This window comes from Pseudomonas sp. Marseille-Q0931 (assembly GCF_940789645.1).
GTDB lineage: Bacteria > Pseudomonadota > Gammaproteobacteria > Pseudomonadales > Pseudomonadaceae > Aquipseudomonas.
The window spans coordinates 54,567-110,426 of the sequence record NZ_CALNWT010000017.1; the positions used below are offsets into that span (position 1 = coordinate 54,567).

At 65.3% G+C, this 55,860-nt stretch carries 57 protein-coding genes and 2 riboswitches (2 of these 59 running past the window's edge); of the genes, 20 read left to right on the forward strand and 37 right to left on the reverse strand.

Translation table 11 applies throughout. The features are described from left to right. Both P3C50_RS21635 and P3C50_RS21640 read left to right on the forward strand, forming a co-directional pair. Nucleotides 1-172, forward strand: partial view of a methyl-accepting chemotaxis protein gene (locus P3C50_RS21635; protein ID WP_275547567.1) — the end only. The gene continues 1,754 nt to the left of window position 1, outside the view; only the last 172 of its 1,926 coding nucleotides appear in the window; its start codon lies off the left edge, out of view; its stop codon occupies nt 170-172. 310 nt (nt 173-482) lie between these two features. After that, a complete protein-coding gene (locus P3C50_RS21640) occupies nt 483-2,177 on the forward strand; it encodes an FAD-dependent oxidoreductase (RefSeq protein WP_275547568.1) in 1,695 nt (564 codons plus the stop codon). 80 nt (nt 2,178-2,257) lie between these two features. On the opposite strand, the gene pcaC is transcribed toward P3C50_RS21640, so the two are convergent. The 16 genes from pcaC to P3C50_RS21720 form a co-directional block, all read right to left on the reverse strand. After that, the gene (pcaC, locus tag P3C50_RS21645; protein WP_275547569.1) at nt 2,258-2,653 is read right to left on the reverse strand and encodes a 4-carboxymuconolactone decarboxylase; all 396 of its coding nucleotides are present in this window, start codon (nt 2,651-2,653) and stop codon (nt 2,258-2,260) included. A gap of 112 nt (nt 2,654-2,765) precedes the next feature. After that, nucleotides 2,766-3,554 (reverse strand): 3-oxoadipate enol-lactonase, encoded by a 789-nt coding sequence (gene pcaD / locus P3C50_RS21650; RefSeq protein WP_275547570.1) that lies wholly within the window; start codon nt 3,552-3,554, stop codon nt 2,766-2,768. 9 nt (nt 3,555-3,563) lie between these two features. Further along, the gene (locus P3C50_RS21655; protein WP_275547571.1) at nt 3,564-4,916 is read right to left on the reverse strand and encodes a 3-carboxy-cis,cis-muconate cycloisomerase; all 1,353 of its coding nucleotides are present in this window, start codon (nt 4,914-4,916) and stop codon (nt 3,564-3,566) included. Between the two features lie 291 nt (nt 4,917-5,207). Next, the gene (gene pcaF, locus P3C50_RS21660; RefSeq protein WP_275547572.1) at nt 5,208-6,413 is read right to left on the reverse strand and encodes a 3-oxoadipyl-CoA thiolase; all 1,206 of its coding nucleotides are present in this window, start codon (nt 6,411-6,413) and stop codon (nt 5,208-5,210) included. Next, on the reverse strand, nt 6,410-7,192 hold the full coding sequence (locus tag P3C50_RS21665) for a CoA-transferase subunit beta (protein ID WP_275547573.1): 783 nt from the start codon (nt 7,190-7,192) through the stop codon (nt 6,410-6,412). The genes pcaF and P3C50_RS21665 overlap by 4 nt, the downstream gene beginning before the upstream one ends. Then, nucleotides 7,192-8,043: a CoA transferase subunit A gene (locus P3C50_RS21670; RefSeq protein ID WP_197855553.1), complete on the reverse strand. Its 852-nt coding sequence runs from the start codon at nt 8,041-8,043 to the stop codon at nt 7,192-7,194. Before P3C50_RS21670 ends, P3C50_RS21665 begins: the two co-directional genes overlap by 1 nt. Before the next feature lie 324 nt (nt 8,044-8,367). Further along, nucleotides 8,368-9,210: an IclR family transcriptional regulator gene (locus P3C50_RS21675; protein ID WP_197855554.1), complete on the reverse strand. Its 843-nt coding sequence runs from the start codon at nt 9,208-9,210 to the stop codon at nt 8,368-8,370. 185 nt (nt 9,211-9,395) lie between these two features. After that, a complete protein-coding gene (locus P3C50_RS21680) occupies nt 9,396-10,343 on the reverse strand; it encodes an AEC family transporter (RefSeq protein ID WP_197855555.1) in 948 nt (315 codons plus the stop codon). Further along, nucleotides 10,337-11,356, reverse strand: coding sequence for a cell division protein ZapE (gene zapE / locus P3C50_RS21685; RefSeq protein ID WP_275547574.1), 1,020 nt, complete (start codon nt 11,354-11,356; stop codon nt 10,337-10,339). The genes P3C50_RS21680 and zapE overlap by 7 nt, the downstream gene beginning before the upstream one ends. Then, complete coding sequence (gene pcaG, locus P3C50_RS21690) at nt 11,346-11,954, reverse strand: protocatechuate 3,4-dioxygenase subunit alpha (protein WP_275547575.1); 609 nt, start codon at nt 11,952-11,954, stop codon at nt 11,346-11,348. Before pcaG ends, zapE begins: the two co-directional genes overlap by 11 nt. A gap of 154 nt (nt 11,955-12,108) precedes the next feature. After that, nucleotides 12,109-12,828, reverse strand: coding sequence for a protocatechuate 3,4-dioxygenase subunit beta (gene pcaH / locus P3C50_RS21695; RefSeq protein ID WP_197855557.1), 720 nt, complete (start codon nt 12,826-12,828; stop codon nt 12,109-12,111). 125 nt (nt 12,829-12,953) lie between these two features. After that, nucleotides 12,954-13,886 carry a pca operon transcription factor PcaQ gene (pcaQ, locus tag P3C50_RS21700; RefSeq protein WP_275547576.1) on the reverse strand — a complete coding sequence of 311 codons (933 nt, stop codon included), beginning with the start codon at nt 13,884-13,886 and terminating at the stop codon, nt 12,954-12,956. A gap of 68 nt (nt 13,887-13,954) precedes the next feature. After that, complete coding sequence (locus P3C50_RS21705) at nt 13,955-14,566, reverse strand: hypothetical protein (RefSeq protein WP_275547577.1); 612 nt, start codon at nt 14,564-14,566, stop codon at nt 13,955-13,957. Between the two features lie 2 nt (nt 14,567-14,568). Further along, on the reverse strand, nt 14,569-16,035 hold the full coding sequence (locus P3C50_RS21710; protein ID WP_275547578.1) for an aspartate aminotransferase family protein: 1,467 nt from the start codon (nt 16,033-16,035) through the stop codon (nt 14,569-14,571). 13 nt (nt 16,036-16,048) lie between these two features. After that, the gene (locus P3C50_RS21715) at nt 16,049-16,681 is read right to left on the reverse strand and encodes a class II aldolase/adducin family protein (RefSeq protein ID WP_275547579.1); all 633 of its coding nucleotides are present in this window, start codon (nt 16,679-16,681) and stop codon (nt 16,049-16,051) included. After that, nucleotides 16,678-18,276 carry a xylulokinase gene (locus P3C50_RS21720; RefSeq protein ID WP_275547580.1) on the reverse strand — a complete coding sequence of 533 codons (1,599 nt, stop codon included), beginning with the start codon at nt 18,274-18,276 and terminating at the stop codon, nt 16,678-16,680. The genes P3C50_RS21715 and P3C50_RS21720 overlap by 4 nt, the downstream gene beginning before the upstream one ends. Nucleotides 18,277-18,360: 84 nt before the next feature. Between P3C50_RS21720 and P3C50_RS21725 the strand changes: the two genes are divergently transcribed. From P3C50_RS21725 to P3C50_RS21770, 10 genes are all read left to right on the forward strand, one after another. Continuing rightward, nucleotides 18,361-19,029: a TetR/AcrR family transcriptional regulator gene (locus tag P3C50_RS21725; RefSeq protein ID WP_197855563.1), complete on the forward strand. Its 669-nt coding sequence runs from the start codon at nt 18,361-18,363 to the stop codon at nt 19,027-19,029. A 76-nt stretch (nt 19,030-19,105) separates the two neighbouring features. Next, nucleotides 19,106-20,905: a DUF1302 domain-containing protein gene (locus P3C50_RS21730; protein WP_275547581.1), complete on the forward strand. Its 1,800-nt coding sequence runs from the start codon at nt 19,106-19,108 to the stop codon at nt 20,903-20,905. 14 nt (nt 20,906-20,919) lie between these two features. Beyond that, a complete protein-coding gene (locus P3C50_RS21735; protein WP_275547582.1) occupies nt 20,920-22,284 on the forward strand; it encodes a DUF1329 domain-containing protein in 1,365 nt (454 codons plus the stop codon). Between the two features lie 307 nt (nt 22,285-22,591). Continuing rightward, nucleotides 22,592-23,368 carry a sulfite exporter TauE/SafE family protein gene (locus tag P3C50_RS21740; RefSeq protein WP_275547583.1) on the forward strand — a complete coding sequence of 259 codons (777 nt, stop codon included), beginning with the start codon at nt 22,592-22,594 and terminating at the stop codon, nt 23,366-23,368. Nucleotides 23,369-23,513: 145 nt separating this feature from the next. Then, nucleotides 23,514-23,756 (forward strand): exodeoxyribonuclease VII small subunit, encoded by a 243-nt coding sequence (locus P3C50_RS21745; RefSeq protein WP_013717293.1) that lies wholly within the window; start codon nt 23,514-23,516, stop codon nt 23,754-23,756. Continuing rightward, nucleotides 23,753-24,640, forward strand: coding sequence for a polyprenyl synthetase family protein (locus tag P3C50_RS21750; RefSeq protein ID WP_275547584.1), 888 nt, complete (start codon nt 23,753-23,755; stop codon nt 24,638-24,640). Before P3C50_RS21745 ends, P3C50_RS21750 begins: the two co-directional genes overlap by 4 nt. A 236-nt stretch (nt 24,641-24,876) precedes the next feature. Further along, the gene (locus tag P3C50_RS21755; RefSeq protein WP_275547585.1) at nt 24,877-28,149 is read left to right on the forward strand and encodes a carboxyl transferase domain-containing protein; all 3,273 of its coding nucleotides are present in this window, start codon (nt 24,877-24,879) and stop codon (nt 28,147-28,149) included. 6 nt (nt 28,150-28,155) lie between these two features. Then, nucleotides 28,156-29,106 (forward strand): alpha/beta fold hydrolase, encoded by a 951-nt coding sequence (locus P3C50_RS21760; RefSeq protein ID WP_275547586.1) that lies wholly within the window; start codon nt 28,156-28,158, stop codon nt 29,104-29,106. 82 nt (nt 29,107-29,188) lie between these two features. Beyond that, on the forward strand, nt 29,189-31,084 hold the full coding sequence (dxs, locus tag P3C50_RS21765) for a 1-deoxy-D-xylulose-5-phosphate synthase (protein WP_275547587.1): 1,896 nt from the start codon (nt 29,189-29,191) through the stop codon (nt 31,082-31,084). A 72-nt stretch (nt 31,085-31,156) separates the two neighbouring features. Then, a riboswitch (cobalamin riboswitch) is annotated at nt 31,157-31,364 on the forward strand. Nucleotides 31,365-31,451: 87 nt separating this feature from the next. Further along, entirely contained in the window at nt 31,452-33,317 is a 1,866-nt protein-coding gene (locus tag P3C50_RS21770; RefSeq protein WP_275547588.1) for a TonB-dependent receptor domain-containing protein, read from the forward strand. Nucleotides 33,318-33,539: 222 nt separating this feature from the next. On the opposite strand, the gene P3C50_RS21775 is transcribed toward P3C50_RS21770, so the two are convergent. The 13 genes from P3C50_RS21775 to nrdR all read right to left on the reverse strand — a co-directional run bounded on the left by P3C50_RS21775 (nt 33,540) and on the right by nrdR (nt 43,344). After that, the gene (locus P3C50_RS21775) at nt 33,540-34,334 is read right to left on the reverse strand and encodes a cobalamin-binding protein (RefSeq protein WP_275547589.1); all 795 of its coding nucleotides are present in this window, start codon (nt 34,332-34,334) and stop codon (nt 33,540-33,542) included. A gap of 1 nt (nt 34,335) precedes the next feature. Then, complete coding sequence (locus P3C50_RS21780) at nt 34,336-34,749, reverse strand: MFS transporter (protein ID WP_275547590.1); 414 nt, start codon at nt 34,747-34,749, stop codon at nt 34,336-34,338. After that, complete coding sequence (ribA, locus tag P3C50_RS21785) at nt 34,746-35,366, reverse strand: GTP cyclohydrolase II (protein WP_197855574.1); 621 nt, start codon at nt 35,364-35,366, stop codon at nt 34,746-34,748. The genes P3C50_RS21780 and ribA overlap by 4 nt, the downstream gene beginning before the upstream one ends. A gap of 110 nt (nt 35,367-35,476) precedes the next feature. Then, on the reverse strand, nt 35,477-36,121 hold the full coding sequence (locus tag P3C50_RS21790; protein ID WP_275547591.1) for a TIGR02281 family clan AA aspartic protease: 645 nt from the start codon (nt 36,119-36,121) through the stop codon (nt 35,477-35,479). Between the two features lie 18 nt (nt 36,122-36,139). After that, on the reverse strand, nt 36,140-36,874 hold the full coding sequence (locus tag P3C50_RS21795) for a substrate-binding periplasmic protein (RefSeq protein ID WP_275547592.1): 735 nt from the start codon (nt 36,872-36,874) through the stop codon (nt 36,140-36,142). Between the two features lie 6 nt (nt 36,875-36,880). After that, nucleotides 36,881-37,408: a phosphatidylglycerophosphatase A gene (locus tag P3C50_RS21800; RefSeq protein WP_064495007.1), complete on the reverse strand. Its 528-nt coding sequence runs from the start codon at nt 37,406-37,408 to the stop codon at nt 36,881-36,883. A 15-nt stretch (nt 37,409-37,423) separates the two neighbouring features. Then, entirely contained in the window at nt 37,424-38,377 is a 954-nt protein-coding gene (thiL, locus tag P3C50_RS21805; protein ID WP_275547593.1) for a thiamine-phosphate kinase, read from the reverse strand. A 90-nt stretch (nt 38,378-38,467) separates the two neighbouring features. After that, a complete protein-coding gene (gene nusB / locus P3C50_RS21810) occupies nt 38,468-38,947 on the reverse strand; it encodes a transcription antitermination factor NusB (RefSeq protein ID WP_161867412.1) in 480 nt (159 codons plus the stop codon). Beyond that, nucleotides 38,944-39,420, reverse strand: coding sequence for a 6,7-dimethyl-8-ribityllumazine synthase (gene ribE, locus P3C50_RS21815; RefSeq protein ID WP_012019761.1), 477 nt, complete (start codon nt 39,418-39,420; stop codon nt 38,944-38,946). Before ribE ends, nusB begins: the two co-directional genes overlap by 4 nt. Before the next feature lie 246 nt (nt 39,421-39,666). Further along, the gene (ribBA, locus tag P3C50_RS21820) at nt 39,667-40,746 is read right to left on the reverse strand and encodes a bifunctional 3,4-dihydroxy-2-butanone-4-phosphate synthase/GTP cyclohydrolase II (protein WP_275547594.1); all 1,080 of its coding nucleotides are present in this window, start codon (nt 40,744-40,746) and stop codon (nt 39,667-39,669) included. Between the two features lie 11 nt (nt 40,747-40,757). Beyond that, nucleotides 40,758-41,420, reverse strand: a complete 663-nt coding sequence (locus tag P3C50_RS21825; RefSeq protein WP_072424492.1) for a riboflavin synthase — start codon at nt 41,418-41,420, stop codon at nt 40,758-40,760. A 126-nt stretch (nt 41,421-41,546) separates the two neighbouring features. Then, nucleotides 41,547-41,701: riboswitch (FMN riboswitch) on the reverse strand. Nucleotides 41,702-41,764: 63 nt separating this feature from the next. Continuing rightward, nucleotides 41,765-42,880, reverse strand: coding sequence for a bifunctional diaminohydroxyphosphoribosylaminopyrimidine deaminase/5-amino-6-(5-phosphoribosylamino)uracil reductase RibD (gene ribD / locus P3C50_RS21830; RefSeq protein WP_275547595.1), 1,116 nt, complete (start codon nt 42,878-42,880; stop codon nt 41,765-41,767). Beyond that, a complete protein-coding gene (gene nrdR, locus P3C50_RS21835; protein ID WP_003243991.1) occupies nt 42,877-43,344 on the reverse strand; it encodes a transcriptional regulator NrdR in 468 nt (155 codons plus the stop codon). The genes ribD and nrdR overlap by 4 nt, the downstream gene beginning before the upstream one ends. Nucleotides 43,345-43,444: 100 nt before the next feature. Between nrdR and P3C50_RS21840 the strand changes: the two genes are divergently transcribed. The 3 genes from P3C50_RS21840 to trxA are packed head-to-tail and all read left to right on the forward strand — an operon-like array spanning nt 43,445 to nt 45,468. Continuing rightward, nucleotides 43,445-43,885: a hypothetical protein gene (locus P3C50_RS21840; RefSeq protein ID WP_275547596.1), complete on the forward strand. Its 441-nt coding sequence runs from the start codon at nt 43,445-43,447 to the stop codon at nt 43,883-43,885. Next, on the forward strand, nt 43,882-44,541 hold the full coding sequence (locus tag P3C50_RS21845) for a class I SAM-dependent methyltransferase (RefSeq protein ID WP_275547597.1): 660 nt from the start codon (nt 43,882-43,884) through the stop codon (nt 44,539-44,541). The genes P3C50_RS21840 and P3C50_RS21845 overlap by 4 nt, the downstream gene beginning before the upstream one ends. A gap of 54 nt (nt 44,542-44,595) precedes the next feature. After that, nucleotides 44,596-45,468, forward strand: coding sequence for a thioredoxin (trxA, locus tag P3C50_RS21850; protein ID WP_275547598.1), 873 nt, complete (start codon nt 44,596-44,598; stop codon nt 45,466-45,468). 65 nt (nt 45,469-45,533) lie between these two features. Here the strand turns inward: trxA and P3C50_RS21855 are convergent, their stop codons facing one another. Continuing rightward, nucleotides 45,534-45,881 carry a hypothetical protein gene (locus P3C50_RS21855; RefSeq protein ID WP_275547599.1) on the reverse strand — a complete coding sequence of 116 codons (348 nt, stop codon included), beginning with the start codon at nt 45,879-45,881 and terminating at the stop codon, nt 45,534-45,536. A 113-nt stretch (nt 45,882-45,994) separates the two neighbouring features. Between P3C50_RS21855 and P3C50_RS21860 the strand changes: the two genes are divergently transcribed. From P3C50_RS21860 to P3C50_RS21875, 4 genes are all read left to right on the forward strand, one after another. Next, nucleotides 45,995-46,573: a DUF2796 domain-containing protein gene (locus tag P3C50_RS21860; protein WP_275547600.1), complete on the forward strand. Its 579-nt coding sequence runs from the start codon at nt 45,995-45,997 to the stop codon at nt 46,571-46,573. 74 nt (nt 46,574-46,647) lie between these two features. After that, complete coding sequence (locus P3C50_RS21865; protein ID WP_197855584.1) at nt 46,648-47,355, forward strand: ABC transporter ATP-binding protein; 708 nt, start codon at nt 46,648-46,650, stop codon at nt 47,353-47,355. Between the two features lies 1 nt (nt 47,356). Then, complete coding sequence (locus P3C50_RS21870; RefSeq protein WP_275547601.1) at nt 47,357-48,622, forward strand: ABC transporter permease; 1,266 nt, start codon at nt 47,357-47,359, stop codon at nt 48,620-48,622. A gap of 52 nt (nt 48,623-48,674) precedes the next feature. Further along, nucleotides 48,675-49,196, forward strand: coding sequence for a DUF3299 domain-containing protein (locus tag P3C50_RS21875; protein WP_275547602.1), 522 nt, complete (start codon nt 48,675-48,677; stop codon nt 49,194-49,196). A gap of 130 nt (nt 49,197-49,326) precedes the next feature. Here the strand turns inward: P3C50_RS21875 and P3C50_RS21880 are convergent, their stop codons facing one another. Genes P3C50_RS21880 through P3C50_RS21905 form a run of 6 tightly spaced genes read right to left on the reverse strand, consistent with a single transcriptional unit; the run spans nt 49,327 to nt 54,192 of the window. Further along, complete coding sequence (locus P3C50_RS21880) at nt 49,327-50,424, reverse strand: tetratricopeptide repeat protein (protein WP_275547603.1); 1,098 nt, start codon at nt 50,422-50,424, stop codon at nt 49,327-49,329. Nucleotides 50,425-50,426: 2 nt separating this feature from the next. Beyond that, on the reverse strand, nt 50,427-51,110 hold the full coding sequence (locus P3C50_RS21885) for an energy transducer TonB family protein (RefSeq protein WP_197855588.1): 684 nt from the start codon (nt 51,108-51,110) through the stop codon (nt 50,427-50,429). Beyond that, on the reverse strand, nt 51,110-51,520 hold the full coding sequence (locus P3C50_RS21890; RefSeq protein WP_021489595.1) for an ExbD/TolR family protein: 411 nt from the start codon (nt 51,518-51,520) through the stop codon (nt 51,110-51,112). The genes P3C50_RS21885 and P3C50_RS21890 overlap by 1 nt, the downstream gene beginning before the upstream one ends. An 11-nt stretch (nt 51,521-51,531) precedes the next feature. Further along, nucleotides 51,532-52,080, reverse strand: coding sequence for a MotA/TolQ/ExbB proton channel family protein (locus P3C50_RS21895; RefSeq protein WP_100549131.1), 549 nt, complete (start codon nt 52,078-52,080; stop codon nt 51,532-51,534). Further along, on the reverse strand, nt 52,073-53,422 hold the full coding sequence (locus tag P3C50_RS21900; RefSeq protein WP_275547604.1) for a MotA/TolQ/ExbB proton channel family protein: 1,350 nt from the start codon (nt 53,420-53,422) through the stop codon (nt 52,073-52,075). The genes P3C50_RS21895 and P3C50_RS21900 overlap by 8 nt, the downstream gene beginning before the upstream one ends. Further along, the gene (locus P3C50_RS21905; RefSeq protein ID WP_003463253.1) at nt 53,419-54,192 is read right to left on the reverse strand and encodes a DUF3450 domain-containing protein; all 774 of its coding nucleotides are present in this window, start codon (nt 54,190-54,192) and stop codon (nt 53,419-53,421) included. The genes P3C50_RS21900 and P3C50_RS21905 overlap by 4 nt, the downstream gene beginning before the upstream one ends. Before the next feature lie 191 nt (nt 54,193-54,383). Between P3C50_RS21905 and P3C50_RS21910 the strand changes: the two genes are divergently transcribed. After that, entirely contained in the window at nt 54,384-55,067 is a 684-nt protein-coding gene (locus P3C50_RS21910) for an OmpW family outer membrane protein (RefSeq protein ID WP_197855591.1), read from the forward strand. A 55-nt stretch (nt 55,068-55,122) separates the two neighbouring features. On the opposite strand, the gene P3C50_RS21915 is transcribed toward P3C50_RS21910, so the two are convergent. Continuing rightward, on the reverse strand, nt 55,123-55,860 hold the 3' portion of the coding sequence (locus P3C50_RS21915; RefSeq protein ID WP_275547605.1) for an NAD-dependent epimerase/dehydratase family protein. 183 nt of this gene lie beyond the right edge of the window; only the last 738 of its 921 coding nucleotides appear in the window; the start codon falls outside the window, past its right edge; its stop codon occupies nt 55,123-55,125.

The window sequence follows — 55,860 nt, forward strand, 5'->3', positions numbered from 1 at the left end:
CGCCGCCGAACAGCAGAGCGCGGTGGCCATGGAGATCAACCGCAGCCTGGACAACGTGCGCAGCATCGGCGAACAAAGCGCGAGTGCCACCGAGCAGACGGCCTTGTCCAGCGCCGAACTGGCCAGGCTCGGCGGTGAACTGCAGGAACGCATCGGCCGTTTCCGCAGTTGAGGCAGAACGCTTCATCCCAGTAGGGCGCGTTAGCCGCGGCAGCTAGCAAGCGCGGCTAAAGCCCCTCCCACAGGTAATCGCCCACGTATTCAGGCCACACCGTGGGAGGCGCTTCAGCAGCGACAGTTCCTGAACATGTCCACAGGTGAAAGCTGATACCTCCACCACTCAGCGACGGCAAAGCGAACGACAAATGGCCGCTAACCGCACGACATCCCAAGCCCTTCTCTCCCACCACTCTTGGCGCCTCCGTGCGCCCAACGTAAAATCCGGAACATAGTTCCAATAAATACAAATCCGGAGACCTGCCATGCCTCACACCCCACTCGACTGCGACCTGCTGGTGGTCGGCTCCGGCGCTGCCGGGCTGGCCGCAGCCGTCAGCGCCGCGCACCTGGGCAAGCGGGTGATTCTGGTGGAGAAGGCACCAGTGCTGGGCGGCGCTACGGCCTGGTCCGGGGGCTGGCTGTGGGCGCCACGCAACCCGCTGGCCCAGCGCGCCGGCATCGTCGAAGACATCGAGCAACCGCGCACCTACCTGCGCAACGAGCTGGGCGAGCATTACCGCCCCGAGCTGGTGGACGCCTTTCTAAAGCACTGCCCGGAGATGGTGGCCTTCTTCGAGCAGCACACCGCGCTGCAGTTCGTCGATGGCAACGGTATCCCCGACATGCACGGCGACACGCCCGGCGCGGCCACCGGCGGTCATCAGGTCATCGCCGCGCCCTACGATGGCCGCGAGGTGCTCGACCTGTTGCCACGCCTGCGCAAGACCATGCGCGAGACGTCCTTCATGGGCATGCCGATCATGGCCGGTGCCGATCTTGCCGCCTTCCTCAACATGACCCGCTCGCCCAAGGCGCTGCTGCACGTCATCCGCCGCTTCACCAGCCACCTTTATCACCTGGCCCGCTATGGCCGCGCCATGCATCTGGTCAACGGCGTGGCGCTGATCGCCCGTCTGGCGCGCTCGGCGCAGGATCTCGGCGTGCAGATGCTGGAGTCCACGCCCGCACAGCGCCTGATCGTCGAGAACGGCAGCGTCTGCGGCGCCGTGGTGCTGCATGCCGGCGAGGAAATGACTATCCGCGCTAACGCCGTGGTGCTGGCTGCCGGCGGTTTCCCTAATGATCCGCAACGGCGCCAGGCAATGTTCCCGCGCGATGCCAGCGGCCATGACAACCTCGCCCTGCCACCGACCAGTTGCTCCGGCGACGGCCTGCGCCTGGGCGAAAGCATTGGCGGACGCGTGGCCGACGACCTGCGCTCGCCCGTGGCCTGGGCGCCGGTATCGAAGGTGCCCTACCCCGACGGCAGCGTCGGCCACTTTCCGCACATCATCGACCGTGGCAAACCCGGCATCATTGGCGTGCTGCAAAACGGCCAACGCTTCGTCAACGAAGCCGGCGGCTACTACGACTACGTCGACGCCATGCTCAAAGCCATTTCCGAGCAGCAGGAAGCCTGTTCCTGGCTGATCTGCGACCACCGTTTCCAGCGCCGCTACGGCCTCGGTTTCGCCCGTCCGGCGCCGCTGCCGGTGTCACCGCATATCCGCAGCGGCTACCTCAAGCGCGGCGATACTATCGAAGAACTGGCCATCGCCTGCGGCATCGATCCGCTTGGCCTGGTCACCACCATCAGCGAATTCAACCACCACACGCGCCTGGGCGAAGACCCGCAATTCGGCCGTGGCAGCACGCCGTTCAATCGCCGCAGTGGCGACGCCCAGCACCCCGGCCCCAATCCTTGCGTGGCGCCCATCGAGCACGGCCCGTTCTATGCGGTGAAGGTGCAGCCGGGCTGCTTCGGCACCTTCGCCGGGCTGCGAACCGACGGCCACGCCCGCGTACTGGAAGGCGATGGCCAGCCGATCCCAGGGCTGTACGCAGCCGGCACGGACATGGCCAGCCCGCTGGGCGGGCACTACCCGTCCGGCGGCATCAACCTCGGCCCTGCCCTGACCTTCGGCTATATCGCCGGTCGCCATGCGGCTGCGCTCTGACATCCCGCGCGCGGGGGGCGCAGGCATAAAAAAGCGCCGCCCGGATGCGTGGTCCGGGCAGCGCTCCATTGCTCGCGGGCTCAGTCCTGCAGCGACTCAATACCCAGCTCGTCCCAAACGGCTTCGGCCAGGTGAAAGGTGGCATTGGCCGCCGGGATGCCGCAGTAAATGGCGCTCTGCATGATCAATTCCTTGATCTCTTCGCGGCTCACCCCGTTGTTCTTCGCCGCGCGCAGGTGCAGCTTCAGCTCGCCCTCGCGGTTCATGCCGATCAGCATGGCGATGGTGACCAGGCTGCGGGTGTGACGCGGCAGTCCCGGGCGGGTCCAGATATCGCCCCAGGCATGCCGGGTGATCATCTCCTGGAACTCTTCGTTGAACGGCGTCAGGTTCTGCAGGCTGCGGTCGACGTGGGCGTCACCGAGCACCGCGCGGCGCACCTGCATGCCGGCTTCGTAGCGTTGTTTTTCGTCCATCGGTCAGTCCTCGAATGAATCCGTAGGAGCGAGCTCTGCTCGCGAAGTGCTGCGTTCGCGAGCTTTACGATTCGCGAGCAGAGCTCGCTCCTACAACAAGAAGGGGGTGCGCTCAGGCGCGCAGGAAATCCAGCACACGCTGGCTGAACTCATCGCCGGCCTGCACGTTGGACAGGTGCGCGGCGTGGAACTCCACCAGCTCGGCACCCGCGATGCGTTCCTGCATGAAACGGCCATGCTCGGTTGTGGTCACCGGGTCGCCACTGCCGCAGACGATCAGCGTCGGCGCGGTGATGCTGCCAAGCTGCTCGCGGAAATCGGCATCGCGCACCGCTGCGCAGTTGGCCGCGTAACCTTCCGGCGAAGTCTGCGCCAGCATGCCGACGATGGGCTCGACCTTGCCCGGATTGGCCTCGGCGAACTCGGCAGTGAACCAGCGCGAGATCGACGCATCGCGCAGCTCACGCATGGCCTGCGCACCGCCAGCGAGCACGCTGTCGATGCGCGGGTTCCACACCTCCGGCGTACCGATCTTGGCGGCGGTGTTGCACAGCACCAGGCGCTCGATGCGCTCAGGGGCATTGATGCCCAGCCACTGGCCGATCAGGCCACCCATGGACAGGCCGCAGAAATGCACTCTGGCGATGCCCAGCGCATCGAGCAGGGCCAGCACGTCGCGGCCGTTCTGTTCGATGCTGTACGGGCCGTCGGTCACCAGCGAAACGCCGTGGCCACGGGTGTCGTAGCGCAGCACCTGAAAGTGCTGGGTGAAGGCAGGGATCTGCGCGTCCCACATGTGCAAGTCGGTGCCCAGCGAGTTGGACAGCACCAACACCGGAGCACCGGCAGGGCCTTCGAGCAGATAATTAAGGTCGCCATCGGCGAGACGTACGACAGGCATGAATGACTCCTAAGACGAAAATTGCGTGTGTTCGATGATGGCCCGCTCGACCCAGCGGCGGGCCTGACCCAGGTAATGCGCGGCATCGAGCAGGCGGTCCAGCTCGTCGGCGGAAAGCTCTGCGGCGACCTCGGCATTGGCGCCGAGCACGGCGCGCAGGTGGGCGCCCTCCTGCACCGCCTGGCGGCAGCATTGCTCTACCAGGTGATGGGCGGCGTCGCGGCCGATGCGCTGAGCCAGGGCGATGCTTACCGCCTCGGCCAGCACCAGGCCCTGGGTCAGTTCCAGGTTCTCGCGCATGCGCGCGGCGTCCACTTCCAGGCCCGGCACCACCAGCAGCGCCTGCTGCAAGGCGCCGGAGACCAGGCAACAGAGTTCGGGCAGGGTTTCCCATTCGGCGTGCCACAGGCCGAGGCTGCGCTCGTGCTCCTGCGGCATGGCCGCCAGCATCGTCGCCACCAGGCCCGGCGCACGCGTGGCGGCGCCGATCAGCACCGCGGCGCTGACCGGGTTGCGCTTGTGCGGCATGGTCGACGAGCCACCCTTGCCCGGCGCCGAAGGTTCGAACACTTCGCCGGCCTCGGTCTGCATCAGCAGGCTGAGGTCGCGGCCCAGCTTGCCCAGGCTGCCGGCGATCATGCCCAGCAGACTGGCGAACTCCACCAGGCGATCACGCTGGGTGTGCCAGGGCTGCTCGGGCAGGTTCAGTTGCAGTTCCTGCGCCAGCGCACCACTGACCGCCCAGCCGGCCTCGCCCAATGCCGCCAGGCTGCCGGAAGCGCCGCCGAACTGCAGGCACAGCAGACGCGGCTTGAGCTCGCTCAGGCGTTGGCGATGACGGGTGATCGCGCCAAGCACGCCGGCCAGCTTCATGCCGAGAGTGACGGGTGTGGCTTGCTGCAGCCAGGTGCGCCCGGCCAGCGGTGTGTCGATATGGCGTTCGGCCTGCGCCGCCAGGGCAGCGGCCAGGCTGGCGAGATCAAGCTCGATCAGGTCGATGGCGGCGCGCAGTTGCAGCACCAGGCCGCTGTCCATGACGTCCTGGCTGGTCGCGCCAAGATGCACGTAGCGTTCGGCCTCGGGGCTTTCAGCGGCGATGCGCTTGCCCAGTGCCTTGACCAGCGGGATGGCGGAATTGCCGGCCGTGGCGATGGCCTGGGCCAGCGTCGGGTAATCGTAGCGTTCGGCCTGGCAGGCGGCCTCGATGGGCGCCACCGCCTCGGCAGGGATCAGCCCGACGCGTGCCTCGGCCCGCGCCAGGGCGGCTTCGAAGTCGAGCATGCCCTGCACGCGGCCGGCGTCGCAGAAGATCGCGCGCATGGCCGGCGCGGTGAAGTAGGCATCGAAAAGTTGGTTGCTCACGAGCGAAGCGCTCCTGGGGAAAAATGTACGGCTAGTGTGGCATCAACCGGCGGCGCCGCGCACGGAGGGGTGTCTGTGGGAGGGGCTTTAGCCGCGACCGATTAAAGGCGTCGCCGCTGAAGCGCCTCCCACAAGGTTCAGTGCGTAGGGTGGGCGGGGCGGCGATCCGTTTCAGCCCACCGCCGTAAAATGGTGGGCTGAAGCCCACCCTACGCGTCTGTAGGAGCGAATTTATTCGCGACCCTGACTGGCACGGGTCATCGCGAATAAATTCGCTCCCATAGATGTCAATCACACTCGCTCTATAGCCAGCGCCAGCCCCTGCCCCACGCCTACGCACATGGTCGCCAGGCCGAGCTTGCCGCCGGTCTTCTCCAGGTGATGCACGGCGGTCAGTATCAGGCGGTTGCCGCTCATGCCCAGGGGGTGGCCGAGGGCGATGGCGCCGCCGTTCGGGTTGACCTTGGGGCTGTCGTCCGGCAGACCGAGATCACGGGTGACGGCCAGGCCCTGGGCGGCAAAGGCTTCGTTCAGTTCGATCACGTCGAACTGCTCAATGCTCAGGTTCAGCCGCGCCAGCAGCTTGCGCACCGCCGGCACCGGACCAACACCCATGACGCGCGGGGCGACGCCGCCGCTGGCCATGCCCAGCACCTTGGCGCGGGGCTTGAGGCCGTATTGCTTAACCGCTTCGGCCGACGCCAGGATCATCGCCGAGGCGCCATCGTTGAGGCCCGAGGCGTTGCCGGCGGTGACGGTCTTGCCTTCACCATTGACCGGCTTGAGCTTGGCCAAGCCTTCGGCCGTAGTGTCGGCACGCGGATGCTCGTCACGGTCGACGACGATTTCGCCCTTCTTGGTCTTGATCACCACCGGGACGATTTCCTCGGCGTAGTAACCGGCTTCCTGGGCCGCCGCTGCACGCTGCTGGCTGCGCAGGCCGAAGGCATCCTGGTCGGCACGGCTGACGCCGTAGTCCTCGGCGACGTTGTCACCGGTGACCGGCATCGGGTCGACGCCGTACTGTTCCTTCATCACCGGGTTGACGAAGCGCCAGCCCAGGGTAGTGTCTTCCAGCTTCTGGCCGCGGCCAAAGGCGCTGTCGGCCTTGCCCATCACATAGGGCGCGCGGGTCATCGACTCGACGCCGGCGGCGATGGCCAGTTCCATCTCGCCCGAGGCGATGGCGCGGAAGGCAGCGCCGACCGCTTCCATGCCCGAGGCGCACAGACGGTTCAAGGTCACGCCCGGCACCGTCTCCGGCAGGCCGGCGAGCAGCAGCGCCATGCGGGCGACGTTGCGGTTGTCTTCGCCGGACTGGTTGGCGCAGCCCATAAACACTTCATCGACCGCTGACCAGTCGACCTGCGGGTTACGCTCGACAAGGGCCTTGAGCGGAATCGCCGCCAGGTCGTCGGCGCGTACCGCGGACAGCGCGCCATTGAGGCGGCCAATCGGCGTGCGGATGGCGTCGCAGATGAATACTTCGCGGCTCATTCCTCACCTCCAGCCTGACCATGGGCGGCGGCAGTGCGCGCTTCCAGGTCGCGCAGCGCGGCCAGTTCCTCAGCTTTCGGCGCCTCGGTGGTGGACACGTTGTCGGCAAAGCGGATCTGCCAGCCGGTGTTCTCGATCACCTGTTCGCGGGTCACGCCCGGGTGCAGCGAGGTGACGATGAATTCGTTGCTGCCGGCTTCCGGCTCCATGATGCACAGGTCGGTGATGATCGCCACCGGGCCGTCGCCCGGCAGGCCCAGGCGCTTGCGATGGTCACCGCCTTCGCCGTGACCGACCGAGGTGATGAACGCCAGCTTGTCGACGAAGGTGCGATGGCCCTGCTTGAGGATGATCAGCACCTTCTTGGCGCTACCGGCGATTTCCGGCGCGCCACCGGCGCCGGGCAGGCGCACTTTCGGCACGTGGTAGTCGCCAATCACGGTGGTGTTGATGTTGCCGTACTTGTCGACCTGGGCGGCGCCGAGGAAGCCGACGTCGATGCGCCCGCCCTGTAGCCAGTAGCGGAAGATCTCGCCGGTCGGCACTACGGTGTCGGCGGTTTCCGCCAGCTCGCCGTCACCGATGGACAGCGGCAGCACGCTCGGCTTGGCGCCAATCGGGCCGGATTCGTAGATCAGCACCACTTCCGGCGCATGGGTCAGGCGCGCCAGGTTGGCGGCCTTGGACGGCAGGCCGATGCCGACGAAGCAGACGCTGCCATTGCCGAGGCGACGCGCAGCGGCCACGGTCATCATTTCATTGGTGTTGAACTCGCTCATCACTTGGCCTCCCCGTTAACCTTCGCCTGGTACTGCGCAAAATCCTCGGTGCCGCGGATGTACTGATCGATCCAGGCAGTGAAGGTGTCGCGGTCGCGGGCGATCGGATCCCAGTCCTGATAGAAGCGGTTGTCACGCTCGTAGTAGCCGTGCGCGTAGGAAGGCCTGGCACCGCCGGGCACCACGCACACCGCAGTGACGGCCCAGGTCGGCAGCACGCAGGCGTTCATCGGTGCCTGCAGGTCGTCGACAATTTCCTCGACGGTGACGATGCAGCGCTTGGCTGCCAGCGCGGCTTCCTTCTGCACGCCGAGGATGCCCTGGATCAGCACGTTGCCCTTGCGGTCGGCCTTCTGCGCGTGGATCACGGTAACGTCCGGACGCACGCTGGGGATGGCGGCCAGCTTCTCGCCGCTGAACGGGCATTCGATGAATTTGATGTCCGGGTTGACCTTGACCAGGTCGGAACCCTGGTAACCGCGCAGCACGGCGAACGGCAGGTTGGAGGCACCGGCGACGTAGGCGTTGGCCATGGCCGCGTGGCTGTGCTCGCTGATCTCCAGCTTGTGCGGCCAGTGCTTCTCCACCGCATCGCGCAGGCGATGCAGCGAACCGACACCGGGATTGCCGCCCCAGGAGAAGGTCAGCTTGCGTGCGCAACCGGCGCCGATCAGCAGGTCATAGACCAGGTCCGGGGTCATGCGCACCAGGTGCAGATCTTTCTTGCCCTGACGGATCAGCTCGTGGGCGGCGGCAGTGGGAATCAGGTGGGTGAAGCCCTCGAGGGCGATGCAGTCGCCGTCCTGGACATGGCGCGAAATGGCGTCGCGCAGCGTGATGATGTCGGCCATCGTAGTGTTCTCGTCAGGTTGCAGGCGCCACCGGGTGAGGCGTGGCGTATGACTGCAACCTTAGAAAGTGGCCTTGACGAGAACAATCCGATAATCGCCATATAGGGCGATTATCGAACACCTTCGTTTTCTAAGAACCTGTTTACGATCTCGCGAGCTGGAGCCATACAAGGCGCAACGACCAACGGGAGTAACAGCCGAAGGTTGCCCCGAAGGGAGAGCGCCAGCGAATCAAAACGGCCAGGAGCGGTCGGAGTCGCGCTCGACTTTACGAGCCTGTCTTTAACGCCGTAGGGCCGAAGCGCAGCAGATCGTGAACAGGTTCTAAGGTCGGAACAATTGACCGCTGAGTTCGCGGCTGGCACTGAGCATCAGCGGCAGGTAGCGCTTCTCCAGTTCGGCGACCGGCACGCGACCGGCATGGGTGCTGATGTTCATCGCCGCCAGCACATGGCCGGCCGAGTCGTAGACCGGCACCGCCAGCGATCGCAGGCCCTGCTCCAGCTCCTGGTCGACGATGCACCAGCCCTGGTGGCGCACTCGCTGCAGACACTCCCACAGCGCGTCGGGGCTATGCAGGGTGCGGCTGGTCTTGGGCTGCAACTCGGCATGGGCCAGGTAGTCCTGAAGCTGGTCGTCATCCAGTGCGGCGAGCAGGATTCGCCCCATGGACGTGCAGTAGGCCGGCAGGCGGCTGCCGACGCTCAGGTCCACCGAGATCAGCCGTTGCGGAATGGCCGAGCGCGCCAGATAGAGCACCTGCTCGCCCTCCAGCGTGGCCAGGTTGCAGGCTTCATGCAGTTGTTCGCTGAGGCGGTCGAGGAACGGCTGCGCAGACACCGCCAACGGCGTGGAAGACAGGTAGGCGTGCCCAAGGGTCAGCACCTTGGGCAGCAGCGAGTAGGTGCGCCCATCGGTGGTGACGTAACCGAGCTTCATCAGGCTGTACAGACAACGGCGCACGGCGGCGCGGGGAATCTCGGTGCGGTGGCTGATCTGCGCGATGGTCAGGTGGCGCTTGCGCTCCTGGAAGGCGTTGATCACCGCCAGGCCCCGGGCCAGGGAGGTCATGAAGTTGGGGTCGCCAGCGAACTCCTCGATACGTTTGGCCGGCGACACGTAGGGTGGCGGCGCAAGGCTGGCAAGCGGCGGACGAGATTCGCTCATGATGCCTCCGGAACAGAGTGGACAGCGCCAGGCGATTATCGAACCGTTGTGCGGTAATCGCAAATACAGTGAGCGAAACAGCGGACGACACTTCTGTTGGGGCCGTCGTGTCGCTCATTCCCGGATTGCATCCGGGCTACGGATGAAAAGCTCGCCGCAGAAGCGCCTCCCACAGGTGCCAGCCATCATCCCGGCAACATGCCCTGCCAGCGCAGCAGCACCAGTAGCGCGCTGACGCTGAAGAAGGCCAGCACGGTGCAGCCCACCAGCGCGGCGGCGCAGCGCTCTTCCAGGCCGAAGCGCTGACCGAGGATGGGGAACACGCTCATCATTGGCGCGCTGGCGAACAGCACGCCGGCGACCATCAGCAGCGGATCGACGCCCGGCACCAGGCTCAGCGCGGCGAACATCAGCAGCGGGTGCAGGATCAGCTTGCCGATGGAGGTCTGCGCCAGATCCGCCGCCATGCCGCCGACCTTCATGCCGTTGAGCGTGGCGCCGATGACAAACAGCGCCACCGGCGCCGAGGCGCCGGCAAGCATGTCGATCACCCGCGCCGGCACCACCGGCAGGCGCAGTTGCAGCAGCGACATGCTCAGGCCCAGCACGATGGCGATGATCAGCGGGTTGCGCAGCAGGCGCAGTGCGGTCTCGCGCACCACCGTCCAGCCGCGTCCGCCCTGCTGGCCGGCTTCGGCAATCGCCAGGGCCAGCGGCACCATCAGCAGGTTCTCTACCAGCATGCCCAGCGCCATCGCCAATGCCGCAGTCGGCCCGATCACCATCACCGCGATGGGATAGCCGACGAAGCCGCTGTTGGGCACGGCCATGCCCATGGCCAGGATCGCGCTGCTGGACAGGTTAAGCCCGCGCCAGCGCCGCGCTATCAGCAGGCCGACGACGAACAGGCTCAGCGAGGCCAATGCGTAGGCGGCCAGGTACGGCCAGTTGAGCACCTCGCTCAGGCTGCGTTCGGCCAACGCCTTGAACACCAGCGACGGCAGCGCGAAGTAGATGACGAAAGTGCCCATGCCGCGGACCTGGTCGCGGTTGACCAGGCTGACGCGGGCCGAGAGAAAGCCCAGGCCGATAAGAATGAAGATCGGGGCGGTGATGCTCAGGACCGCTAGCATGCCAGGCTCTCCGTTTGCGCCTGGTGCAGTTGCCCCAGGCGGCTTCGCGTACGGGAAAAGTCGACGTGGGCGACGCCTGTGCACAGCGCATCCAGACTGCTTTGGCCCTGCAGCCAGAGTTCACGACCACTGTCGTAGGCGATGTCGATGAAGTTGACCAGGCGCTGCTGCTCGTCCGGCGAGCACTGCGCCAGCGGCGGCAGTTCTCCGACGGCGATGTGCGCGAAGCGCTGGCACAGCTGCAGGTAGTCGCCGCTGGCCAACGGCTGTCGGCAGAGCGCGGCGAAATCCAGCCAGATCGTTCGTTCATCCATGCCGCGCAGGGTCAGAGTGCGGCGCTGCAGATGCAGCTGCGGCGCAGCCGGCAGGTGCGCCAGGCGCGCTTCGAGCAACGCCGCCGAGCCTTGCAGATAAAGTCCCCAATGCCGCGCGCTGTGCGCCCGGTAGTCGGGGCCAGCCGCCATCTGCTGGACCAGGCAGCGCCGTTGCAACAGCTCGGCGAACGGCTTGAAGCGGCTGTGATACAGCGGGTTGGGGCACAACTGCTCCGGCGCGTAATTGGAGCTGAACAGCAGGATGCAGCCGCGCTCGATCAGCGGCTGCAGCAGCCGCCCGAGCAGGATCGCATCGCCGATGTCGTGCACGTGGAATTCATCGAGGTAAAGCAGTCGGGCTTCACGGGCCAGCTCATCGGCGACACGCTCAAGTGGATCGGCCTGACCGGTGTGCGCCAGCATACGCTGCTGCACTTCCTGCAACAGTGCGTGCACATGCACACGTCGCTTGGGTTGGACGGGCGCAGCGTGAAACAACGCTTCGAGCAATAAACTCTTGCCCCGCCCCACGCCACCCCAAAGATAGGCGCCAGCGGCAGGACGGCGCCAGGCGACCGGCCGCAAGCGCGCCTGCAGCCAGTCGACCAGGCGTGCAAGCACCCGCTGCTGGGCGTCATCGAGATGCAGGCCACGCGCTTCGATGAAGCTCGCGGCCTGCGAGCGCAACTCAGAAGTCAAAGAACACCGTTTCTCCCTCGCCCTGGATACGAATGTCGAAGCGATAGGCCGGCTTGCCGTCCACCTCGCAACGTTTGGCGATCAGCGTCTCGCGACGCTGCGGCTGCTCGATCAGGTTGAGCACCGGGTCCTTGGCGTTGGCCTCGGCCTCGTCTTCGAAGTACAAGCGAGTGTTGAGGTGAATATTGATGCCACGGGCGAACAGCGCGACGTTCACGTGCGGCGCCATCGGCACACCCGCCGCGTTGTTTACCACACCCGGTTTGACTGTGTAAGCGAACCACTCGCTGCCGGCATCGAAAGTGGTGGCGGTACGGCCGAAGCCGTTGAACGGTTTGGACTGGTCGTAATCCTCGTCGTAATGGCCTTGATGATCGGCCTGCCACAGTTCGAGGAAGGCGTCGCGCACCAGGTGGCCGTTGCCGTCGTAGACATGGCCGACCAGCACGATGTGTTCGCCCGGGGCTTCAGGGCGCGCCATCTGGTTCCAGATTTCCTGCTCGCGGGTCGGGTTGCCGGCGGCAGCCAGGGCCAGGCCGATATGGACGTAGGGGCCGGCGGTTTGCGAGGGGGTTTCCGGCAGCAATTCAACAGGCATGGTCATCCTCCTATGAGCCTGCTCAGGATCTCGCGAGCTAGAGCCAGACAAGGCAAAAAGGGCTGAGGAAGCGCAATTTACGAGTAGTAAATGAGCATTCCGAAGCCGTTTTTAACGCCGTCTGGCCGACGCGCCGCAGATCCTGGGCGGCTCATCAGTTGTTTTCGAAATGGGTTTTCCGCTGCCCGCGCAGCACGATATCGAAGCGATAGGCCAGGCAATCCATCGGGTTCGCCGTGCTCATGTCGAGCCTGGCGATCAGCGTCTCTACCGCATCAGCGTTGGCGATGGATTTGACGATCGGGCACAGCGGGATCAGCGGATCGCCCTCGAAATACAGCTGGGTGATCAGGCGCGTAGCGATCGACGGGCCGTTGAGCGAAAAGTGGATATGCGCCGGTCGCCAGTCGTTGGGATTGTTGCGCCACGGGTACGGACCGGGCTTGATGGTGCGGAAGATGTAGCGCCCTTCGCTGTCGGTCAGCGCGCGGCCGACACCGCCGAAGTTGGGGTCGAGCGGCGCCAGGTAGCGGTCGTTCTTGTGCCGATAGCGACCGCCGGCGTTGGCCTGCCACATTTCCACCAGGGTATGCGGGATCGGCTTGCCGTACTGGTCCATCACCCGGCCGGAGACGATGATGCGCTCGCCGATGGGCAGGCCACCGTTGTTGAAGTTGAGCAGCAGGTCGTTGTCGTGCTCGGCGAACTTCAGGTGCGAGAAATCCGGGCCGGTGGTTTCGGAAATCGATTGCGGGATGCTCACCAGCGCCTGACGCGGCGAACGGGTGATGGAGGTCTTGTAGTCGGGGGTGAAGGCTTTCGGATGCCAGTTGCGGTCGCGAATGGCAAAGCGACGGTTATCCTCGGCAGGCATGGCGCACTCCTGTTATGGCTATTGTGGAGTTTCCCGGGCGCAGGCTGCCCAGGGAATTGCAGCAGTCTCGGCCAAACCCGCCTTGATGAACATTGAAAAGACGCCAGCAGAACATAACCAAATGGTTATGGAAAATCGCCCTCACGGTAGGCCTGCGCCACCTCGCGCAGTGCATCGCAGAAACGTTCGGCCGCCAGCGGCAGGCTAAGGGCGCCATTGCGGCAGATACCGACCGAGCCACCGGGTTCGCGTACGTGCAACTGCAGTTCGGCCAGTTCGCCACGCTGCACGTCCAGGCACACCGAGTCCTGCGGTGCTACCCATAGCGCATCGCTGCTCAGCACGTAGCGTCTGCTCAGTGCCGGCGACAGGGTTTCCAGGCGCTGGCGCGAGGGCGTTATCCCGCATTGCACGAATAGGCTGTCGGCATGCTTGCGGATCGTGGTGCCGGCGCTAGGCAGCACCAATGGGTAATCGCCGAGGCGATCCGGCAGCGCGTCACCCGCGGCCAGTAGCGGATGACCGGGGCGCACCACCAGGGTCATCGACTCGCTGTACAGGTGCTCGAAGGTCAGGCCTTGGATATCCGGACTGTCGGTCATGCGGCCGATCACCAGATCCAGCTCGCCGACCCGCAACTGGCTCAGCAGGTAGGCTCCCGGCCCGGTGGCGACGCTGACCACCAGCGCCGCATGCCGCTCGTGCAGACGGCGCACCACCTCGGGAATCAGCAGGCTCTCGACCGTCGACAGCACGCCAACCCGCACCTGCCCCGCCTCGTGCTCACCTTCGCGCAGGCTGTTCACTCCATCGCGCAGCGCCTGCACGCATGGCCCTGCGTAACGCATGAAGGCCACACCCGCGGCGGTCAGCGTCACACCCTGCTTGCCGCGCTCGAACAGGCTGGCGTCGAGGATGTCCTCCAGCTCCCTGAGCGTCTTGGAAATCGCCGGCTGGCTGACCGCCAGGGCATCGGCCGCCTTGGCGAAACTGCGCTGGCGGGCGATCTCGAGAAAGCACAGCAGGTGGCGGAATTTGATTCGGGTGTCGATGTTCATCGCAGGTACCAGAGGCGGACGCCTGTGATGATGCCGCAAAGCGTCACCGCCTCACAGTCACGCCTAGGTCAGTAGCCACTGGGTTCAGGGCTTCGCTGCCCTCGGGCATGGCAGGCACTGGCCATGGCTTCGTCCTTCAGCAGGCGCCCTCCAGCGACCTTGCGCACGATCCAGGGCAGCTTGCGCACGTGGCCCCCGCCGAGGCGGGCGAGCACGTAGGCCATCGCACACTTCTCGAACAGCTCGGCATTGAACAGGAGGCGGTTTCGCGTGATGCCGAGTACCAGCAAACGACCCTCTACCAGACCGGCATTGCCACCTGGCGCCAGCGCTTCGGCCAGTTGCCCGACCTGGGTAGGCGCCCAGTTGCGCCCCAGGTGCCTGGCCTGCTCGTCGAAGATGCCCGGCATTTCCTCCCCCAGCCCCGCCAGTTGCAGGCTCCAGCGCGGACTCAACGTCGCCACCGCCCCGGCATCGGCACGCGCCAGGTAAACCTGGGCATGCGTGCTGGCAATGCTAGTACCGGGATCGCTCAGGCTGAGGCTGCGAACGCCCCCGCCAGGTTCCAGCATCAGCATCCTCGCTTCGCCGACCAGGCGCATCGATAGCGCATCGCCCGGGCGGTTGAGCAGGCCCTTGCTACTGAGCCGCAAGGCCGCCTTGATCAGTTCGTCCTGCATGCTCAGACCGCCATCCTGAATACGTCTTCGAAGCGGTTCAGCGCTTCGTCGATGATATCGTCGCTGTCGGCAGCACTGGTATAGAGGCGGCTGCCGGCCAGGGTCACCAGGCCGTGCGCCATATAGGCGGCGCCCATTTCTTCCATCATGTGCTTGCGCGGATTCACCTCGCGCATCAGCTGGATCGGATTGCGCACGTTGAGCAGCAATACGCCGGAGGTCTGCAGGTGCACCACCGAACCCTGGTTGTACACGACGTAGGGCAGCCCCAGACGCTCGATGATCTGCTCCAGCCCGGCGGTTATGCGATCCCCCGCTCGCCCGGCCAGGGCGCAGGCGTTGCGCTTTTCCATCTCCAGCAGAGTGTGGTAACCCGCCACGCTGGATAGCGGGTTGGCCGTCAGGGTGCCGCCGACGAAGGCGCGCTTGCCCTGTTTGCCGCCGATGCCACAGGCGAGCATCATCATGATCTCGCGGCGCCCGCCGATGCCGCCCGCCATGGGGTAGCCGCCGGTCAGGCACTTGCCGAAGATGGTCAGATCCGGCATCACGCCGAAATACCCCTGCGCGCCGCCCATGCCGACGCGGAACCCGCTGACCACCTCGTCGAAGATCAGCAGTGCGCCAAACTCGTCGCAGAGCTTGCGCAGGTTGGCGTTGAAGTCCTTGTGCGCCGGTCGCGTACCGCTTTCCGGCCCCAGCGGCTCGACGATGATGGCCGCCGTCCCGCCGCGCAGGCGGTTGAGCTGCAGGCGCCTGCGAATGGCCGAGAGATCGTTGGGAAAGCTCTCCTGGGTGAAGCGGGTGGAGCCACCCGGGATACCGACAGCTTCACGCCGGCCAGTACCGGGGATGCGCATGCCGTACACCATCTGGTCGCTCCAGCCGTGATAGGCGCCACCGATCTTGATGATTCTCTTCTTGTTGGTATAGACCCGGGCCAGGCGAATGGCGCCCATCACCGACTCGGTGCCGGAGGCCAGCATGCGGAACATCTCCACCGACGGCACGTGCCTGCAGACCAGCTCCGCCAGCTTGATCTCGTATTCATGCAGCAGACCGGTGACAGGCCCGCACTCGCGCAGGGTCTCGATCACCTTTTCCTGCACCACCGGATCGTTGCTGCCAAGCAGGGTGGGACCACCGGCCTGGAGAAAGTCGATGTAGCGATTGCCGTCGACATCCTCGAGGTGAGCGCCGAGGGCGCTTTTCATGGCCAGCGGGAAGGGATAGTTGAATGCCAGATTATGCTGGATGCCACCCGGAATGACTTCGGCAGCACGGCCAGCGAGCTGCTTGGACGTACGGCAGTTATTGTCGAAATAGTCGTGCACCTTCTGCATGTGCTCGCGACGGATCGGACGGATCGGTTGCGTGATCAGCGCCTTGAGCCGGGCATCGACGGCAGCGGTGTCGGGCCAGCGCGAAATGCCGGAGTTACCTGGATTCAAGGCAGTGGGAGCGTTCATTGCGAGTGTCCTTCTAGTTGTCGTTCAGGCTGGCAAGGGCGTCGCGGCACAGCGCGTTGTCAGGTTGCGCGAGCAGCGCACGGCGAAACCAGTCGCGCGCTTCCAGCTCCAGCAATTCCATGACCCGCCCGGCCTGTTCGAAGGTGCTGGCGATACCGATCGCACCGTGGTTACGCATCAGGTAGGCATTCACATCAGGACGCACGCGGCGGCTGACCAGCCAACTCAGCAGCCCGGAGCCGGAAGGGCCGTAGGCGCACATCGGCACTTGCCTGCCGATCACCCTGCGGGCCTCGGCCCCGCTGATCGGCAATGCCCGGTCGAGCAAGGTGAAAGCGCTGGCGACCGGTTGATGGGTGTGCAGGCTGGCCTGGCAATCGGGGCGCGCCCTGAACATCCGGGCGTGCAATCCGCTTTCGACAGAGGGTTTGCCGTCACCGGCAAGTTGCTCCAGGGTATCCAGGCGCAGGATGCAGATGTCCGCCGGCGACATGGCGTAGTAATCGCTGGCCGAGGGGGTGACGGCGAAGCGCTCGGCGTCGATGCGCAGGGCCAGGTTGCCGCCGATACCGGCGAGAAAGCCCTTGTCGGCCATCTCCACCGCGGTACGCACCAGGGTTTCCCTGGCCCGCTGTTCAAGACTCATTGAGCACCTCGGTTAAGTTGCGCGTAAAACGGCACGAGCGCCTTGTGCGCGGCGCGAAAGTTCTCGTAGCTGCAGTCGTAGAGCGCGTGCCGGGCGCTGTCCGGTTCGAAGGAGCGGCGAATCGCGACACGCTCGGCAATCTCGGAAAATCCCATGGCGCCGATGCCGACCCCTGCCAGGAAGGCTGCACCGCGCGCATTGGCCTGAATCGGCTGTTCGGGCAGGCGCACGGTGACGCCGAGCACGTCGGCGAAGATGCGGCACCAGACCTCCGATTGCCCGCCGCCGCCGACCAGCGTGATCGCCTTGGTCGGGCTGCCGATGAAGGCTTCCACGGCCTGCATCATCCAGCGCGTATTCAGGGCCACACCTTCTAGAAAGGCACGCACCACATGTTCGCGGGCATGTTCGAGCGTCATGTTGACCAGGCCGGCACGCAAATTGGCGTCATCCACCGGGCTACGCTCACCCATCAGCCACGGCAGATAGAGCAGCCCGCCTGCGCCGGCCGGGACTCCGGCCGCGACCTCGTCCAGGATGCGATAGACGTCAGGCCCCGCCTCGTTCTGCAGCAGCGCGTCCTTTGCGTAGAGAATGCGATCGCGCAGGAAACTCAGGTTGGCACCTGCGGCCGACTGCATGGCCATCATCAGGTAGCGGTCAGGCAGCGCGCAGGGCACGGCGGCGATCTGCCGGAGCACGTCGGTTTTCTTCTTCGCGACATGGGCACCGATCCACGACGAGGTGCCGACGTACAGGTGCAGCGCGTTGTCCGCGACCGCGCCGGAGCCCAGCGCGGCGGCCGTGTTGTCGACCGCTCCCGCCACCACCGGCAGGCTCGATGGCAGGCCGAGGCGCTCGGCCACCGCCGGCAACAAGGTGCCGATGACATCCTGGCAGCGCACCAGCTCAGGTAACTGGTCGCGCCTTAACCCCGCCATGTCCAGCAGGCGCTCGTCATAACGAATGCGGCTCGGATCGCGGTTGTCGGTGACCCAGTTGCACAGGGCCGAATCGACCGTCGCGGCGATGCGACCGGTCAGGCGCAGGTTGATGAAGTCGAGAACGTTGAGGAACTTGTCGGTGCGCTCGTACAACTCCGGCAACTCATCGCGGATGAAGGCGATATGGCCGAAGCTGTCCTTGCCGGACAGTGCCGGCGCGCCGCCGGTCAGGCGTAACCAGCGCCACAGTTTGAGCGGATCGTAACCAGCGACTCGCGGCAGCACGCCAGCGACCCGGCGCCTGACCGCCTGCTGCCCGCGCATGTCCATGTACAGCAGGGCGCGAGCGAGCGGTTTACCCTCGCGATCCACCGGCAGCGTGCCCTCGCCCTGGCAGGAACAGGCCACGGCCACCACCGCACGCCGCACGCCGGCGTCGCCTGCCAGTGCTTCTTCGGCACTCTCCAGCAGCGCCTGCCACCAGTCTTCCGGGCACTGTTCGACGCCAGCGCCCGGCAACAGGTGGGTTTGCACGGCGCGGAAGGCAAAGCGTAGGACGCGCCCGTCCAGGCTGACCAGCGCCGTCTTGCAGCCGGAGCTGCCGAGGTCAACGGCAAGCACCAGGCGATCATCGGGGTTCAAGGCTGCCATCTCATATTTTTTTCTTCGCTCTTCCCATTTCCCGCCGCCCGAGCTAAAACATAAGCATTGCTCATGTTTTAAGAGGATGTAGGGGTGAAAGAGGCTTTGTCAAGCGATCAGAAAAAGACCCGCAAACCACGGGTACCGAAGCAGGAACGCAGCCAGGCGCGTCTCGAGGCGATTCTGGATACCTCGCTGCAACTGATCGCCGCGAATGGCTACGAAGCGGTCTCGATGCGCGAGATTGCGCGCGAATCCGGCCTGCCAATCGCTTCGCTGTACATGTACTTCCCGACCAAGCTGTCGATCGCCAAAGAGGTCTGGCTGCGCTACACCACCGCCATCAACGCCTCGCTGGAGGATGTGCTCAAGACCGTCAGCGATCCGACCACCCCCGCCGATTCGGGCGCCCTGATCGAGCACCTGATCGACCTGATGGTGGGCATCCAGAGCAGTCATCCGGGCTTCGTCGAGATCTGGGGCTGCGTCGCAGCGTCTGCAGAGCTGCGCGAACTCAATCGCGAGGACACCTTCCGCGCCGCTCAGGTGCTGGCAACCACGTTTCGCGTAAGCAATCCCTCGCTCGACGAGACGCAGGCAGAAGGCCTTGCGCTGGTGCTCACCGAGGGCGCCACGGCGGTCACCAAACTGATCCTGACGCTTCCAGAGGAACAGCGCCCGGCACGCATCAGGCAGCTCAAGAACAGCCTTCGACTCATTCACAGCAGCACCGTTGGTTCACTCACCCAACCGGCCGACTAGCGCCTGGCGTTCAAGCGGGTGCGCCCGCCTCAGCCTCAGGTGTCAGCGGTCATTCCGAGCGCAAGCAGAGGTCACCATGTTGCATAACAAGAAGAAAATGGCATTGGTTGTGGGGCTTAGCCTTTGTGGGGCAAAGGCGCCAGCCTTCCAGATCGACACCGGGCCGAACGTCACCACGACCCTGGAAAGCGTCGCCGAATTCACCTCGATCTACCGCACGGGTTCGCCCGAGCACATCGAGCGGGGTGGAGAAAACATCTTCATCAACAATAACGATGGCAGCGAGTACTACGACAAGGGCTTCGTCTCCAACGAGTTCAAGCTGACCTCGGAGCTGCACGTGCGCACCCAGCAGGATGGCCTGTTCGTCCGCGGTACCGCCTGGTACGACACCCAGATCATGGACAACGCGCCCACCGGCGACGGCTTCGCGACGCACAACACCGACAGTGACAAGCGCTATCCCTCCGATCTGAAGAACCGCTCCGGGCATCGCGCTCGCCTGCTCGACGCCTACCTCTACACCAACCGCTATCTGGGCGAGATGCCGGTGAGCGTGCGGCTCGGCCGCCAGGTACTGAACTGGGGCGAAGGCATCTTCTACGCAGACGGGCTCAACGTGATCAACCCGGTGGATATCGGCCGCGTGGTGCTGCCCAACGCCAGTTTCAAGGATGCCCTGCTGCCGACCAACATGATCTCGGCCCAGTTCGGCCTGACCGATGCCCTCAACTTCGAGACCTTCTACGGGCTCGAGTGGAAGGGCCACGAACTGATGCCAACCGGTGCCTTCTTCAATAACCAGGACTATTTCGGCAAGGGCAGCAATGGTGTGCTGATCGACCTGCGCAACCAGTTGGGACCGTTAACCGACCTGGTGCCAGGGCTCAACGGCGAGAATGGCATCGTCGCCGGCGCTCGCTACGGACGCGAGCATGACGCGCGTGACAGTGGTCAGTACGGCTTCGCCCTGCGTTACCTGGTCGAGGACTGGAGCAACACCGAGTTCAGCCTCTACTACCTCAATTACCATAGCAAGGTGCCTTTCCTGCGCGTGCAGAAAGGTCTGTCCAGCGCCTGCAGCGCTGGCAGCGGCGGCCGCTTCGCCGACCTGTGCGGCCTCGCCCAGCTGTTCGATCCTGCGTCGGTACCATTGGTCGATGGCCTCGCCTTTCTCGACAGCACCCGTTACGACTTCATCTACCCCGAAGACATCCGCCTGTTCGGCTTCAGCGTGTCCGGCACGGTGGGCGACACCAGCCTGGCCGGCGAGCTGACCTATCGTCCCAATGCTCCGCTGGAGCCGTCGATGACCTACGAGCTGGAACAGATGGCTGAAGGCGCTCTGGGCGCGGGAGGGGCCAGCGGCGCCAGCATCGATCTCGGCGAGTTCGGCGACGGCTCGGCCAACGACCCACGTAGCAGCATCGATCTGTACAAGCGCCACGAGCTCTACACGGGATCGGTATCGGCGATCCATACCTTCGGCCCGACCGCCGGCCTGGACGATCTGATGGTGCTGGCCGAAGCGGCCTTCAACCATATTCCCGGCGGCCTGCTGGACTCGGTCAACTACGCCTATCTGGACTCCTTCGCCTGGGGCTACACGGTGAACTTCACCGGCCTGATTCAGGACGTGCAACCGAACCTCGATCTGATGCCTGCCGTCACCTTCCGCCAGGACGTCTCGGGCACCTCGCCGACACTCAACGAGAACTTCGTGCAGGGGCGCAAATCGGCCACGCTCGAAATAGGCCTCAAATACGGCCAGAAGCTCGGCGGCAAGCTGGCCTACACCTCGTTCTGGGGCGCTCGCAAAGACAACTCGCTCATCGATCGCGATCACCTCGCGCTCAATGTCTCCTACTCCTTCTGACGGCGGAAACGACAATGAATAAGAATGTTCTACGCCTGAGCGCTCTGCTGTTGGCCATCGGTCTGCAGATGCCCCTGCTCGCCCATGCCAAGGTCAGCGACGAACGTGCCGCACAACTCGGCAGCACGCTCACTCCATTCGGTGCCGAGCGCCAGGGCGACCCGGCCAAGGGCGTTCCCGAATGGACGGGCGGCTTGCAGGAACTGCCTGCCGGGTACAGGGGCCCTGGCAGTTTTCATGTCGATCCATTCGCCAACGAGACGCCGCTGCGCATAATCGACGCGCAAAACATGGGCAGCGACGAAGACAACCTCAGCCCGGGCGTGAAGGCCTTGTTGAAGTCCTTTCCCCAGACTTTCAAGATCCCGGTGTATCCGAGCCACCGCAGTGCTGCGGCGCCAGAAGACATCTATCAGAACACGCGGCACAACGCGGTCGATGCCGCTCTGGCAGAAGGCGGCAATGGTCTGGATGGAGCTTACGCCGGTATCCCCTTCCCGATCCCCAACGATGGCCACGAAGCGATCTGGAACCACATCACTCGCTGGCAGGGCCGCTACGTCGTAGAGGTTGCGAACACTGCGCAAGTGACCACCAGCGGTAGCCATTCGATCATCCGCGAACGAATGGAGATGTTTTCCACCTACTACGATCCGAGCAAGAACGTCGGCACGCTGGCGAACGTGTTGCAGAACTTCATGAGCGAGCTGCTGCCACCTTCACGCGAGGCAGGCCGCAAATTGCTGGTGCGGGACTTCATCAATCAGGTCGAGGAGCCACGGGCAGCCTGGGTCTATACCCCCGGACAACGCCGTGTGCGTCGCGCTCCGACCCTGGCCTACGACACCCCCAATGACGGCATCTACGCCGACGATACCGACATGTTCAACGGTGCCACCGATCGTTATGACTGGAAGCTGATCGGCAAGCAGACACTGCTGGTGCCCTACCACAACTACGCCATGGAGCAGCCCGGCGTCACCACTGCAAAACTGCTCATGCCGGGCCATCTCAACCCTGACTACACCCGCTGGGAAATGCACCGTGTGTGGGTGGTGGAGGCCACGCTGCGCCCCGGCCAGCGCCACGTGCATGCCAAGCGCCGCTTCTACCTCGACGAGGACAGCTGGTACGCCCTGATGGTGGAAAACTACGACTCGCGCGGCTCGCTCTGGCACGTGAATCTGGCGTTCAGCAAGAACGCTTACGAAGTGCCGACCATTACCCCGGTGAACGTCGTGTACCACGACCTCAATGCTCGAACCTATACCGTCATCGGCTTGCGCAACGGCGAGAAGGCGCCGCGCCAGTTCCACCTGCAGGCACCGCCGGCTGGTTACTGGACCCCGGCCACCCTGCGCCGCACAGGCACCCAGTGATCCCGCGCGGCGGGAGCGTTCGCCTGCCGCCGCGCTCACCGCCCTGGTGCTCTGGGCCAATCAGACACAGGTGTGTTTTCTCATCTCGCAACCGGCGCGGATACAACTGCACTATCGCCAGGGCGAATGGGCAGTGCTGCAACCACTGTTCGTGACGACCTGCCGCGCCATTCGGCAGCAGTGAGCCATAGCGGCAAACCGTGCGAAGCCATTCACCACGGGCATCTTCCGGCGGCAGCCGGGCCAGGGTCTGGCTGAGACAAACGTCTGGTCTTATGCTGCGTTCTTTTTCGTGCGAGCCTGACCGATGACGCTGTTCGACCTGCTGCTGTTGGCCCTCGCCGGTTTCGCCGCCGGCGGCATGAATGCCCTGGCTGGCGGCGGCACCTTCTTCTCCTTCCCCGCCCTGCTCGCAGCGGGCCTGCCGCCGGTGACGGCCAATGCCACCAACGCCGTGGCGCTATGGCCCGCCAGCCTGGCCGGCGCCTGGGCCGCGCGAGCGTCGCTACGGCCGCTGGGCCGTTACCTGATCCCGCTGCTGCTGGCCGGGCTGGCCGGCGGTTTGCTCGGTGGCCTGTTGCTGCTGGCTGGCGGTGACGATGTGTTCCGCGTGCTGATCCCCTGGCTGCTGCTGGCGGCCACCGCGCTGTTCGCCGCCAGCCCCTGGCTGGGGCGCTGGCTGGCCGAGCGGCGCAAGAACAAGGCAACCGAACATCCACCGCACACGCCGCTGTCGCTGGGTGCGCATATTGGTGTATCGATCTACGGCGGCTTCTTCGGCGCCGGCATGGGCATCCTGCAACTCGCGGCGTTCTCCATCGAAGGCCACCCGCTGGCTCGCGCCAACGCCCTGAAGAATTTGATTTCGGCGGTGATCTACAGCATCGCCACACTGACCTTCATCGTCGCCGGTCGGGTCAGTTGGTACGAACTGGCCATCCTGCTCACCGGTGCCACGATCGGCGGTTACGTCGGCGGTGCGTTGGGCGAAAAACTGCCGCCCGCACTGCTGCGCAGCTTCGTCATCCTGGTGGGCAGCACGATGACCCTGTACTACTTCTGGAGCACCTATCTCGCGGTCTGATACGGACAGGTAGGAGCGAATTTATTCGCGATGGAGTTAATGCCGCCCCCGCCAGAATCGCGAATAAACTCGCTCCTACACTTTGCCCGAGTGGCGCGGCTCTGCTAGTGTCGCGCCCGTTCCAGAATCAGCGAGAACCCGCATCATGGCCCGCAAGAAAGCCGCCCCCGACTTCGAACACTCACTCGCCGAGTTACAGACTCTGGTCGAGCGCATGGAGAGCGGCGAGCTGTCGCTGGAAGACTCGCTGACTGCCTTCGAGCAGGGCATCGGCCTGACCCGCGAATGCCAGGCCGCCCTCGCCCAGGCCGAACAGAAAGTGCAGATCCTGCTGGAGCGCGATGGCGAGCTGCAGCCAGCGCCCTTCGATACGGACGAAACGGCATGATCGCGGCGTACCAGAAACGCTGCCAGACCCGCGTCGACACTGCCCTGGAAGCCCTGTTCCAACCTCCACGCACAGAACTCGAACGGCTTTACCAGGCCATGCGCTACAGCGTCATGAATGGCGGCAAGCGCGTGCGCCCGCTGCTGGTCTACGCCGCCTGCGAAGCGCTGGAGGGCGATATCGAGCGCGCCGACGGCGCCGCCTGCGCGGTGGAGCTGATCCATGCCTATTCGCTGGTGCATGACGACCTGCCGGCGATGGACGACGACGATCTGCGTCGCGGCCAGCCCACCACCCACAAGGCCTTCGACGAGGCCAGTGCCATCCTTGCCGGCGACGCCCTGCAAAGCCTGGCCTTCGGCGTACTCGCCGACCGCTGCAGCAACCCACAGGACGCCGAGATACGCCTGCAGATGGTCGAAGTGCTGAGCCAGGCCGCAGGCCCCGCCGGCATGGTCGGCGGCCAGGCCATCGACCTTGGCTCGGTCGGCCTGCAACTCGACCAGCAGGCCCTGGAAGTCATGCACCGGCACAAGACCGGCGCGCTGATCGAGGCCAGCGTGGCGCTCGGCGCCCTGGCCAGCGGCAACCCCGACGAACTTGCTCGCAAGGCCCTGCTGCAATATGCCCGCGCCATCGGCCTGGCCTTCCAGGTACAGGACGACATCCTCGACGTGGAAAGCGATACCGCCACCCTGGGCAAGACCCAAGGCAAGGACGAAGCCCACGACAAGCCCACCTACCCCGCGCTGCTCGGCCTCGACAGCGCCAAGGACTACGCCCTGGAGCTGCGCGACCAGGCCCTGCACGTGCTGCGCCCGTTCGGCAACAGCGCCGAACCGCTGCGCGAGCTGGCCCGCTATATCGTCGAGCGGCGCAGCTAAAACCTGCCGGTATGCACGGCGCCCCTCGCGACGGCGCCACTGGCTCGCTCTTGTGGGAGCGGCTTCAGCCGCGATAGCCCAAGAGGCTCTCGGGATGATCGAGCTACGCACAGCGCACCCCACGGCTCGTGTCATCATCACCATCTATACCAGCATGATCGCCGCATAAGGCTTGCTTTACCCCTGCGTCCAGCCACCTAAGATGGCTCCATAACGACAAGACGTCCGGAGCCGCCATGCCCTTCCCCGCCCTGCTGATCGCCAACCGTGGCGAGATCGCCATCCGCATCGCCCAGGCCTGCGCCGACCTCGGCATCTGCAGCGTCGCGGTGTACGCCGAGGACGACAGCACCTGCCTGCACACACGCAAGGCGGACCTGGCGTTGCCGCTCACAGGGCGCGGCGTGGCTGCCTATCTGGATATGGATCAGTTGATCGCCATCGCCCGTGAACAGGGCTGCACGGCCATCCACCCCGGCTACGGCTTTCTCGCCGAGAACGCCGAATTCGCCCGCCGTTGCCAGGTCGCCGGGCTGACCTTCGTCGGCCCGACGCCGGAGACCCTGCAACTGTTCGGCGACAAGGCCGCCGCCCGCGCTCTCGCCGAGCGCTGCGCGGTGCCGCTGGTACCCGGCATCAACCAGGCGGTGACGCTGGATCAGGCTGCCGCCTTTCTCGCCGAACACGGCAGCGTAATGCTCAAGGCCCTGGCCGGCGGTGGCGGGCGCGGCATGCGCGCGGTGGATGATCCGGCGCAACTGGTCGACGCCTTCCCCCGTTGCGCCTCGGAAGCCGAGGGCGCCTTCGGCAACGCCACGCTGTACGTGGAAAAGCGTGTGCGCCGCGCCCGGCATATTGAAGTGCAAGTGCTCGGTGACGGCAGCGGCGCGGTCAGCCACCTGTGGGAGCGTGACTGCAGCCTGCAACGCCGCCACCAGAAGCTGCTGGAGATCGCGCCCAGCCCCGATCTGGATGCGGCCACCCGTGACGCGATCATCGCCAGCGCCCTGCGCCTGGCCGCAGAGGTGCAGTATCGTGGCATCGGCACCTTGGAGTTCCTGCTCGACCTCGACCAGCCGGGGCGCTTCTACTTCATGGAAGCCAACCCGCGCGTGCAGGTGGAGCACACCGTCACCGAACAGGTCACCGGCGTCGACCTGCTGCACACGCAATTGCACCTGGCCGCCGGCAAAAGCCTGGCCGAGCTGAACCTGCTCGCGCCACCGGCGATCAACGGCTATGCCGTGCAGGTGCGTCTGAATCTGGAAACCCTACTCGTCGATGGCAGCGCGCGCCCGGCCAGCGGCGTGCTCGCCGCCTACCAGCCGCCCTCCGGTCCTGGCCTGCGCGTGGATGGCTGCGGCTATGCCGGCTATGCGGTGAGCCCGGCCTACGACTCGCTGATCGCCAAGCTGATCGCCAGCGCCAGCGACTACCCCAGCGCCCTGCGCCGCGCCTACCGGGCGCTGTGCGAGTTCCGCATCGAAGGCGTGGCGAGCAACCTGCACCTGCTGCAGAACCTGCTGCAGCGCGACGAGGTGATTGCCAACCAGGTCGACACCACCTATGTCGAGCGTCATCTGAGCGAGTTGCTGGCCGCCCGCGAGCAGGCCCACCCGCATCGCTACTTCGCCGCTGACGCCGCGCTGCACAGCGCCAAGGCCACTGTCGATGCACCGCCTGGCACCCTGGCCTTGAACGCACCCAGCGCTGGCGTGCTGGTCAGCCTGGCGGTGGCCGAGGGCGACGCCGTGGCCGCCGGCCAACCCATCGCCGTGCTGGAAGCGATGAAGATGGAGTTCGAGGTCAAGGCCGAGCACAGCGGTATCGTTCGCGCGCTGACGGTTGTACCCGGTGAAGCCATCGGCGAGGGCCAGGCGCTGGCGTTCCTGCAGCCGGCCGAGGTGGATGGTCTGGACAGTTATGGCGAGCAGGCGGTCGACCTGGCGCATATCCGCGCCGACCTGGCCGAGGTGCTGGAGCGCCACGCACGCCTAACCGATGCGCGCCGCCCCGAAGCCGTGGCGAAAAGGCGCAAGACCGGCCAGCGCACGGTGAGAGAAAACCTCGCGGACTTGCTCGATGCAGACAGTTTTATCGAATACGGCGCCATGGCCCTGGCCGCCCAGCGCCGTCGACGTTCGCCCGAGGAGCTGCTGGAACTGAGCCCGGCCGACGGCCTGGTCGCCGGCATCGGCACGGTGAACGCCGCGAGCTTCGGCAGCGAGGCCGCGCGCTGCATGGCCATCGCCTACGACTACACGGTATTCGCCGGCACCCAGGGCGTGATGAACCACAAGAAGACCGACCGCATGCTGGCCCTGGCCGAGCAGTGGCGCCTGCCGGTGGTGCTGTTCGCCGAAGGCGGTGGCGGCCGGCCGGGGGATACCGATTTCGTCGGCGTGGCCGGGCTGGACTGTCACACCTTCGTCGCCATGGCCAAACTCTCCGGCCTGGTGCCGACGGTAGCCGTGGTCTCCGGCCGCTGCTTCGCCGGCAACGCCGCACTGCTCGGCTGCTGCGACGTGATCATCGCCACTCGTAACGCCAGCATCGGTATGGCCGGCCCGGCGATGATCGAAGGCGGCGGCCTGGGCAGTTTCACTCCCGAGCAGGTCGGCCCGGCCAGCGTGCAGGGCCCCAACGGGGTGATCGACGTGCTGGTCGAAGACGAGGCCGCAGCGGTCGCCGTGGCCAAGCAGTACCTGGGCTATTTCCAGGGCCCGGTAAGCGACTGGCAGTGCAGCGATCCCCGCGAGCTGCGCCATGTGATCCCGGAAAACCGCCTGCGCGTGTACGACATCCGCCAGGTGATCGAACTGCTGGCCGATCACGGCAGCGTGCTGGAACTGCGCCGCCAGTTCGCCCCCGGCCTGATCACCGCGCTGATCCGCATCGAAGGCAAACCGTTCGGCCTGATCGCCAACAACCCCGCGCACCTGGGTGGCGCCATCGATGCCGTGGCCGGCGACAAAGCCGCGCGCTTCCTGCAACTGTGCGAAGCGCATGACCTGCCCATCGTCTCGCTGTGCGACACCCCCGGCTTCATGGTCGGCCCGGATGCGGAGAAACAGGCCACGGTGCGTCATGTCTCGCGCCTGTTCGTTACCGCCGCCAGCCTCACGGTGCCCTTCTTCACCCTGGTGCTGCGCAAAGGCTACGGCCTCGGCGCCCAAGCCATGGCGGCCGGCAGTTTCCACTCGCCGCTGTTCACCGCCGCCTGGCCCAGTGGCGAGTTCGGCGCCATGGGCCTGGAAGGTGCGGTGCGCCTGGGTTTCGCCAAGGAGCTGGCGGCCCAGCCGGACGAGGCCGCGCGCCAGGCGCTGTTCGACAAGCTGGTGGCCAAGGCCTACCAAAACGGCAAGGCGCTGAACATGGCCAGCTACCTTGAGATCGACGCCGTGATCGACCCGGCCGACAGCCGCGCCTGGCTGCTGCGCGGCCTTAATGCGGCGCCGCGTCCGCCCCGGCGCGACGGCAAGAAACGCCCCTTCATCGACACCTGGTAATCGCCCATGCACCTCGACCACCGCCTGCTCGCCGTCAATGACATCGAACTCAGCCTGTACAACGCCGGCCCCGAGCACGGCCGGCCGGTGTGGTTGCTGCATGGCTTTCCCGAATGCTGGTACGCCTGGCATCCGCAGATCGAGGCGCTGGCCGCCGCCGGCTATCGCGTTTTTGCCCCGGAGATGCGCGGCTACGGCGCCAGCAGCGCGCCGGCCGATCCCGCGGCCTATGAGCTGCTCACCCTGTGCGGCGATATCCAGGCCGCCATGGACATGCTCGGCCAGCACGAGGTGGCGGTGGTAGGCCACGACTGGGGCGCGCCGGTGGCCTGGCACCTGGCGCTTCTGGAGCCCGAGCGGGTCAAGGCGCTCGGCGCACTGTCGGTGCCGTTCGGCGGGCGGCCGAAACGCCCAGCCATCGAAATGATGCGCGAGGCCTACGCCGGGCGTTTCCATTACATCCTCTACTTCCAGCAACCGGGGCTGGCCGAGGCCGAACTGGACGATGACATCGGCCGCAGCCTGCGCCTGCTGCTCGGTGGCCTCGGCGACGCGCTGCTGGCGCAGGACAAGCCCGCCGATGCGCGGTTGTTCGACGGCATGCCGGACGACCTGCCCTTGCCGAGCTGGTGCAGCGAGGCGATGTTCGCCCACTACCTGCGCACCTTCGAGCGCCACGGTTTCCGCGGCGCACTGAACTGGTACCGCAACTTCGAGCGCAACTGGCAACGCACCGAGCATCTGGCGGGTCTGCAGATCACGCAGCCGACGCTGTTCCTGCTCGGGGAAAACGATCCGGTCGGGCGCTTCGAGGCGCCGACTCTGAAACGCATGGGCGACAAGGTGCCGCACCTGGGCCGCCACGACCTGCCCGGCGCCGGCCACTGGCTGCAGGCCGAATGCGCCGAACGGGTCAACGCCCTGCTGCTGGATTTCCTCGCGAGACACTACCGGTAACGCCGATGTGGTCAGCAAATTGAGCTGTTTTCCTGGCATCAGGTAAACTGCCGCATCTTTTACACCTATAACGATTCGCCTGATGCCGACCACTTTCCACGAGATCCCCCGCGAGCGCCCGTTGACGCCGCTGCTCGACAGCGCCAACACGCCCGACGAACTGCGCCGCCTGGCCGAAGCGGACCTGGAAACCCTCGCCGATGAACTGCGCCAGTACCTGCTTTACAGCGTCGGCCAGAGCGGCGGGCACTTCGGTGCCGGCCTCGGCGTGATCGAGCTGACCATCGCCCTGCACTACGTCTTCGACACTCCCGATGACCGCCTGGTGTGGGACGTCGGTCACCAGGCCTACCCGCACAAGATTCTCACCGGCCGTCGCGAGCGCATGGGCAGCCTGCGCCAGAAGGACGGTCTGGCCGCCTTCCCGCGCCGCAGCGAGAGCGAGTACGACACCTTCGGCGTCGGCCACTCCAGCACCAGCATCAGCGCGGCGCTGGGCATGGCAATCGCCGCCCGCCTGAAGGGCGAGAAGCGCAAGAGCGTAGCGGTGATCGGCGACGGCGCGCTGACCGCCGGCATGGCCTTCGAGGCGCTCAACCACGCCACCGATGTCGGCGCCAACATGCTGGTGATCCTCAACGACAACGACATGTCGATCTCCAAGAATGTCGGCGGCCTGTCCAACTATCTGGCCAAGATCATCTCCAGCCGCACCTACGCCAGCATGCGCGAGGGCAGCAAGAAGATCCTCTCGCACCTGCCCGGCGCCTGGGAAATCGCACGCAAGGTCGAGGAACATGCCAAGGGCATGCTGGTGCCTGGCACCCTGTTCGAGGAACTGGGCTGGAACTACGTCGGCCCCATCGACGGCCACGACCTGCCCACGCTGCTGGCGACTCTGCGCAATATGCGCGACCTCGACGGCCCGCAGTTCCTCCACGTGGTGACCAAGAAGGGCAAGGGCTTCGCCCCGGCCGAGCTTGATCCCATCGGCTACCACGCCATCACCAAGCTGGAACCGGTGACCCCGGTCGCAGCACCGAAGAAGCCCAGCGGCCCGAAATACTCCAACGTGTTCGGCCAGTGGCTGTGCGACATGGCTGAGCAGGACGCGCGCCTGGTCGGCATCACCCCGGCGATGAAGGAAGGCTCGGATCTCGTGGCCTTCAGCGAGCGCTTCCCCGAGCGTTACTTCGACGTGGCGATTGCCGAGCAGCACGCCGTGACCCTGGCGGCCGGCATGGCCTGCGAAGGCGCCAAGCCGGTGGTAGCGATCTATTCCACCTTCCTCCAGCGCGCCTATGACCAGTTGATTCACGACGTGGCCGTGCAGCACCTCGACGTGCTGTTCGCCATCGACCGCGCCGGCCTGGTCGGCGAAGACGGCCCGACCCATGCCGGCAGCTTCGACCTGTCCTACTTGCGCTGCATCCCCGGCATGCTGGTGATGACGCCGAGCGACGAGAACGAGTTGCGCCGCATGCTCACCACCGGCCACCTGTTCGACGGCCCGGCGGCGGTGCGCTACCCGCGCGGCAGCGGCCCCAACGCGCCGCTCGATGCCGGCCTGGAACCGCTGGAAATTGGCAAGGCCGTGATACGCCGCCAGGGCAAGGGCGTCGCCCTGCTGGCCTTCGGCGTGCAACTGGCCGAAGCCCTACGCGTCGGCGAAACACTGGATGCCACAGTGGTCGACATGCGCTTCGTCAAACCCCTCGACGAAGCCTTGCTACGCGAACTGGCAGGCAGCCACGCGCTGCTGGTGACCATCGAGGAAAACAGCATCATGGGTGGCGCCGGCAGCGCGGTCAGCGAATTCTTCGCTGCCGAGAACTGCCAGGTGCCGATGCTGCACCTGGGCCTGCCGGACTACTACGTCGAGCACGCCAAGCCCAGCCAGATGCTCGCCGAATGCGGCCTCGACGAAGCCGGCATTGAGCGCGCGGTACGCCAGCGCCTGAACCTGCTTCAGGCCTGAGCATGAAGCCCGCTCATCGCTGAATGAGCCGGGCTTGCTTGTCATTCATAGACACGCACTTTAAGGTGCGCGCACTTCATGTTCCGCCAGGGTGCGCTGCGCAAGCGGCGTTAAACGGGAAGTCGGTGCGCTCTTCATGAGCAACCCCGACGCTGCCCCCGCAACGGTAATCGACCGCAGGCCCAAGAGCCTGCAACCACGCCCAACAGCCACTGGGTAATACCGGGAAGGCGGACGCGGGTCGAGAGTCCGGAGACCGGCCCTGACGGTGTGACTGGTGTTGCGGAGGGCCGCACCGTCAAGCGCCGCCGTCCCGCGCTTGCCCCTGCCCTCCTCGAATGTCTGCCGACTTTGAGGAATCTCGATAATGAAACTGTCCCGCCTGGCTTTGGCCATCGCCGTCATGCCTACTGCCGTATTGGCTGCCGAGCCCTATATGAGTGCCCCTCTGGTGGTGACCTCCGGGCGCCTGGCCGAGCCGCAAGCCCAGGCTACAGCGGCGACCACGGTGTTCGAACGGGCGGATATCGAGCGTCTGCAGGTCAGCAGCGTTGCTGAACTGCTGGAGCGCGTACCCGGTCTTGGCGTCGTGCGCACCGGTGGTGCTGGCAGCCAGACAGGCGTCTTTCTGCGCGGCACCAGCACGGCGCAGACCCTGGTGTTGGTCGACGGTCAACGTATCTCGGCCGCGTCCAGCGGTACCAGCAGCCTGGAATTTCTCGCGCCTGAGCAAATCGAGCGCATCGAGGTCGTGCGCGGCGCCCGTTCGGCGCTCTATGGCTCCGACGCCATCGGCGGGGTGATTCAGATCTTCACCCGCAAGGGCGACGGCCAGGGCCTCAAACCCTACGCTCGCCTGGCAGCCGGCAGCGACAGCACCTACCAGCGCAGCCTCGGCCTCTCCGGTGGCGACCAGCGCACGCGCTTCAATCTCGGCGCCGCCCTGGACGAGACGGCCGGCATTGATGCCACTCGCGACGGTTTCGGCGCCAATGGCGATGACGACGCCTATCGCAACCGCTCGCTCAGCCTGAATCTGTCGCATCGTTTCCACGATGACCTGCAGGTGGGCTTCAGTGCGCTCGATCAACGCGGCCAGGTGGAATACGACGATGTCTTTACCGGCTCGCTGCCGACCACTGACTTCCTGCTCAGCAGCATCTCTGGCTTTATCGATGCACGCCTCAACGACGCGTGGAATAGCCGCCTGGAATTGGGGCATAGCGAGGACAAGCGCGACAGCGGCAACGACCAGGCAGGCGGCAGCGTCAGTCAATTCAACACCTATCGTGACGCTGCAAACTGGCTGAACACGCTGACACTGAGCGACAACCATCAACTGCTGCTGGGTCTGGACTGGTATGAAGATCGAGCACAGGGCACCACGGATTTCGTCGAGGACTCACGCTGGAACCGAGCGGCCTTCATTCAGCATCGCTACGCCGGTGAGCGTTTCTCCACCGAGCTGGGCCTGCGTCATGACGACAACCAGCAGTTCGGCAACGAGAACACCTGGAACGCGGCATTGACCCTGCCCCTGAACCAGGCCAACGACCTGATCCTGTCCTATAGCGAAGGTTTCCGCGCACCGACCTTCAACGACCTGTATTACCCGGACTTCTGCGCCGGTGGCCTGTGCTTCCCAAGCGCCAACCCCGACCTCGCCGCGGAACGCTCGAAGAGCTACGAACTGCAATGGCGCAGCCGTTACAGCGACACCGGCTCCCTGCAGGCGTCCGTGTACAGCACCGAGATCGAGGACGCCATCGTTCTGGACCAGAACTTCATTCCGCAGAACATCCAGACAGCCCGGATCAACGGCTTCGAAGCCGCCGTGCAGCAGGAGCTTTTCGGCTGGCAGGGCAACCTCGCCCTGGCGCTGATCGACCCGCGTGACCGCGACAGCGGCCACACCCTGCAGCGCCGTGCCAAACGTACACTGAGCCTGGATCTCGACCGCCGCTTTGGCGATGTCTCGGTGGGCGCAGGCTGGCGCGCGATCAGTGGTCGCTACGACGATGCCGAGAACGAGATCGAGATGAGCGGCTACGGCCTGCTCAGCCTGCGCGCCGCCTGGCAGGCCACCCAGGAGCTGGGCCTGAGCCTGAAGCTGGATAACCTGCTGGACAAGGATTACGCAGAAGCGACCTACAGCACAGCCAATGGCCGATTCGGCTACAACAGCGCCGGCCGCACCGCGCTATTCGCCGTGACCTGGACGCCGCAGCTCTAAAGTTGATGAGCAACAACCGTAGGGTGGGTTAGCGGCGCTGAACACCAACATAGCCGACGCCGATAAACACTGTGCGCTCGGATGGCTGCCCCACGTAACCCACCAGGCGATAGATCGTCTTGCACCAATGGTGGGTTACGCCGCATCAAGCACAGTGAATCAACCGACCATCGCAACAAGCGGCCAACCCACCCTACGTGACGCTATGCACCCCACGTAACGCTAACGCGCCGACGCCATCAGCGCGCACAGCTCTTCGATGGCCCCGAGCATCTGCCGGCTGGGCCTTTCCAGGCCCTTGTCCGGCACCGCCCAGACCTGCCCCAGGCGTACCGCATGCAACTGCGGCCAGGCCTGCCAAGCGGACAATTCGGCGTTGCTACCGCCAAGAATCACATCTGGATCACGCGCCAGCACCGCTTCGACGCTGACCTGAGGCGCAGGCTGCGGCAGGTCATCGAACAGGTTGCGCGCACCGCACACCTGCAGGGCATCACCAATCAGTTGCTGGCCACCGATGGTGTAAAGCGGCTGGTGCCAGATCTGATAGAACACCGACAGGGGCTGATCGCGCCGGTAGCGCTGACGCAACGCATCCAGCGCGCCCCGAAACTCGGACGCCAGCTGCTCACCCGGCTCCGGCCGGCCAATTCGCTTGCCAATGCGTACGAAGGCATCGCCGAGTTGGTCGAGGCGTTGCGGCTCGACGATCAACAGATCGATACCTAAACCCCGCAACTGCGCCTGCTGCGCGGGCGGCACGCTGCCTGGCGCGATGAGGATCAGATCCGGTGCCAATTGCAGCAGACGCTCGAATTCCAGCTGGCCATAACGCCCAACGGTGGGCAGATGCGCCAGCGCGGCTGGACGCTCATCCCCGTCGAGTACACCGACCAGCAGGTCGGCGGCATCCAGGTCGAGCATGATTTCGCTGAGCGAGGGCGCCAGGCTGATCACCCGTTCGGCGGCCGACAGCGGCAGCGTCAGCAGGCACAGGGCGAGCAGCCACTTACGCATGTCAGCCCAGCTGATGGGGGATGCGATAGAGGCTGTGCAGGACGATGGACGCCAGTGCGAGCAGCACCAACGGAATCGCCTCCAGGCCAGCCAGCACCGCCAGTGCAGCGATCCAGGCCGGCAGCGCGGCGCCCAAAAGAGCGCGCAGGCGTACACGATCCAGCTCCAGCCAGGCGGCGGGTTCGGCTTCGCTGTCGAGCGCCTTCTCGGAGGCGATCAGCGCGCGCTTGTAGGCGGAAAACAGCGGCAGGCTGACGAACATCGAGGCCAGGCCGGCGATGAACAGCGGCATGGTCAGCACCGTGGTATTACCGCCACCGAACAGCAGGTTGAATACGAAAAGCGGCGCCAGCGCCACGCCCAGCTGGCGCCACCAGGCCAGCGCCAGCCGGCGCTTTACCTGGCCTCGGGTCACAGGCTTTCCTCGGCCTCACCCTGATGCTGGTTACCCAGCATATGGCCGAGCTTGCCGGCCTTGGTGGCGAGGTAGCGCTTGTTGTAGGGGTTGTGCGCGATCTGCAGCGGCACGCGATGATCCACGGCGATGCCCATGTCGCCCAGCGCCTTGACCTTGCGCGGATTGTTGGTCATCAGCTTGAGGCTGTTGATTCGCAGATGCTCGAGCATTGGCAGGCAGATGGCGTAGTCGCGCTGGTCGGCACCGAAGCCCAGACGCTCGTTGGCCTCCACGGTATCGGCACCGCCGTCCTGCAGTTCATAGGCACGGATCTTGTTCAGCAGGCCGATGCCACGACCTTCCTGACGCAGATACAGCAGCACACCGCGACCCTCATTGGCGATGGCCTGCAGCGCTGCCTGCAGTTGGGCGCCGCAGTCGCAACGCAGGCTGAACAGCGCGTCGCCGGTCAGGCATTCGGAATGCAGACGCCCGAGCACCGGAGCACCATCGGCGACGTTGCCGAAGGTCAGGGCGACGTGCTCCTTGCCGGTGGCCTCGTCGAGGAAACCGTGCATGGTGAACACACCGAAAGGGGTGGGCAGTTGGGAGGCGGCGACGAACACGACGGACACCGGATACTCCTAGCAATGAGTACGAAACAGGCGCGCATTGTATCAGCAGGCCCAGCGGCCGGGTCAGACAGAATTGCTGATCATCGGTATCGAAACGGTTAATGCCGTGATCAGAGCTTGGACTCCAGCACCAGCATGCCCTGCTCCTCGCGCCAGCCGACGCGACTCATGAAGCTCATGCCGAGCAAGGCTTCGGCGGGGGCGCCCCCTTCCAGCACCACGGCCTCGACGCCAAGCACCTCGATGTCGCCGATCTTGACCCGATCCAGGCGGACCCGCCAGCCACGCGCCGTACCACTGGCAGTACTGACCGTGAGCGGTTGCCCACTGACGCGAAAGTCGATGCCCAGGCGGCGCGCCTGGGCTTCATTGAGGGCAACCGACGTGGCACCGGTATCCACCAGAAATGGCACGCTTTGGCCGTTGACCGAACCGGTGATCCAGTAGTGGCCACCTGGCCCCTTGGCAATGCTCAGGCGCTTTCTAACCGGTTCGGCGAAACCGGCGCTGTATTCGCGACTCAGCGGATAGGCGCGCTCGACACCATCGACGCGCAACACCGCGCCCTGCTTGTCGACGCTGACCACCTGCACACCGCCCGGGCCGCTCTGACCGACTCGCACCAGCTTGCGCTGGCCGTCGACGTTGACCACTGCCGCGCCGGGAAACAGACCGACCACCTGGACCTGAGAAGCCGCCCAGGAAAGGCTCGAACACGACAGCACCAGCACAGCGAGACAATGACGAAGCAGCATGAATGAGGGTCTCCCGGCTCAGTCGAAGGGATAGGGCCAATGCCAGCGCGCGAAGATCGACCGCAACTCGCCGCTGGCAATCAGCCTGGCCAGACGCTGGTCATAAAGCTCTGCCAGGGCACGACCACGCGGCGTATCGGCAAAACCGAGATAAAGCGGCAACTGGGTCAGATCCGTCACGCGATACCGCTGCGGGTTGGCGGCCTGGTTCAGGACGTAGTCGACCTCGGGACGAGCATCGATGTAGAAGTCCGCATGGCCCAGGTTGAGCATGCCGAGGATACCGCCACGCCGCTGCACTTCCCGGTAGTCGCGCACATTCGGCAGATATTCCTCGTAGCCATAGCCTCTCACCCAGACCAACCGGTATTTGCCCAGGCTCTCCAGCGTCGGCACGGGCTTGTCCTTGAGGCCGACCGCGACGATCTGATCGCTGTCATAGTGCTCCTTGGGGTAAAACACCTGATCCTCGATCTCGTCGCGATAGGCACCGACCCAGGCATCGGCCCCGCCGCGCTGCACGAGCCCGACGGCGCGCGTGTAGGGCACGCTGTAGATGCTCAGCCTGACGCCTGCCGGCTCGAACACCTCACGCATGATGTCCCAGCCCAGGCCGGTACCGTCGGCTTCGGTGTAGGCTTCCCACACCTCGCTGGCCAGGCGTATCTCGTCTGGCAGATCACTCTGCGCCTGAGCACCGCTCAGGGTGCACAGCATCAACAGTACGCCCAACCAGCTTTGCCTCATCCCCATGACCTTTTAGAAACCCAGCCCTGCTCCGTAGTTGGCCCAGGCCCAGACCAGCCCCTGCATGGCCAGCCAGGCGAAGACCCCGGCGATGATGTCATCGAGCATGATGCCGACACCGCCATGCACATGACGGTCGATCCAGCGAATCGGCCAGGGTTTGACGATGTCGAACAGACGAAACATGAGAAAGCCTAGCAGTAACCAGACCCACCCCTCAGGCACCAGCCACAGGGTGATCCACATGCCGACCATCTCGTCCCAGACGATGCCTTCATGGTCGTGCACGCGCAGGTCGTCGGCGACCTTGCCGCACAGCCAGAAGCCGAACAGCATGGTCACGCCGAGCAGCAGCCAGTAGCCCCAGTCCGGCAGCATCTGCCACAGCGGCACGAACGGCAGTGCCACCAGCGAGCCCCAGGTACCGGGCGCCTTGGGCAAGGTGCCGGAGCCGAAGCCGAAGGCAATGAAGTGCCAGGGATTACGCCACACCGAGGGCGGTACGTATTCGGCGGGAACCTGGTTGGGGTGATCGGTCACACGCACTCCGTCCTGTCAGAAATGTTGATAGCCGCCACGGGGCGGTTCGATGGGCTGACCTGCAGCATCCAACAACTGTACGCCAGTACCGGCCAGCACACGGCCGATAACCCGCACATCGAGCCAATCGGCCTGTACATCAGCAAGCAACGCTGGCGGTAGGGTAAAGGCCAGGCGGTAATCATCGCCACCACTCAGCGCGCAGGCCCGCGCGTGCTCTTCACCAGCGAACGCACGTAGCGGCGTAGACAGTGGAACTCGCTCCAGTTCGATCTGCAAGGCTACCTGCGAAGCCTCGGCAATATGACCACAGTCGGCTAGCAGCCCGTCGGAAATATCCAGCGCGGCCGTGGCCCGCCCACGCAAGGCCTGGCCCAGGGCCAATTGCGGTTGCGGCGACCAGTAGCGCGCCAGCAGCGCCTCGCGGATTTCATCTGGCGCATTACGCTGCCCCAGTGCCAGTGGCAACGCCCCGGCGGCGTCGCCCAGCTCGCCACCGACACAGAGCAGATCCCCCACCTGCGCACCGCTGCGTAGCAGCGCCTGCCCGCGCGGCACCCGGCCGAACACGGTCAGCGTCAGGCTCAGCGGACCGCGTGTGGTATCGCCCCCGACCAGCGTCATCGAGCAGTTCTGCGCCATCAGCTGCAAGCCGCGAGCGAACGCGGCCAGCCAGGCCTCGCTGACGCTCGGCAGGGTCAGCGCGAGGGTAAAGGCGAGCGGCGTGGCGCCCATGGCGGCCAGGTCGCTGGCAGAGACGGCCAGCGCACGCTGACCGAGGAGAAAGGCATCGCAGGCGTCGGGGAAGTGCACCCCGGCGACCAGCGTATCGGTGGAAACCGCCAACTGTTCGTCGGCTGGCAGCGCCAGCAGCGCGCAATCATCGCCAATGCCACGAACCACGCCGTCGCCACCCTGCGCACAGGGGGCCGCGGCGAAGTAGTGACGAATCAGCTCGAACTCACCCATGTGCGAGCCACGATCCACTGCGCGCCGGCCCTGCAACGCGAGAGCAGGACAGGGGTTGGCGAGATCGTGAACCGAGCATCCGCTAGGGCCTCAACGCTTGTTGGCGTTGACTTCGGCGGCACGCAGCGTAGGCGCAAGCTTGTCGAGGATGCCGTTGACGAACTTGTGCCCGTCGGTGGCACCGAACACCTTGGCCAGCTCGATACCTTCGTTGATCACCACCTTGTAGGGGACGTCGACGCGGTTCTTCAGCTCGTAGGTGGACAGGCGCAGGATGGCCAGCTCGACCGGATCGATCTCTTCCAGCGGGCGATCGAGCAGCGGCGCGAAGGCACCGTCCAGCTCGGTCTTCTGCCGCGGCACGCCGTGCAGGATCTCGTGGAAGTAGGCTCCATCGACCTTGCTGAAGTCATTGTCGACGCGGAACTGCGCCTCGATCTCGTTCAGCGGCTGCCCGGCGATGTGCCAGGAGTACAGGGCCTGCATGGCCAGGGTGCGAGCCTCGCGACGGGCGAGGATCTTGCCGCTGGGGCCCTTCTTGGCCGGCTGGCCGTTACCGGAGTTGCTCACTTGGCCTCCAACTGCGCCAGCAGGCTGACCATTTCCAGGGCAGACAGCGCAGCTTCGGCACCCTTGTTACCTGCCTTGGTGCCGGAACGTTCGATGGCTTGTTCGATGGAGTCGACGGTCAGCACGCCGAAGGCGACCGGTACGCCATATTCCATAGAGACCTGGGCCAGGCCCTTGGTGCACTCGCCGGCGACGTATTCGAAGTGCGGGGTGCCGCCACGGATGACCGCGCCCAGGGCGATGATCGCCGCGTACTCGCCACGCTGAGCGACCTTCTGGGTAACCAGCGGAATCTCGAAGGCACCCGGAGCACGGATGATGGTGATGTCGCTCTCGCTGACACCGTGGCGAACCAGGGCGTCGATGGCGCCGCTGACCAGGCTCTCGACGACGAAGCTGTTGAAACGGCCTACCACCAGGGCGTATTTGCCCTTCGGGGCGATGAAGGTACCTTCGATGGTCTTCAGGGTCATGACGGGTCTCACATGGGTTAAAGAGCCGGAGCGCTTTGCGCTCCGAAAATAAAATTCGTTTGTCGGCGTAGCCCCCTTGCCACCGGCAGAGGGCTCGCTTTCTCCCCTCTCCCGCTTGCGGGAGAGGGGCAGGGGCGGCCCGCGTAGGGAGAGGGTTAGGCGTTGACCACAACACCCTCTCCCGCCCTGCGGGCACCCTCTCCCAGAGGGAGAGGGTCATCAGATGCGGCTCTGTCGAGCCGCTTCTTATTTAGACGGCAGGTATTCTACAACCTCGAGGTCGAAGCCGGATATCGCGTTGAACTTCATCGGCGAGCTCATCAAGCGCATCTTGCGCACGCCCAGGTCGCGCAGAATCTGCGAACCGGCACCCACCGTGCTGTAGGTCGCCGGGTTGGCCGGTTGCTGACGGCCGATCAGCGCCAGCAGCTCAGGGCCGGTCAGCGGGTTGCCGAGCAGCAGCACCACGCCACTGCCCGCCTTGGCCACTTCGGCCATGGCCGCACGCATGCTCCAACGGCCCGGCTGGTTGACCAGGAACAGGTCGCGCAGCGGGTCCATGTTGTGCACGCGCACCAGGGTCGGCTCTTCCGCGCAGACGGTGCCCAGGGTCAATGCCATGTGCGCCGTGTTCTCCACGCCATCACGGTAGGTCACCAGGTTGAACTGGCCCAGCTCGGTGTCCAACGGCTGCTCGCTGATGCGTTCGACGGTGCGCTCGTGGATCAGGCGGTAGTGGATCAGGTCGGCGATGGTGCCAATCTTCAAACCATGCTCTTCAGCGAACTTCTCCAGCTCCGGGCGACGCGCCATGGTGCCGTCGTCGTTCATGATCTCGCAGATCACGCCGCTCGGTTCGAAACCGCCCATGCGCGCCAGGTCGCATGCCGCCTCGGTATGGCCGGCACGCGCCAGCACGCCGCCCGGCTGTGCCATCAACGGGAAAATGTGACCGGGGCTGACGATGTCCTCGGCCACAGCGTTGCGCGCGACCGCAGCCTGCACGGTACGCGCGCGGTCGGCGGCGGAGATGCCGGTGGTCACGCCCTCGGCGGCCTCGATGGAAACGGTGAACTTGGTGCCGAAGCCGGAACCATTGCGCGGCGCCATCAGCGGCAGGTTGAGCAGCTCGCAGCGCTCGCGGGTCATCGGCATGCAGATCAGGCCACGGGCGAAGCGGGCCATGAAGTTGATGTGCTCGGCGGTGACGCATTCGGAGGCGATGATGATGTCGCCTTCGTTCTCGCGATCCTCGTCATCCATGAGGATGACCATCTTGCCGGCGCGGATGTCTTCGATCAGTTCTTCAGCGGTATTGAGCGCCATCGGGCGTCTCCTCAATTCTTCAGGTAGCCGTGTTCGGCGAGAAAGCTTTCGGTGAGGCCCGAGGCCTTGGGCTCGGCGGCCTTGTCGCCGAGCAGCAGGCGTTCCAGGTAACGAGCCAGCAGGTCGACCTCGAGATTGACCTTACGCCCGGCCTGGTAGTCGACCATGATGGTCTCGGCCAGGGTGTGCGGCACGATGGTCAGTTCGAACTCGGCGCCATCGACGGCGTTGACGGTCAGGCTGGTGCCGTCGACGGTGATCGAGCCCTTGTGCGCGATGTACTTGGCCAGTTCGCGCGGGGCGCGCACCCTGAACTGCACGGCGCGGGCATTATCGGCGCGCGAGACGATCTCGCCGACGCCATCGACGTGCCCACTGACCAGATGCCCACCGAGGCGGCTGGTCGGCGTCAGGGCCTTTTCCAGGTTCACCGCGCTGCCGGGCTTGAGATCGACGAAGGCGGTACGCGCCAGCGTCTCGCGGCTGACGTCGGCCCAGAAGCCGTCGCCGGGCAATTCCACGGCGGTCAGGCAGATGCCGTTGACGGCGATGCTGTCGCCGAGCTTGACGTCGCCCAGGTCGAGTTTGCCGGTGGCCACGTAGACGCGCACGTCGCCGCCCTTGGGCGTCATGGCGCGGATGCTGCCGATGGCTTCGATTATGCCGGTGAACATACGCCCTCCGGTTTCACGTTGAAGGTATTGCTGAACAGCATGGACGAACTCCTGTTTTGGTCAAAAACAGGGCAATGCCGATCGATAGGGATTTCACGGACACGCAAAAGGCGCCCGAGGAGGGAATCCCGCTCTCTCTTTATCCGGACTATACCGTCGGCCCCGGAATCGCACCGGGTCTGCTGGACCTCGTCCGGCAGATGCCATGACGAGCGCTCGCGGGCTAGGTTCTGCGAACCATTACCGCCGGTGGGGAATCTCACCCCGCCCTGAGAACGTTGCGGCCATATGAAATGGCCGCGTTGCGTTGTACCACATTTGCAACCGTAACGCATGGCCCCGCGCTAGGCGGTCTTCGGTACGGCGGTGACCTGCCAGTCTTCGCCAACGGCGCGGATATCTAGGATGCGCAGTTCCGTCGCCTCGGCCATGTGATCGAGCGGCAGCTCGAACAATGGCCGTGCGCTGGAACCCAGCAACTTGGGCGCGACGAAGATGCGGTACTCGTCCACCAGCCCGGCACGGGCGAAGGCGCCAGCCAGACGCGGCCCGGCCTCGACCAGCACCTCGTTGACGCCGCGCACGGCCAGCTCCTGCATCAGTTTGCGCAAGTCGACATGGCCATCGCTGCCCGGCACGGCAAGCAGTTCGTGGCCGTCCGCCTGGTAGCGATCAGGAGCGATGGCGACAGCGCAGGTCGCCACCAGAGCAGAGCCGACCTGGAAGAAGGTTTGGTCCAACGGCACACGCAGGCGGCCATCGATCAGCACGCGCAGCGGCGGGCGACGCTGCGCCAGGGCGGTCAACTCGGCATCAAGCCCCAGCTCTTCGGGGCGCACGGTCAGCCGTGCATCATCGGCCAGCACGGTGTCCGCGCCACTGAGCACCACGCTGGACTGCGCGCGTAAACGCTGCACCTCGGCGCGCGCTGCCGGCCCGGTGATCCACTGGCTTTCGCCGCTGGCCATCGCCGTACGGCCATCCAGGCTCATCGCCGACTTGACCCGCACGAACGGCAGGCCACTTTCCATGCGTTTGATGAAGCCGACATTGAGCGCCCGCGCCTCGGCCTCCAGCACGCCGGACAGCACTTCGATTCCGGCATTGGCCAGGCGCAACAGGCCACGCCCGGCGACTTGCGGGTTGGGATCCTGCATCGCCGCGACCACCCGACCGACACCCGCTGCGACCAGCGCATCGGCGCAGGGCGGCGTACGCCCGTGGTGGCTGCAGGGCTCCAGGGTCACGTAGGCGGTGGCACCGCGCGCCCGCTCACCGGCCTGGCGCAGGGCGTGCACCTCGGCGTGCGGCTCGCCAGCCCGGGCATGCCAGCCCTCGCCGACGATCTCGCCGTCACGCACGATGACGCAGCCAACCCGGGGATTCGGATGGGTGGAATAAAGGCCTTTGCGCGCCAGCTTAAGGGCGCGCGCCATAAACAAGTGGTCGCGCTCGTTCATCGGCTTTTCGACGGCTCGCGGGCCAGACGCTCAATTTCTTCGCGGAATTCGTTGAGATCCTGGAAGCGCCGATACACCGAGGCGAAACGAATGTAGGCCACCTCGTCGAGTTTGCTCAGCTCGGTCATCACCAGTTCGCCCAGCACCAGCGACTTCACCTCGCGCTCGCCAGTGGCCCGCAGCTGCTGCTTGATGCGGGCGATGGCCTCTTCCAGGCGCTCGACGCTGACCGGGCGTTTCTCCAGCGCGCGCTGCATGCCGGCGCGCAGCTTCTCTTCATCGAAGGGCTGGCGGCTGCCGTCCTGTTTGATCAGACGTGGCATCACCAGCTCGGCGGTTTCGAAGGTGGTGAAACGCTCGCCGCAGGCCACGCATTCGCGGCGGCGGCGGACCTGGTCGCCCTCGGCGACCAGACGGGAATCGATGACCTTGGTGTCGTTGGCGGCGCAGAAGGGACAATGCATGGCAGGCGCGGGCTGTTGGCGGCAAAGGCGTCATGGTAGCGCATAGAGGCAGCAAGACAAATTAAGCTATGGCAACGCACCTTCGAGAGCAGAACCTGCCATGAACCGATACCTGTCCTTCCTGCCTGTGGCGTTGAGCGGCCTGCTCGCCGCCTGTGCCAGCGAACCCACGGCTACCACACCGCCTGCCACTCCAACGCCGACTGAGACCGAAGCCAGTACGCCCATCGTCCAAGGGCCCGGCCTGCGCGGCGAGTTGATTGGCGTGGCCGCGGGCGCCGATGTCGATCTGGCGCTGCTGGGCGTGGATATGCGCGGCCGGCCGCGTGCCCTGCTCGGTCAGATCCATCTGCGTGGCAACGGCGAAGCGCTGCCATTTCATCTGCCGGTGAGCGACCGGCAGGTACCGCAGGATCTACGCCTGGAACTGCGCGGCCGGGTCAGCCAGTCTGGGCGCCTGGTGCAACGCCTGCCGGCACGCACCATCGTCGAGTTAAGCGACCAGGATCTGGGGGCGCTGCATCTGGTGCCGGCGCCATGAAGCCACCGGAAGTGCTGCAGCAGGCGCTGAGCGAACTGCTCGGCGATGCCCGCCTGGTGGCCGAAACCCTGCCGGGTACCGATATCGCCTTATGGCTGATCGATGCCAGCAACATGGATCGCGCCTTCAACGCCGAGGAAACCCAGCGCATTCTCGAAGAGCCGCCCTACTGGTGCTTCTGCTGGGCCAGCGGCCTGGTGCTGGCGCGCTGGCTGGCCGAGCGTCCCGATTGGGTGCGCGGCAAGCGCGTACTGGATTTTGGCGCAGGCTCCGGCGTGGCGGCGATTGCCGCTGCCAAGGCCGGCGCCGCCGAGGTGGTGGCCTGCGACCTCGACCCCGTGGCACTGGCCGCCTGTCGCGCCAATGCCGAACTCAATGGCGTGACGCTGAACTACTCGGAAGATTTCTTCGCCGAGGCGGACCGCTACGACCTGATTCTGGTAGCCGACGTGCTCTACGACCGCGCCAATCTGCCGTTGCTGGACCACTTCCTCAGCCGTGGGCGTCAGGCGCTGGTGGCCGACTCGCGGGTCAAGGACTTCCAGCATCCGCTCTACCAGCGCCTGGCCCTGCTGGAGGGCTGCACCTGGCCGGATCTGGCCGAGCCTGCGGAATTTCGCGAGGTCAGTCTGTATCACGCGGCGCGCCCCTTGTAACCGCGCACCGCTGCCCGCATTAATAGACCATTGCCCTGCTTTTCGAGACCGACCATGAGCGACTCCCCTTACATCTTCGACATCTCCGGCGCCGCCAGCTTCGAGCAACTGGTGATCGAGAACTCCTTTCACAAACCGGTGCTGGTGGACTTCTGGGCGGAATGGTGCGCCCCGTGCAAGGCACTGATGCCGATGCTGGCTAAGATCACCGAGGAATACGCCGGTGAGCTGCTGCTGGCCAAGGTCAACTGCGACATCGAGCAGGACATCGTCATGCGCTTCGGCATTCGCAGCCTGCCCACCGTGGTGCTGTTCAAGGACGGCCAACCGGTGGATGGCTTCGCCGGCGCCCAGCCGGAAGCGGCGATCCGCGAGATGCTAAAGCCCCACGTTGCCGAGCCGGCTCCGGCTGCTGCCGACCCGATGGAAAGCGCCCAGGTCCTGTTCGCCGAAGGTCGCTTCGCCGAGACCGAGGCGCTGCTCAAGCAGGTGCTGACCGAAGACAACGAGAATGCAGGCGCGCTGATTCTCTACGCACGCTGCCTGGCTGAACGCGGCGAGCTGGGTGAGGCCGAGGTGGTACTCGACGCCGTGAAGGGCGACGAGCACAAGCAGGCACTGGCTGGCGCCAGGGCACAGCTGACCTTCCTGCGCCAGGCCGCCGACCTGCCTGACGCAGCCACGCTGAAAAGCCGCCTGGCGCAAAATGCCGAGGATGACGAGGCGGTTTATCAACTGGCCGTGCAACAACTGGCGCGCCAGCAGTACGAAGCCGCGCTGGATGGTCTGCTCAAGCTGTTCGTGCGCAACCGCAGCTACGCTGAGGGCCTGCCGCACAAGACATTGCTACAGGTATTCGACCTGCTTGGCGGCGATCATCCGCTGGTCACCAGCTACCGCCGCAAGCTGTATCAGGCGATCTACTGAGAGCAGCGGCAAGCCTCAAGCTGCAAGCGGAATCAGGAGCCATGCGTCCTCTTGTAGCTTGCAGCTTACTGCTGCTCTTGCCAGTGATAGATCGGCGCGTCCGCGCCTGTTTCCATGCGAATCTGCGCGCAGTGGCGCAGGCGCACCAGCAGGCGTTTGCCCGCGGCCTCCCCGCCGGCCAGCGCCGCCAGTTGCGCCATCAGTCGCGGCCCTTCCACCTGCCCGGCATCACGCACCAGCTGCAAGGCGGTCTGCCACAGGGCATCACCCGCATCTAGCGTAGGGGCCGACACAGCCGCGTTGGCAGCCGGCGCGACAGCAACCTGTTGCGCCAGTTGCGCCCAGTCCTCGGCATCCAGCTTCAGTGTCAGGTCTACCGGCCAATCGCCGATTCGCCCACGAATTCGTACCATGTTCAGCCTCCAGTCAGGAATTACCATGCTCCCACGGCAGCGGCAGGCTGGCCAGTTCGTCATAAAAGTTGTTATAACGTAACAACTAAATCGCACCCACGCTGGAGACAACCATGCGCCACCTGCTGCTCGCCCTGCCCTTTGCCCTGCTGCCTCTGGTCGCCGCCCAGGCGCATGAACACGGCCACGACCATGATCACCACCACGACAGCCTGGGCGCCCACGAGCACGGCGTCGCCAGCCTCAACGCTGCGTTGGACGGCAACCTGCTGGAGCTGCAGCTGGAAAGCCCGGCGATGAACCTGGTCGGTTTCGAGCATGCCGCCAAGAGCGATGCCGACAAGACCAAGGTCGCCGCCGCCAAGCGCGAGCTGGAGCAGCCCATCGCGCTGTTCGCACTCAACAGTGGTGACTGCAAGGCCACCGAAGTGGAACTGGAAAGCCCATTGTTCGGCGACGCTGACCACGACCACGACCACGACCACGACCATCATGATCATGAAGGCGAACACAGCGACATCCACGCGCACTATCGCTTCGAGTGCGCCAAGGCCAACGAATTGAAACAACTGGATCTCGCCGAACTGTTCAAACGCTTCCCCGCCACCGAGAAGATTCAGGTACAACTGATCGGCCCGAACGGCCAGCAGGGCGTGGAGCTGACGCCGGCGCAGCCACGTCTGAGCTTCTGACCTGCCACGTCCCATTGCCGGAGTGAGCGCCCCTCGCTCCGGCATGAGCGCCTTCCCCCGACTCGCAGTAGACAATGACCGAACCTCTGATCGAACTCGCCAATCTCGGCTTCGCCTGGCCCGGCCAGGCGCAGCTGCTGGATATTCCCACCTTCACCCTGGCGCGCGGTGAAACCCTGTTCCTCAAAGGCCCCAGCGGCAGCGGCAAGACCACCCTGCTTGGCCTGCTCGGCGGCGTACAACGTGCGCAAAGCGGCCATATCCGCCTGCTCGGCCAGGATCTGGGCCAACTCTCCGCCGGCGCCCGCGACCGCTTTCGCGTCGATCACACCGGCTACATTTTTCAGCAGTTCAACCTGCTGCCATTTCTTTCCGTACGCGAGAACGTCGAGCTGCCCTGCCGCTTCTCGCGTCTGCGTGCCGAGCGCGCACGCCAGCGCCACGGCAGCATCGATGCGGCCGCCGCGGCGCTGCTCGACCATCTCGGCCTGCGCGCCGACCTGCTCGGCCGCCGCGCCGATGAGCTGTCCATCGGCCAACAGCAACGCGTTGCCGCCGCCCGGGCGCTGATCGGCCAGCCGGAGCTGGTGATCGCCGACGAGCCAACCTCGGCATTGGACTTCGACGCACGCGAGGCCTTCCTACAATTGCTCTTCGCCGAGTGCCGCGCTGCCGGCGCCAGCCTGCTGTTCGTCAGCCACGACCAGAGCCTGGCTCAGCTGTTCGACCGTAACCTGTCACTGGCCGAACTCAACCGCGCCGCCAAGCCCGTCGAGGTCTGAGATGCATCTTCTTCGCATAGCCATGGCCAGCCTGGCCAACCGCCGTTTCACCGCGCTGCTCACTGTGTTCGCCATCGCCCTGTCGGTCTGCCTGTTGCTGGCCGTAGAGCGTGTGCGCACCGAAGCCCGCGCCAGCTTCGCCAATACCATCAGCGGCACCGACCTGATCGTCGGCGCCCGCTCGGGCAGCGTGAACCTGCTGCTGTACTCGGTATTCCGCATCGGCAACGCCACCAACAACATCCGCTGGGACAGCTTCGAGCGCTTCGCCAATCACCGCCAGGTCAAGTGGGCCATTCCCATCTCACTGGGCGACTCGCATCGCGGCTACCGGGTTATGGGCACCAGCACCGCCTATTTCGAACACTACCGTTACGCCCGCAGCCAGGCGTTGCAGCTGGCCGAAGGCCGCGCCTTCGCCGACGATCCCTTCGAAGTGGTGCTAGGCGCAGAAGTGGCGCAGGCACTGGGCTACGACCTCGGCGAAAAGATCGTCCTGGCTCATGGCGTCGCCACCATCAGCCTGGTCAAGCATGACGACAAACCCTTCACCGTGGTCGGCATCCTCGAGCGCACCGGTACGCCGGTCGACCGCACCCTGCACATCTCCCTGGCCGGGATGGAAGCACTGCACGTCGATTGGCAGAACGGCATGCCGGCCCGCGGAGATGCGCGGGTCAGCGCCGATCAGGCGCGCACCATGGACCTGCAACCCAAGCAGATCACCGCCTTCATGCTCGGCCTCAATAGCAAGATCGCCACGTTCAGCCTGCAACGCGAGATCAACGAGTTCCGTGGTGAGCCACTGCTGGCGATTCTCCCAGGCGTAGCGCTGCAAGAGCTATGGAGCCTGATGGGGACCGCCGAGCAGGCACTGTTCGTGGTCTCGCTGTTCGTCGTGCTGACCGGTCTGATCGGTATGCTCACGGCGATTCTCACCAGCCTCAACGAGCGGCGCCGGGAGATGGCCATCCTGCGTTCGGTCGGCGCACGCCCCTGGCATATCGGCAGCCTGCTGGTGTTGGAAGCCTTCGCCCTGGCATTGGCCGGCGTAACCTTCGGTGTCGCGCTGCTGTACCTGGGCATCGCCGGCAGTCAGGGCTTCGTACAGGCCAACTACGGCCTGTACCTGGCCCTCAATGCCCCGTCCACTTACGAATGGAAACTGCTGGGCAGCATTCTCGCCGCGGCCGTGGCGATGGGCAGTGTGCCGGCCTGGCGCGCCTATCGGCAGTCACTCGCCGACGGCTTGTCGATACGCCTGTAAAGCGCGATTCGCCTGTACACTGTGCAGGCGAATCACTGCACAGAGGTAATCCATGTTCCGCCCCCTGCTCGCCAGCCTGCTGCTGACGCTGGCCCTGCCGCTGGCCGCCGCCGATGTGCGCGAAATCACCTGGTCCGATCTGATCCCGCCGGATGCGCCGCCGCAGGTCATCGACCCGACCCCGATTCACGACCTCTCGCAACTGGCCGATGCCCTGGCCGAATCCGGTCCGGCAGCCATGCAGCAATCGCCGGCCGCGCCGGTGGTCAAGGAGCTCAACGGCCAGGCGGTGAAACTGCCGGGCTATATCGTGCCGCTGGACGTGACCGACGAAGGCCGCGTGGTGGAATTCCTGCTGGTGCCCTACTTCGGCGCCTGCATTCACGTGCCGCCACCGCCCTCGAACCAGATCGTCCACGTTACCAGCGAGCTGGGTGTACTGCTCGATGCGCTGTACCAGCCGTTCTGGGTGGAAGGTCCGCTGAAAACCGAGCATGTCAGCAGCGAGCTGGCCGAGGTCGGTTACCAGATGGAAGCGGACAAGATCTACGCCTACGAACTGCCCGATAGCTGATCTTCGTAGGAGCGGCTTCAGCCGCGAAAAGATTCGCGGATAAATCGGAACGCCGCCCGCCGCGCCTACAAATACCTCTCCAAAGAAAAAGCCAGACATCAAGTCTGGCTTTTTCATATCCGTATCATCGTCAGCTACGACTGGCGACCCGATTTTCCCGCTCGAAGCGCAATTCGCTTTCTGCCCACTGGCGCCAGGAACGCACCTTGGCGCGCTCGGCACCGCCACGTTCGGCGCGCGCCAGCGCATCCAGGCCGGCCTGCCAGCGCGACTGCTCCAGTTCCAGCTGCGCGACGTACAGCCAATGCTTGCCGTTGCCACTGCGCTCGGCCAGCGGGCGCAGCACGCGCACCGCCGCAGAACGATCACGCGCCTGCCACCAGAACAGCCCGAGGCGCTCCTGACGGGCAGCGGTGTTGGCCAGCAGACCACTGTCGAGCATGCCGGCGAGCAGCTTGGCGCCTTGCCAGGGCTGATCGGCGGCGCCGGCCAGCAGCACCAGGTTGTCCAGTTCCGACTCGCTGAAACGCAGGCCCTTGCTGTGCGCCGCACGCAGGGTCGCCAGCGCCTTGTCGTTACTGCCGGCCATCTGCTGCAGACCGGCCAGTTGGCGCCAGCCCTTGGCATCGTTCGGCTGGCGCGCCAGCAACTGACGCTGCCAGCGCTCGGCCTGGGCATAGCGCTTCAGATCGGCATTGGCGCCCACCAGAAACTGCAGCCAGATGTCCGCGGCTTTGGGGTTGGCCTGCACGTAACGCTCAGCCAGCGGCAACGCCTTGGCCGGCTGATTCATGCCCTGATAAGCCTGCACCAGCATCTGCAGCACTTCCTTGGAGGCACTGCCCTGATTAGGAGCCAGCAGCTCGACGACCTTGGCGTACCGGCGCTCACCCAGGTTGAGCTTGGCCAGGTTGAGACGCTCGCCAGCCAGCATCTCGTCGTCCAGCTTGCCGCTGCGCAGGGCCTTCTCCAGCCACTCGATGGCCTGACCGTTGTTGCCGGCCGACCAGGCCACGTAGGCCTTGCTGCGCCAGATCAGCGCCTCTTCGAGACTGCCGCTCTTGGCCTGGACCTCATCCAGCGCGCGCCGCGCCGCGCTGTAATCGCCCTTTTGCTGAGCGGCCTGCGCCGCATTCAGGGCCTTGAACACGGCCGGGTCGACGGTCTGTTGGGCCATACCGGGCACGGCCGCGGTACTGAGCATCACGAGCAACAACCAACGGTACATGGTCAGCTCCTTTCCAGACGGAAGTAGAGGGTCTTCACCGCTTCGCGGTCCACCGCCAGGCCGCCTTCGGTACGCGGCGCAAAGCGCCAGCGTGCCGCGGCACGACGTGCTTCGCGCTCGAATACGTTACGCGGGTTGGCTTCCAGCACGCGGATGTTCTCCACACTGCCGGAGCGATTGATGGTGAAAGCCAGTTTGACGAAACCTTCGATGCCACGCTGCAGCGCATAGCGCGGATATTCCGGGCGCACGTCGTTGAGCGGCATGACTTCGCTTTCCATCCCGCCCATCTGCCCGCCGGATTCGGCGGCCTCGCTCGGCGGCGTCGGTGCCGGAGCACCCGGCGCAAGGCCGGACAGGCTCGGTGCCGGCGCGCTGTTGACGGCGATACCGCTGGCCAGGCTTGGCAGCTGGATGTCCAGCGCCGGCAGGTTGGCACTCGGCGTGGCCGTTTGCGGGGTCGGCGGCGTGGGTGGCTGTGGCGTTTGCGGCGTCGGTGGCTGCGGCGCCTGCTGCCGCGTGCGGCTGGCGGTCTCGCTGGCGTTACCGTCCATACGCACGAAATTGGCCACACTGACCGGGTCCTGGCTTACCTTGGCGCTCGGCGGCGCGACCATGTACAGCATCAGGGCGAAAAGCCCCAAGGCCATCAGGCAGGCGCCGAGAAAAGACAGCGGCAGGCGCATCAGTTGACTCCGCTACCGGCAGCCAGGGCGACATCCTGCACACCGGCCAGACGTGCCTGATCCATCACCTGAACCACCAGGCCGGTACGCGCATCCTGGTCGGCCTGCACCACTACCGCACCTTCCGGCTGGTCGACCCGCATGCGCTCGACGTGCGCACGCACGCTGCGGATATCCACCGGCTGCTTGTCCATCCAGATCTGCCCGTCGGCGGTGACGGCGATGAGGATGTTGCCCTTGTCCTGCGGGCTGGCGGTCTCCGCCTGCGGGCGCTGCACCTCGACCCCGGACTCGCGGATAAAGGAGCTGGTGACGATGAAGAAGATCAGCATGATGAAGACCACGTCGAGCATCGGCGTAAGGTCGATGCCGGTGTCTTCGTCCTGCTGGTGGTGACGACGCATTCTCATGTTGGGCGATCTCAGTCGTGACGCAGCTGGTCGGCCAGCCGCTCGATGGCCTGGCTGGCTTCGCGTTCGAGACGCGCCAGGCTGAACAATCCAGGAATGGCCAGGACCATGCCGGCCATGGTCGGCAGGGTCGCCTGCCAGACGCCAGCGGCCATGCCGCGTGGGTTACCGGTACCGTTGAGGGCGAGCACGTCGAACACCGCGATCATGCCGAGCACGGTGCCAAGCAGGCCCAGCAGCGGATACAGCGCCACCAGGGTCTTGCCCAGGCGCAGCGGCGCTGCCAGTTGCTGACGCGCCTGCGCCAGCCAGGCCAGGCGCACGGCGCGCTGCCAGTTGCCGTTGTCATCGGCGAGCACCTGTTGCCAGGCTTCGCGACGCTCCTGAACCCAGCGCGGAAAAATCCTGCGCATGTACCAGAAGCGCTCGAACACCAGCGTCCAGAACACCACGCAGAGCACCGCCAGCGCCCACATCACCACGCCGCCGGCGCTCATGAAGTCGAGCAGTGCATAGGCACTGTCGACCGCACGCAGCCAGAAGGCGAACAGGTCAGTCACGGCGCGGTGCTCCCGACAGGTGCAGGGCGATCAGGCCGGCGCTCTGCTGCTCCAGAATCTGGATCAGGCCCTTGCTGCGACTGGCCAGCAGGCTGTGCAGGAACAGCAGCGGAATGGCCACCACCAGGCCCAGAACGGTGGTCACCAGCGCCTGGGAGATACCATCAGCCATCAGGCGCGAGTCGCCGCCACCGCTCTGGGTGATGGCCTGGAAGGTCACGATCATGCCGGTCACGGTGCCCAGCAGGCCGAGCAGCGGCGCCACAGCGGCCAGCAGCTTGAGCAGGCCCTGGCCTTTTTCCAGCGGCGGCGTTTCCTGCAGGATCGCTTCGTCGAGCTTTAGCTCGAGGGTTTCCAGATCAGCCAGTTGCGGCTTGGCGCCCAGCACGCCGATCACGCGACCCAACGGGTTGTCGGCCCGCGGTGCGCTGAGGTCGTGCATCTGCGCCTTGACGCCACTGCCGACGCGGCCCAGATAGACCATGCGCCAGATGGCCAGAAGCAGACCGAAGGCGCCCAGCACGACGATCACCCAGCCGACCAGGCCACCCTGCTGCAGGCGATCCCACAGCGTCGGCTCCTGCTGCAGCTGCGCCAGCAGGCTGCCACGGCTCGGGTCGATGGGCAGCGTGGCGAGGGCGTCGCTGCTGCCCAGGTAGTCCTGGACCTGGCCCAGGCCGGACGGCTGACGCGGCGGCGCCACCAGTTGCCCGGCGTCGGCGTCGTAACGCAGGAAGGCATCCTCGCCATACACGGCGAAGGCGCCAACGCGCAGCACCTGCTGCTCCTGACGCGAACCATCGGCATTTACCACCGGCAGCTGCAGGCGCTCGATACGGCCGCTGGCGGCCAAGTCTTCGAGCAGCAGCATCCAGTAGCCGTCAAGATCCTCGGCGGACGGCAGCGAGCGACTTTCGGCCAGCGCCTTGAGGCGCTTCAGGCGCTCGGGATACTGGGCGTTGAGCAGGCTGTCCTGCCATTGCCCGGCGACGTCGCCGGCACTCTGGCGCACCACACCGAACAGCTCGCCAAGGTGGCCGACACGCTGCGCCAGCAGTTTTTCCTGCTCGGCCAGTTCGGCTTCCTGACGGTCGAATTCGGCTTTGAGGCGCTCGCTTTCGGCCTTCTGGGTATTCAGCGCGGAACGCGCGGTGGCCAGCAACTGGGCCTGCTCGCCGCGCTTGGCGAGGAACGCCTGCTCGCGCTCCTGCATGGCGCTGACTTCGGCGGCGCGCTCGCTGCGGATGCGCTGCAGCAGTTGATCGGGGTTGAGGGTTTCGGCCACGGCGGCCAGTGCCGGCAACAGGCTGAGCGCCAGTACGGCTACAACACGACGACTCATTGTGCGGCCTCCTCGGCCAGGGTCTTGATCGGCAGGGACAGCACGGCGGGCGCCTGTTGCTGACGGGCGATGGCGATGGCCTGGGTCAGCGGACGACGCGCGCTGCCGTCGAGCACTTCCCATGCCTTGGTCTGCGGGTTCCACCAGCCGCTCTCGTGCGCATCGAGGGTCTGGTAATAGAGCATGCTGCGGCCAAGGCGTAGGAATTCAACGCTGCGCGAACCACCGTCGGCCTGGTTCAGCTCGCCACGCCAGGCTTCGAGCGTACGGCCATAATCGCTCTCGATCTGATAGGCCTCGAGGATGCGGCGGTATTTGTCGGCCAGGCTGACGTCGGCGCGCGGCAGCAGATCCTGCAATTGCGCCAGCCGGTCTTCACGCTCTTCGGGCAGGAACGGCAGGTCGGCGGCGATGAATTCTCCCAGCACCTCGACCATCTTGACCATCTGCGGGCTCACCGCCTCCTGGGTACGTTCGATGCCATCGAGCTGCTTCTGATAACTGGCCAGCTCCTGGCGCTGGGCTTCGACCAGATCACGAAGTTGACTGTTATAACCTTTCAAAGCCTCAGCCTGCTGCAAGGCATTTCGGTACTCGGTCAGCATCTCACGGCTGGCGTCATCCAGCTGCTCGACACGGCCCTGCGAGGCTTTTGCCTCGGCGGCCAGGCGCTGACTTTCATCGAGCGCGGCATCCAGCGGCGCAGCAGCCAGCGAGCCGCTGGCCAACATCAGGGCCACGGCCAGGGAACGGAGGGGGAAGCGATTCATGCGCAAAGGGTCCTCAACAGACGGGCTTGCCTCAAAAAGAGAAACATTATCATCTAGAGATGCATTTGAAGCAATGGACAAAACACCGCAGCAGAGCCCGTCGATCTATTGAGCCAGGTCAAAAAGTGGATTGTTGCTTGGCTTAGCATTGATTTCAGCCAAGACACAACCGACTCGAATTGGAGCTCGCTATGTACAAGTCACTGTTCACTGCCTCACTGCTGGCCCTGGCCATCGCTGCACCCATCGCTCAGGCTCACCAGGCTGGCGACATCATCGTCCGCGCCGGCGCCATCACCGTCGATCCGCATGAGGACAGCGGCAACATCGATCACGCCGTACTGGGCAAAGTCGCTGGCAGCGGCGCGACCCTGAACAGCGATACCCAGCTGGGCCTGAACTTCGCCTACATGGTCACCGACAACTTCGGCATCGAATTGCTGGCAGCCACACCTTTCAGCCATGACGTCGGTGTCAAGGGCATGCCGGGCGCCTTTGCCGGCCTGAACGGCAAGCTGGGCAGCCTAAAGCACCTGCCGCCGACCATCAGCGCCGTCTACTATCCGCTGGACAAGAGCTCGGCCTTCCAGCCCTACGTCGGTGTCGGTATCAACTACACCTGGTTCTTCGATACCGAACTGAGCAGCGAAGCCGAAGCCAAGGGTTTCCGCGGCCTGGACATGAAAGACTCCTGGGGCCTGGCCGGACAGATCGGCATGGACTACATGCTGAGCGACAACCTGATGCTCAACGCCCAGGTGCGCTACATCGATATCGATACCACCGGCACCACTCACCTGGCCGGCGACAAGGTCAAGGTGGATGTGGACGTCGATCCATTCGTCTACATGGTCGGCCTGGGTTACAAGTTCTGATAGACCACGCAGAAACGAGAAAGCCGGCGAATGCCGGCTTTTTCATGGGTTCGATTCACTGCCCGAGCAATTGACGCAACCCTTCATGCAGCGGCGTCTGCTGCGGCATACGGTAGTGCGCCTGCAAACGCGTATTGTCGGCGCGCGAGTGTCGGATATCGCCAGCACGCGCCGGCAAATGCGTCACCTGCGGCAGACCGCCGCAAAGCGCACCGATCTCCGTCAGCAGCTGGTTGAGACTGACGGCCTGCTTCCAGCCAACATTGACCGGCTGCTCGACAAACTCACCGAGCAGGCCCTGCAACAGCAGCTCGATCAGATCGCCGACATAAAAGAAATCACGGGTCTGCTCGCCGTCGCCAAAGACACTGATCGGCAGCCCCTGCTGCGCCCGCTGGGTGAAAATACTGATCACCCCGGAGTATGGCGACGATGGATCCTGGCGCGGCCCGAAGATATTGAAGAAACGAAATACCGCTGGTTCCAGCGCGTGCTGACGGCGATAGAAATCCAGGTAGTGCTCGCTGGCGAGCTTATCGGCCGCATAGGGCGTTAATGGCGCCTTAGCGGTGACCTCGTCGATCGCGACGCCTTCACCGTTGTTGCCATAGATCGCCGCACTGGAGGCATAGATCACACGTCGCACGCCGTGCTGACGCATGGCCTCGCAGATATTCAGGGTACCGATGAAGTTGCTCTGATGCGTCGCTACCGGATCATCCACCGAAGCCTGCACCGATGCTACCGCAGCCAGATGCGCCACGGCGGAACAGCCCGCGACCGCGCGGGCGAC

Coding starts and splice junctions, on each gene's coding strand:
- P3C50_RS21640 (WP_275547568.1), top strand. CDS start 483: ATGCCTCACACCCCACTCGACTGCGACCTGCTGGTGGTCGGCTCCGGC.
- pcaC (WP_275547569.1), bottom strand. CDS start 2,653: ATGGACGAAAAACAACGCTACGAAGCCGGCATGCAGGTGCGCCGCGCG.
- pcaD (WP_275547570.1), bottom strand. CDS start 3,554: ATGCCTGTCGTACGTCTCGCCGATGGCGACCTTAATTATCTGCTCGAA.
- pcaF (WP_275547572.1), bottom strand. CDS start 6,413: ATGAGCCGCGAAGTATTCATCTGCGACGCCATCCGCACGCCGATTGGC.
- P3C50_RS21665 (WP_275547573.1), bottom strand. CDS start 7,192: ATGAGCGAGTTCAACACCAATGAAATGATGACCGTGGCCGCTGCGCGT.
- P3C50_RS21670 (WP_197855553.1), bottom strand. CDS start 8,043: ATGGCCGACATCATCACGCTGCGCGACGCCATTTCGCGCCATGTCCAG.
- P3C50_RS21675 (WP_197855554.1), bottom strand. CDS start 9,210: ATGAGCGAATCTCGTCCGCCGCTTGCCAGCCTTGCGCCGCCACCCTAC.
- P3C50_RS21680 (WP_197855555.1), bottom strand. CDS start 10,343: ATGCTAGCGGTCCTGAGCATCACCGCCCCGATCTTCATTCTTATCGGC.
- pcaG (WP_275547575.1), bottom strand. CDS start 11,954: ATGCCTGTTGAATTGCTGCCGGAAACCCCCTCGCAAACCGCCGGCCCC.
- pcaH (WP_197855557.1), bottom strand. CDS start 12,828: ATGCCTGCCGAGGATAACCGTCGCTTTGCCATTCGCGACCGCAACTGG.
- pcaQ (WP_275547576.1), bottom strand. CDS start 13,886: ATGAACATCGACACCCGAATCAAATTCCGCCACCTGCTGTGCTTTCTC.
- P3C50_RS21705 (WP_275547577.1), bottom strand. CDS start 14,566: ATGCAGGACGAACTGATCAAGGCGGCCTTGCGGCTCAGTAGCAAGGGC.
- P3C50_RS21710 (WP_275547578.1), bottom strand. CDS start 16,035: ATGAACGCTCCCACTGCCTTGAATCCAGGTAACTCCGGCATTTCGCGC.
- P3C50_RS21715 (WP_275547579.1), bottom strand. CDS start 16,681: ATGAGTCTTGAACAGCGGGCCAGGGAAACCCTGGTGCGTACCGCGGTG.
- P3C50_RS21720 (WP_275547580.1), bottom strand. CDS start 18,276: ATGGCAGCCTTGAACCCCGATGATCGCCTGGTGCTTGCCGTTGACCTC.
- P3C50_RS21730 (WP_275547581.1), top strand. CDS start 19,106: ATGTTGCATAACAAGAAGAAAATGGCATTGGTTGTGGGGCTTAGCCTT.
- P3C50_RS21735 (WP_275547582.1), top strand. CDS start 20,920: ATGAATAAGAATGTTCTACGCCTGAGCGCTCTGCTGTTGGCCATCGGT.
- P3C50_RS21740 (WP_275547583.1), top strand. CDS start 22,592: ATGACGCTGTTCGACCTGCTGCTGTTGGCCCTCGCCGGTTTCGCCGCC.
- P3C50_RS21745 (WP_013717293.1), top strand. CDS start 23,514: ATGGCCCGCAAGAAAGCCGCCCCCGACTTCGAACACTCACTCGCCGAG.
- P3C50_RS21750 (WP_275547584.1), top strand. CDS start 23,753: ATGATCGCGGCGTACCAGAAACGCTGCCAGACCCGCGTCGACACTGCC.
- P3C50_RS21755 (WP_275547585.1), top strand. CDS start 24,877: ATGCCCTTCCCCGCCCTGCTGATCGCCAACCGTGGCGAGATCGCCATC.
- P3C50_RS21760 (WP_275547586.1), top strand. CDS start 28,156: ATGCACCTCGACCACCGCCTGCTCGCCGTCAATGACATCGAACTCAGC.
- dxs (WP_275547587.1), top strand. CDS start 29,189: ATGCCGACCACTTTCCACGAGATCCCCCGCGAGCGCCCGTTGACGCCG.
- P3C50_RS21770 (WP_275547588.1), top strand. CDS start 31,452: ATGAAACTGTCCCGCCTGGCTTTGGCCATCGCCGTCATGCCTACTGCC.
- P3C50_RS21775 (WP_275547589.1), bottom strand. CDS start 34,334: ATGCGTAAGTGGCTGCTCGCCCTGTGCCTGCTGACGCTGCCGCTGTCG.
- P3C50_RS21790 (WP_275547591.1), bottom strand. CDS start 36,121: ATGCTGCTTCGTCATTGTCTCGCTGTGCTGGTGCTGTCGTGTTCGAGC.
- P3C50_RS21795 (WP_275547592.1), bottom strand. CDS start 36,874: ATGGGGATGAGGCAAAGCTGGTTGGGCGTACTGTTGATGCTGTGCACC.
- thiL (WP_275547593.1), bottom strand. CDS start 38,377: ATGGGTGAGTTCGAGCTGATTCGTCACTACTTCGCCGCGGCCCCCTGT.
- ribE (WP_012019761.1), bottom strand. CDS start 39,420: ATGACCCTGAAGACCATCGAAGGTACCTTCATCGCCCCGAAGGGCAAA.
- ribBA (WP_275547594.1), bottom strand. CDS start 40,746: ATGGCGCTCAATACCGCTGAAGAACTGATCGAAGACATCCGCGCCGGC.
- P3C50_RS21825 (WP_072424492.1), bottom strand. CDS start 41,420: ATGTTCACCGGCATAATCGAAGCCATCGGCAGCATCCGCGCCATGACG.
- ribD (WP_275547595.1), bottom strand. CDS start 42,880: ATGAACGAGCGCGACCACTTGTTTATGGCGCGCGCCCTTAAGCTGGCG.
- nrdR (WP_003243991.1), bottom strand. CDS start 43,344: ATGCATTGTCCCTTCTGCGCCGCCAACGACACCAAGGTCATCGATTCC.
- P3C50_RS21840 (WP_275547596.1), top strand. CDS start 43,445: ATGAACCGATACCTGTCCTTCCTGCCTGTGGCGTTGAGCGGCCTGCTC.
- P3C50_RS21845 (WP_275547597.1), top strand. CDS start 43,882: ATGAAGCCACCGGAAGTGCTGCAGCAGGCGCTGAGCGAACTGCTCGGC.
- trxA (WP_275547598.1), top strand. CDS start 44,596: ATGAGCGACTCCCCTTACATCTTCGACATCTCCGGCGCCGCCAGCTTC.
- P3C50_RS21855 (WP_275547599.1), bottom strand. CDS start 45,881: ATGGTACGAATTCGTGGGCGAATCGGCGATTGGCCGGTAGACCTGACA.
- P3C50_RS21860 (WP_275547600.1), top strand. CDS start 45,995: ATGCGCCACCTGCTGCTCGCCCTGCCCTTTGCCCTGCTGCCTCTGGTC.
- P3C50_RS21865 (WP_197855584.1), top strand. CDS start 46,648: ATGACCGAACCTCTGATCGAACTCGCCAATCTCGGCTTCGCCTGGCCC.
- P3C50_RS21870 (WP_275547601.1), top strand. CDS start 47,357: ATGCATCTTCTTCGCATAGCCATGGCCAGCCTGGCCAACCGCCGTTTC.
- P3C50_RS21875 (WP_275547602.1), top strand. CDS start 48,675: ATGTTCCGCCCCCTGCTCGCCAGCCTGCTGCTGACGCTGGCCCTGCCG.
- P3C50_RS21880 (WP_275547603.1), bottom strand. CDS start 50,424: ATGTACCGTTGGTTGTTGCTCGTGATGCTCAGTACCGCGGCCGTGCCC.
- P3C50_RS21885 (WP_197855588.1), bottom strand. CDS start 51,110: ATGCGCCTGCCGCTGTCTTTTCTCGGCGCCTGCCTGATGGCCTTGGGG.
- P3C50_RS21890 (WP_021489595.1), bottom strand. CDS start 51,520: ATGAGAATGCGTCGTCACCACCAGCAGGACGAAGACACCGGCATCGAC.
- P3C50_RS21900 (WP_275547604.1), bottom strand. CDS start 53,422: ATGAGTCGTCGTGTTGTAGCCGTACTGGCGCTCAGCCTGTTGCCGGCA.
- P3C50_RS21905 (WP_003463253.1), bottom strand. CDS start 54,192: ATGAATCGCTTCCCCCTCCGTTCCCTGGCCGTGGCCCTGATGTTGGCC.
- P3C50_RS21910 (WP_197855591.1), top strand. CDS start 54,384: ATGTACAAGTCACTGTTCACTGCCTCACTGCTGGCCCTGGCCATCGCT.